Annotated in this window: 42 protein-coding genes (1 of these 42 running past the window's edge); 29 read left to right on the top strand and 13 right to left on the bottom strand. The window is 45.1% G+C overall.

Features of this window, described 5'->3' with window-relative positions:
- Window positions 1–444: the 3' end of a methionine aminotransferase gene (locus A4R26_RS12515; RefSeq protein ID WP_081164112.1), read on the top strand. 708 nt of this gene lie to the left of the window's left edge; only the last 444 of its 1,152 coding nucleotides appear in the window; the start codon falls outside the window, past its left edge; its stop codon occupies window positions 442–444.
- A gap of 98 nt (window positions 445–542) precedes the next feature.
- The gene (locus tag A4R26_RS12510; RefSeq protein ID WP_081164111.1) at window positions 543–1,031 is read left to right on the top strand and encodes a GNAT family N-acetyltransferase; all 489 of its coding nucleotides are present in this window, start codon (window positions 543–545) and stop codon (window positions 1,029–1,031) included.
- A gap of 469 nt (window positions 1,032–1,500) precedes the next feature.
- On the opposite strand, the gene feoB is transcribed toward A4R26_RS12510, so the two are convergent.
- Window positions 1,501–3,624: a ferrous iron transport protein B gene (gene feoB, locus A4R26_RS12505; protein WP_081164110.1), complete on the bottom strand. Its 2,124-nt coding sequence runs from the start codon at window positions 3,622–3,624 to the stop codon at window positions 1,501–1,503.
- A gap of 171 nt (window positions 3,625–3,795) precedes the next feature.
- Window positions 3,796–4,779 carry a 2-hydroxyacid dehydrogenase gene (locus A4R26_RS12500; protein WP_081164109.1) on the bottom strand — a complete coding sequence of 328 codons (984 nt, stop codon included), beginning with the start codon at window positions 4,777–4,779 and terminating at the stop codon, window positions 3,796–3,798.
- Window positions 4,780–5,511: 732 nt separating this feature from the next.
- Between A4R26_RS12500 and asnS the strand changes: the two genes are divergently transcribed.
- Entirely contained in the window at window positions 5,512–6,951 is a 1,440-nt protein-coding gene (asnS, locus tag A4R26_RS12495) for an asparagine--tRNA ligase (RefSeq protein ID WP_081164108.1), read from the top strand.
- A gap of 61 nt (window positions 6,952–7,012) precedes the next feature.
- Here the strand turns inward: asnS and A4R26_RS12490 are convergent, their stop codons facing one another.
- Complete coding sequence (locus tag A4R26_RS12490) at window positions 7,013–7,846, bottom strand: universal stress protein (protein ID WP_081164107.1); 834 nt, start codon at window positions 7,844–7,846, stop codon at window positions 7,013–7,015.
- Window positions 7,847–7,977: 131 nt separating this feature from the next.
- Here A4R26_RS12490 and A4R26_RS12485 point away from each other — a divergent pair, with 131 nt between their 5' ends.
- The 12 genes from A4R26_RS12485 to rho all read left to right on the top strand — a co-directional run bounded on the left by A4R26_RS12485 (window position 7,978) and on the right by rho (window position 21,850).
- Entirely contained in the window at window positions 7,978–8,532 is a 555-nt protein-coding gene (locus tag A4R26_RS12485) for an ExbD/TolR family protein (RefSeq protein ID WP_081164106.1), read from the top strand.
- 185 nt (window positions 8,533–8,717) lie between these two features.
- Window positions 8,718–9,662 (top strand): isopenicillin N synthase family dioxygenase, encoded by a 945-nt coding sequence (locus A4R26_RS12480; RefSeq protein ID WP_081164105.1) that lies wholly within the window; start codon window positions 8,718–8,720, stop codon window positions 9,660–9,662.
- Window positions 9,663–9,871: 209 nt separating this feature from the next.
- Entirely contained in the window at window positions 9,872–10,333 is a 462-nt protein-coding gene (locus A4R26_RS12475) for a hypothetical protein (protein WP_081164104.1), read from the top strand.
- Window positions 10,334–10,452: 119 nt separating this feature from the next.
- A complete protein-coding gene (locus tag A4R26_RS12470; protein WP_081164103.1) occupies window positions 10,453–11,040 on the top strand; it encodes a penicillin-binding protein activator LpoB in 588 nt (195 codons plus the stop codon).
- Window positions 11,041–11,097: 57 nt separating this feature from the next.
- Window positions 11,098–12,498, top strand: coding sequence for a COG3014 family protein (locus A4R26_RS12465; protein WP_242674891.1), 1,401 nt, complete (start codon window positions 11,098–11,100; stop codon window positions 12,496–12,498).
- Window positions 12,499–13,002: 504 nt separating this feature from the next.
- The gene (locus A4R26_RS12455; protein WP_081164101.1) at window positions 13,003–13,266 is read left to right on the top strand and encodes a hypothetical protein; all 264 of its coding nucleotides are present in this window, start codon (window positions 13,003–13,005) and stop codon (window positions 13,264–13,266) included.
- A 76-nt stretch (window positions 13,267–13,342) separates the two neighbouring features.
- The gene (locus A4R26_RS12450; RefSeq protein WP_081164100.1) at window positions 13,343–13,744 is read left to right on the top strand and encodes a PadR family transcriptional regulator; all 402 of its coding nucleotides are present in this window, start codon (window positions 13,343–13,345) and stop codon (window positions 13,742–13,744) included.
- Between the two features lie 26 nt (window positions 13,745–13,770).
- Window positions 13,771–16,053 carry a PspC domain-containing protein gene (locus A4R26_RS12445; protein WP_081164099.1) on the top strand — a complete coding sequence of 761 codons (2,283 nt, stop codon included), beginning with the start codon at window positions 13,771–13,773 and terminating at the stop codon, window positions 16,051–16,053.
- A 317-nt stretch (window positions 16,054–16,370) separates the two neighbouring features.
- Window positions 16,371–17,456, top strand: coding sequence for a glycine cleavage system aminomethyltransferase GcvT (gene gcvT / locus A4R26_RS12440; protein WP_081164098.1), 1,086 nt, complete (start codon window positions 16,371–16,373; stop codon window positions 17,454–17,456).
- Between the two features lie 252 nt (window positions 17,457–17,708).
- Window positions 17,709–18,191 carry an SRPBCC family protein gene (locus A4R26_RS12435; protein ID WP_081164097.1) on the top strand — a complete coding sequence of 161 codons (483 nt, stop codon included), beginning with the start codon at window positions 17,709–17,711 and terminating at the stop codon, window positions 18,189–18,191.
- A 238-nt stretch (window positions 18,192–18,429) separates the two neighbouring features.
- Window positions 18,430–19,182 (top strand): 2-phosphosulfolactate phosphatase, encoded by a 753-nt coding sequence (locus A4R26_RS12430; RefSeq protein WP_081164096.1) that lies wholly within the window; start codon window positions 18,430–18,432, stop codon window positions 19,180–19,182.
- Window positions 19,183–20,146: 964 nt separating this feature from the next.
- Window positions 20,147–21,850: a transcription termination factor Rho gene (gene rho / locus A4R26_RS12425; protein ID WP_081164095.1), complete on the top strand. Its 1,704-nt coding sequence runs from the start codon at window positions 20,147–20,149 to the stop codon at window positions 21,848–21,850.
- Window positions 21,851–22,002: 152 nt separating this feature from the next.
- Here the strand turns inward: rho and A4R26_RS12420 are convergent, their stop codons facing one another.
- From A4R26_RS12420 to A4R26_RS12410, 3 genes are all read right to left on the bottom strand, one after another.
- Window positions 22,003–22,236 (bottom strand): 4a-hydroxytetrahydrobiopterin dehydratase, encoded by a 234-nt coding sequence (locus A4R26_RS12420; RefSeq protein WP_081164094.1) that lies wholly within the window; start codon window positions 22,234–22,236, stop codon window positions 22,003–22,005.
- 204 nt (window positions 22,237–22,440) lie between these two features.
- Window positions 22,441–22,875 (bottom strand): IPExxxVDY family protein, encoded by a 435-nt coding sequence (locus A4R26_RS12415; RefSeq protein ID WP_081164093.1) that lies wholly within the window; start codon window positions 22,873–22,875, stop codon window positions 22,441–22,443.
- Window positions 22,876–22,904: 29 nt separating this feature from the next.
- Window positions 22,905–24,554: a M20/M25/M40 family metallo-hydrolase gene (locus A4R26_RS12410; protein ID WP_081164092.1), complete on the bottom strand. Its 1,650-nt coding sequence runs from the start codon at window positions 24,552–24,554 to the stop codon at window positions 22,905–22,907.
- A gap of 591 nt (window positions 24,555–25,145) precedes the next feature.
- On the opposite strand from A4R26_RS12410, the gene A4R26_RS12405 reads away from it, so the two are divergent.
- Together A4R26_RS12405 and A4R26_RS12400 are read left to right on the top strand one after the other, a co-directional pair.
- A complete protein-coding gene (locus A4R26_RS12405; protein ID WP_081164091.1) occupies window positions 25,146–28,922 on the top strand; it encodes a DEAD/DEAH box helicase in 3,777 nt (1,258 codons plus the stop codon).
- Between the two features lie 320 nt (window positions 28,923–29,242).
- Window positions 29,243–32,236, top strand: coding sequence for an outer membrane beta-barrel family protein (locus tag A4R26_RS12400; RefSeq protein WP_081164090.1), 2,994 nt, complete (start codon window positions 29,243–29,245; stop codon window positions 32,234–32,236).
- 160 nt (window positions 32,237–32,396) lie between these two features.
- Here A4R26_RS12400 and A4R26_RS34925 read toward each other — a convergent pair whose 3' ends face one another.
- Entirely contained in the window at window positions 32,397–32,564 is a 168-nt protein-coding gene (locus A4R26_RS34925) for a hypothetical protein (RefSeq protein WP_165760249.1), read from the bottom strand.
- Between the two features lie 145 nt (window positions 32,565–32,709).
- Between A4R26_RS34925 and A4R26_RS12395 the strand changes: the two genes are divergently transcribed.
- The 3 genes from A4R26_RS12395 (at window position 32,710) to A4R26_RS12385 (ending at window position 38,068) form a co-directional block, all read left to right on the top strand.
- On the top strand, window positions 32,710–33,276 hold the full coding sequence (locus A4R26_RS12395) for a hypothetical protein (protein WP_081164089.1): 567 nt from the start codon (window positions 32,710–32,712) through the stop codon (window positions 33,274–33,276).
- Between the two features lie 96 nt (window positions 33,277–33,372).
- Window positions 33,373–36,183: an outer membrane beta-barrel protein gene (locus tag A4R26_RS12390; RefSeq protein WP_081164088.1), complete on the top strand. Its 2,811-nt coding sequence runs from the start codon at window positions 33,373–33,375 to the stop codon at window positions 36,181–36,183.
- Between the two features lie 67 nt (window positions 36,184–36,250).
- On the top strand, window positions 36,251–38,068 hold the full coding sequence (locus A4R26_RS12385; RefSeq protein ID WP_081164087.1) for an alpha-amylase family glycosyl hydrolase: 1,818 nt from the start codon (window positions 36,251–36,253) through the stop codon (window positions 38,066–38,068).
- Between the two features lie 369 nt (window positions 38,069–38,437).
- Here A4R26_RS12385 and A4R26_RS12380 read toward each other — a convergent pair whose 3' ends face one another.
- Window positions 38,438–39,229: a GLPGLI family protein gene (locus A4R26_RS12380; RefSeq protein ID WP_081164086.1), complete on the bottom strand. Its 792-nt coding sequence runs from the start codon at window positions 39,227–39,229 to the stop codon at window positions 38,438–38,440.
- 126 nt (window positions 39,230–39,355) lie between these two features.
- Here A4R26_RS12380 and A4R26_RS12375 point away from each other — a divergent pair, with 126 nt between their 5' ends.
- On the top strand, window positions 39,356–40,801 hold the full coding sequence (locus tag A4R26_RS12375) for a sensor histidine kinase (protein ID WP_165760248.1): 1,446 nt from the start codon (window positions 39,356–39,358) through the stop codon (window positions 40,799–40,801).
- Window positions 40,798–41,490, top strand: coding sequence for a response regulator transcription factor (locus tag A4R26_RS12370; RefSeq protein ID WP_081164084.1), 693 nt, complete (start codon window positions 40,798–40,800; stop codon window positions 41,488–41,490). Before A4R26_RS12375 ends, A4R26_RS12370 begins: the two co-directional genes overlap by 4 nt.
- Here the strand turns inward: A4R26_RS12370 and A4R26_RS12365 are convergent.
- The 3 genes from A4R26_RS12365 to mqnC form a co-directional block, all read right to left on the bottom strand.
- Entirely contained in the window at window positions 41,487–41,789 is a 303-nt protein-coding gene (locus A4R26_RS12365) for a hypothetical protein (RefSeq protein WP_081164083.1), read from the bottom strand. The genes A4R26_RS12370 and A4R26_RS12365 overlap by 4 nt on opposite strands.
- Window positions 41,790–41,868: 79 nt before the next feature.
- Window positions 41,869–45,858, bottom strand: a complete 3,990-nt coding sequence (locus tag A4R26_RS12360) for a response regulator (RefSeq protein ID WP_133054651.1) — start codon at window positions 45,856–45,858, stop codon at window positions 41,869–41,871.
- A 388-nt stretch (window positions 45,859–46,246) separates the two neighbouring features.
- Window positions 46,247–47,371: a cyclic dehypoxanthinyl futalosine synthase gene (gene mqnC / locus A4R26_RS12355; protein ID WP_081164081.1), complete on the bottom strand. Its 1,125-nt coding sequence runs from the start codon at window positions 47,369–47,371 to the stop codon at window positions 46,247–46,249.
- 192 nt (window positions 47,372–47,563) lie between these two features.
- Between mqnC and A4R26_RS12350 the strand changes: the two genes are divergently transcribed.
- From A4R26_RS12350 to A4R26_RS12330, 5 genes are all read left to right on the top strand, one after another.
- Window positions 47,564–48,763 carry an aspartyl protease family protein gene (locus A4R26_RS12350; RefSeq protein WP_081164080.1) on the top strand — a complete coding sequence of 400 codons (1,200 nt, stop codon included), beginning with the start codon at window positions 47,564–47,566 and terminating at the stop codon, window positions 48,761–48,763.
- A gap of 243 nt (window positions 48,764–49,006) precedes the next feature.
- Window positions 49,007–50,245 carry a M16 family metallopeptidase gene (locus A4R26_RS12345; protein WP_081164079.1) on the top strand — a complete coding sequence of 413 codons (1,239 nt, stop codon included), beginning with the start codon at window positions 49,007–49,009 and terminating at the stop codon, window positions 50,243–50,245.
- A gap of 32 nt (window positions 50,246–50,277) precedes the next feature.
- A complete protein-coding gene (locus A4R26_RS12340; protein ID WP_081164078.1) occupies window positions 50,278–51,570 on the top strand; it encodes a M16 family metallopeptidase in 1,293 nt (430 codons plus the stop codon).
- Between the two features lie 261 nt (window positions 51,571–51,831).
- A complete protein-coding gene (locus A4R26_RS12335) occupies window positions 51,832–52,179 on the top strand; it encodes a phage holin family protein (protein WP_081164077.1) in 348 nt (115 codons plus the stop codon).
- A gap of 65 nt (window positions 52,180–52,244) precedes the next feature.
- Window positions 52,245–54,305: an alpha-ketoacid dehydrogenase subunit alpha/beta gene (locus A4R26_RS12330; protein WP_081164076.1), complete on the top strand. Its 2,061-nt coding sequence runs from the start codon at window positions 52,245–52,247 to the stop codon at window positions 54,303–54,305.
- A gap of 181 nt (window positions 54,306–54,486) precedes the next feature.
- Here A4R26_RS12330 and A4R26_RS12325 read toward each other — a convergent pair whose 3' ends face one another.
- Entirely contained in the window at window positions 54,487–54,831 is a 345-nt protein-coding gene (locus A4R26_RS12325; RefSeq protein WP_081164075.1) for a SymE family type I addiction module toxin, read from the bottom strand.
- Between the two features lie 6 nt (window positions 54,832–54,837).
- On the bottom strand, window positions 54,838–55,347 hold the full coding sequence (locus A4R26_RS12320) for a hypothetical protein (protein ID WP_081164074.1): 510 nt from the start codon (window positions 55,345–55,347) through the stop codon (window positions 54,838–54,840).
- A 203-nt stretch (window positions 55,348–55,550) separates the two neighbouring features.
- Here A4R26_RS12320 and A4R26_RS12315 point away from each other — a divergent pair, with 203 nt between their 5' ends.
- Window positions 55,551–55,934 (top strand): helix-turn-helix domain-containing protein, encoded by a 384-nt coding sequence (locus tag A4R26_RS12315; RefSeq protein WP_081164073.1) that lies wholly within the window; start codon window positions 55,551–55,553, stop codon window positions 55,932–55,934.
- A 103-nt stretch (window positions 55,935–56,037) separates the two neighbouring features.
- Complete coding sequence (locus A4R26_RS12310) at window positions 56,038–57,657, top strand: AAA family ATPase (protein ID WP_081164072.1); 1,620 nt, start codon at window positions 56,038–56,040, stop codon at window positions 57,655–57,657.
- Window positions 57,658–57,671: the final 14 nt, after the last annotated feature.

The raw sequence follows: 57,671 nt of genomic DNA, 5'->3' as shown, positions 1-57,671 counted from the left end.
CATTGTACCGGTTGGAAACTGGGGTATTGCGTGGCGCCTGCCGCGTTTACCCGCGAGTTCCGCAAAGTGCATCAGTTCAATTGCTTTAGCTGCCATACACCATCACAGGTGGCGCTGGCCGCTTTTCTGCGAAATAAAGAGTCATATTTATCACTGGCTTCCTTTCTGCAAAAAAAGCGCGACTACTTTTTAACGTTGATGAAAGACACCCGGTTTACCATGCTCGACAGTAAGGGCAGTTATTTTATCTGCGCACAATATGATCGCATCAGCGATGAAAGCGATAAGGATTTCGCCATCCGCATTACAAAAGAGTTTGGCGTGGCCGTAATTCCTGTTTCTGCCTTTTACCAGGATGCAACCGATAACAAGGTGGTTCGCTTTTGCTTTGGTAAAAAAGAAGAAACCCTGGCGCTGGCAGCTGAGCGTTTGGCCCGCATATAAAATAAATATGGAAGGAGCCCGCCTCCTGAAAAGAGCCGTTCACCAACCGGCAGACAACCTTCCTTCTAAAGTTGCCGGCTAATTTTTTAAATTAGCTTATGATTACGCTGATACCAATGCTTCAGGAACATGCCGCCCCGGTGCTGGAAATTTATGGCCATGGCATTGCTTCGGGCATGGCAACTTTTGAAACAACAGTGCCTGATTGGGAACAGTTCAACCTCAAGTATCTCCCACACTCAAGGATAATAGCGCTCAACGGTAATGAACCTGTTGGCTGGGCGGCCCTGGCGCCCGTATCGGCAAGGGAATGTTATAGCGGCGTGGCGGAAGTAAGCGTATATGTTCATCAGCAGCATCAGCGAAAAGGGATCGGCAGAATTTTGCTCGAGGAGCTGATAAAAGCCAGCGAACTTAATGGCATCTGGTCGCTGTTAAGCGTTATTCATGAAGAGAACAGGGCAAGTATTCATTTACATGAACAATGCGGTTTTCGCTTTATCGGTTATCGCGAACGTATTGCCCGGCTTGATGGCATCTGGCGAACGACTGTTATGCTTGAAAAAAGAAGTAAAATAGTAGGATAATTGGCTCACATGGAAGTTTGCTTAAAGCAGACGGATTCAATACTGATCTTCAATAAAATACTTCCTCTCTTCACACCTGTCAGTGAAAGTTGTTATTGCAACCATTTAAGGTTTCTATAACAAACCTTTTTCATCGTTTGGCGTCATATATATGAATGTAATTGCAGCTGTAATGAAAGTAGTGTGAACCTGGTTTAGTTAGCCGGTCGTTAAGGGAGTCATTGGATAAGGCAAATGAGGCAATTCATATTTAAATTTACTATCAACCTGACAAATGCGGTTGTAAACACAAGTAAGATATTACAGGACGGTTTATTTTTCATGGATTGGACAAAACAAAAAGGGGCTCTTTCGTGAGCCCTTTTTTTATTGCTGATTTTGGGATTTAGTGATTTTGCGATTTATAAGGCGGGCATTCTGCCAAACCTCGCAATCTTCATTTGCAATTGAAACCCCGGGAAGTTCACGCTTACTTCAACAACTGATAAGCTATAAGACTTATAATATAAGCCAGTCCGGTCATATACACTAATTGTATCAACGGCCACTTCCAGCTACGGGTTTCTCTTTTAACGATGGCCAGTGTGCTCATACATTGCATGGCGAATGCGTAAAAGATCATTAACGATATGCCGGACGCCACTGTGTATACTTTGGAACCGTTTGGCCGAACCGCGGCATGCATTTTTTCCATCAACGTACTTTCATCAGCATCGTTGCCGCCTTCAACACTGTACAGCGTGGCCATGGTTCCAACAAAAACTTCCCGTGCAGCAAAAGAAGTGATCAGTGCAATACCGATCTTCCAGTCGTATCCCAGTGGTTCTATCGCCGGTTCAATACTTCGGCCAAGAATGCCGGCATAGGAATTTGCTAAAAGCTCGGTATTTTTCAACCGGCTCAGTTCTGCTTCCTGTTCAGGATGTTGTTTTAATTGTTGTTCGTAACGTGCTTCTACCCCGCTCATTCTTTCTTTGGGACCATATGTGCTCAATGCCCACAGAATTAAACTGATCACCATGATCACTTTACCGGCATCGAAAACAAAGATCCTGGCCTTGCTCAACATCGTTACCACCACATTTTTCCAGCGCGGTGCGCGGTAAACCGGCAGCTCCAGAATGAAAAAGCTTTTCTCTTTGATATTTATAAAAAGGCGTGCAACATACGAAACGAGTAACGACATGATGGGTCCCAGCAAGTAAAGGCCCATCATCACCAGGCCCTGTAAACCCAAAAAGCCTGCGAACATTTTTTTCGGGATCACCAGGCCTATCAGGATCGTATACACCGGCAGCCGGGCGCTGCAGCTCATCAATGGCGTAACCAATATGGTGAGTAATCTTTCCTTTTTGTTTTCAATATTGCGCGCGCTCATGATGGCTGGTACGGCGCAGGCGAAACCGCTGATCATGGGCATAACGCTTTTGCCGTTGAGGCCTACTTTGCGCATCAGCTTATCTGTTAAAAAGCTAATGCGGGCCATGTAGCCGGTATCTTCCAAAATGGTCACCAGGCCAAACAGGATCATGATCTGGGGAATGAAGATGAGGATACCGCCCAGCCCGGCAACAATACCATTTATTAGCAGGTCGGTGAACCAGCCTGGCTTCATTACGCTGGTAAGCCAGCCGCTTATTTCACCAAAGGCCCAGTCGATCCCCGTCATGGGGTACTCGGCCAGCCAGAAAACACTTTGAAACAACAGGAACAGCACCGCCAGCAAAATGAGATATCCCCAGCGGCGGTGAAGAAATATATTATCCAGCTTTTCGGTAAACAATGTTTTTTGCAGCGGCGAGGGCTCGGTTACCGATTGTTTCAGAATGGAACCAATTCGTTGGTATCGCTGCAGTATTTCTTCCGCCTGTGTTTTGGTATGATTAAAATTATTATCCTGTTCAATCGATTCTATTTTCTCCTGCATCTGATTGTTCAGGGAAAACGATTCGTGGTTGATGAGATAATGAACAGCTTTGTAATCGCTCAGTTCGGGAAACAACGCCTTTACGCTGCCGATAGCGGCCGGGGCGAGGGCTTCATTATTGATAAAATCGCGAACAGGCGCTTTATATAATTCAAGTGCGGTTTGTTCTATCGCTTTTTTCAGGGGAAGAATGCCCTTGTTTTTGCGCGGGTTGATGGGAACTACCGGCACACCCAGCTCCCTTTCCAGTTCTGCCACATCGATCTGGATGCCTTTGTGGCGGGCGATATCCATCATGGTCAGTCCCACCACCACCGGTATTTTAAGATCTATGATCTGGGAAGCAAACAACAGGTTGCGCTTGAGGTTGCTGGCATCGGCAATCAAAACCACCATTTCCGGCTCTTCCACATCTTTATCCTGCCGCATCAATACGCGGTAGGCCACCCACTCATCTTCACGACGGGGGTATAAACTATATGTACCGGGCAGGTCAACGATGGAAGCGCTTAGCGTTTCCGATAATTGACAGATGCCTACTTTCTTGTCTACCGTTACACCCGGAAAGTTGCCAACTTTCTGGTTCAGGCCGGTTAAAACATTGAACAGGGAACTTTTGCCGCTGTTTGGATTTCCTACTAATGCAATATGTATCGTCTTCGCCATTACTAAACACCCTTTTGCATTAAGCAAAAGGGTTTAAACAAGAGCGCAAAAATACCGATTTAACCGGGCCGTAATTTACGATATGAGTAAAAACTAAGTGAATATTGAAAACCGCAGTGAACCGCTGACATTAAGGATTTTACTGCTTTATTGACAAACATTGTACAACAGTTACACAACCTTGTTCTCGAGCGGTTTGCCGGCCTCGAAATCATGCACGTTCCGGAGTGTGGTTTTGGCAATTTGGGTAAGCGCTTCATCGGTAAAGAATCCCTGATGGCTGGTGATCAACACATTCGGAAAACTCATTAACCGCATGATCACGTCGTCTTCAATGATCTGTTCAGACAGGTTATGGAAGAACAGCTTTTCTTCCTGCTCATACACATCGATGCCCAGGTAGCCCAGGTGACCGGTTTTTAAGGCATGAATGGCATCGCGCGTATCGATCAGTGCGCCCCGGCTGGTGTTGATGAGCATTACACCCGGTTTCATCAGCCGTAGCGTATCGGCGTTTATAAGATGTTTGGTTTGTTCGGTAAGCGGACAATGCAATGAAATGATATCGCATTGCGGCAGTAACTGCACCAGCGGCAGGTATTCAATGCCTTTAGATTCCAGCTCTTTATTGGCAATGAGATCGAATGCCACCACCCGGCAGCCAAAGCCTTTCATGATATCGCAGAAAACCTGGCCAATTTTGCCAGTACCGATAACGCCGACTGTTTTACCATGCAGGTCGAACCCGGTCAATTTGTCAAGCGAGAAATTGCCTTCCCGCACCCGGTTATACGCTTTATGCGTTTTGCGGTTCAGGGTTAAAATAAGCGCTACGGCATGTTCGGCTACTGCATAGGGCGAATAGGCCGGAACACGCACCACTTTAATGTTATGGAGCTGCGCCGAAGGCAGGTCGACATTATTGTACCCGGCACTGCGCATGGCTATAAGCTGTACGCCCTGGGCGGCCAGTTGTTTTATGGTGGCTGCATTCAGCGAATCGTTGACAAAAGCGCATATGGCACTACAGCCGTCGGCGAGCGGAACAGTTTGTTCGTTCAGCTGCGCTTCGAAAAACACCAGATCGTGACCACTATTATGGCGGGTGAAATATTCTTTATCGTATGGCTGGGTGGAGAAGAAGGCGATTTTCATAGAGACAAATTTAGGGGAAAGGGGAGGGAGTTGAGGTGATGAAAGTCATTAGGAATGTCGAATAACGAATGTAAAATGTTGAATGCAGAAGTGGAATACAGGGTAATGAGAAATGAAGAAGGGGAGCCAGTTGACGGGTTGACAAGGTTATAAGTTGATAAAGTTGAAATGGCTGAAAATGTGGATGGGTTTTGAATTCTTTTTGAACGATCACTAAGGCTGCTAATTGATTTTCATACAGCAGCATACATTTACTATTTGAGATTCATTTTCAATCGTTTAGGTTAGTATTTTCATGGAAAATGAATTATTCATTGAAGAAAATGACCCATTTTCATGAGATTTTGGCTTTTTCATGAAAAACAACCCTGTTTTCATGAGTTTTATCCCTTTTTCATGAGAAATGACCTTGTTTTCATATGTTTTATTCTTTTTTCACGAGAACACGCACTGCTTTTATAAGTATCGGCCAATTTTTATTAAAAATGACCTCGTTCTCATGTAAACGGAACCTGTTTTCATGAGAAATGACCTTTTTTGGAAAAAAGTTTTCCCTAACTGAATATCATTTTTTACTCAACAAGGCTGCTTCATAAGAAATAACAAACACTCATTAGTTTTTCAAAAATTTATTTCCTCTTTGTTTTCACTCCCCGAACTTCTGCCAATACTTATCTTTGCCTCCCTTTTTGTTCGCCAATGGCCAACGAAAAGCATTAAAACTTATAGGATATGTTCAACAAACGGGTAAAAGTTAAAGAGCTGCTGGCCAGTGAGGCTACCGGTCAGGAAGTTATTGTTATGGGTTGGGTGCGGGGTTTCCGCAATAATCAGTTTATAGCTGTGAATGACGGTAGCACCAATAATAATATACAGGTAGTAGTTGAACTGGGAATGCTTGATGAGGAAACGCTTAAACGCATTACCCAAAGCGCTTCCATAAAAGCCACCGGAACCCTTATTCCCTCCCAGGGTAAAGGCCAGAAGGTGGAGGTGAAAGCATCGGCCATCGAGATCCTCGGCGATTGCGATCCCGAAAAATATCCTTTACAATTAAAGAACCGTCCAAGTTTGGAATACCTGCGCGAAATAGCGCACCTGCGTTTCCGTACCAATACCTTTGGCGCGGTATTCCGCGTGCGCCATGCACTGGCATTCGCCATTCATAAATTCTATAACGAGAAAGGGTTTGTGTACATGCACACGCCCGTGGTTACCGCCAGCGATGCCGAAGGCGCCGGTGAAATGTTCCGTGTTACCACCCTGCCTTTTGATAACCCGCCGCGCAACGAAGACGGCACTATCAATTTTAAAGAAGATTTCTTCGGCCGCAGCACCAACCTTACGGTGAGCGGTCAGCTCGAAGGCGAACTGGCAGCCATGGCCTTTAGTGAGATCTATACTTTCGGCCCCACGTTCAGGGCTGAAAATTCAAATACCGCCCGCCACCTTGCTGAGTTCTGGATGATTGAACCGGAAATGGCCTTTTATGATATCGAAGACAACATGAACCTCGCCGAAGAGTTCATCAAATATCTCATTCGCTATGTAATGGAGAATAACCGCGAAGACCTGGAGTTCCTCGCTCAACGCCTGGCAGAAGAAGAAAAACAACTGCCCCAGGATAAACGCAGCGAAATGGGATTGATAGAAAAGCTGGAATTCGTAATGAACAATAGCTTCGAGCGCATCACCTATACCGAAGCCATCGATATTCTGCTCAATTCACCGGCTTACAAGAAAAAGAAATTCCAGTACGAGGTGAAATGGGGTATAGATATGCAAAGCGAACATGAGCGCTACCTCGTAGAAAAACACTTTAAGAAACCTGTTATCGTTACCGGTTATCCGAAAGACATCAAGTCGTTTTACATGCGCCTGAACGATGATGGTAAAACGGTAGCGGCCATGGATATTCTGGCGCCCGGGATCGGTGAAATCGTAGGCGGCTCACAAAGAGAAGAACGCCTCGACAAACTTACCGAACGTATGAAGGAAATGAATGTGCCTGCAGATGAAATGTGGTGGTACCTCGATACCCGCCGATTTGGTTCTGTACCGCACGCCGGTTTCGGCCTTGGTTTTGAAAGAATGGTATTGTTTGTGACCGGCATGACCAACATTCGCGATGTAATTCCGTTCCCACGAACACCCAAGAACGCAGAATTTTAATTATGTAGTTTGATATAAAAAGAAGCGGTCCCGGATTAACCGGGACCGTTTGCTTTGATTGCTATTCATGGATGGAAACTATAGGTATATGTGCATGGGTTATTAATTCACGGCTTTGACTTTTATGGAACAGGCTGTCGATAAACCGGTGTTTTTTGGGAACTACCATTACCAGGTCGAGGTTGTTATGCTCCGCGAAACTGTTAATGCTTTCTACCACATCTTTACCCGTTAGCTGTACGTATTTCGGACTAACGTCTTCCAGCATGGCATCGAGATAGGCAGTGTCCATAATGGCATCTTCCAGGTCGTCCTGCTTAATATCCTGTACATTCAGCACATACAGATCTGCACCGAATTCTCTTACGATATTTTTAATATACTCTACCGGCGTCGACTGTACTATATTCTCAAAATCACAGGCAAGGCCAATCTTTCTGATTCCATGGTAAGTAGTGCCGGGCGGAACGACAATTACGGGGCATTTTAAATGACGTATAGCGGTGAGCGTAGTGCTACCCATGATCAGTCGCTCAAAACCTGTTGCGCCATGGCTGCCCATTATTATTGCCAGTGGTTCTACGGAATTGCAGATCTGTTGAAGTTCTTCAATCGTTTCTCCCAGCCGGGCTTCCGTAAATATTTCTACTTTCCCTGCCGTAATGGTTACCAGGTTCTTTTTTAATTCTTTAAGCCGTTCTTCACTTGTACGTTTTATTTCTTCTATTGAAACAGTTGAAACCGGGGATACAGGCGAGTCGGTAAAGGATACCGGTACATTGTACACGTGCAGCAACACTATACCTGCATTGATTGCCTGCGCCATGTCAACCGCATAATTCATTGCATTGACCGATACAGACGAAAAATCGGTAGGAACTACCAGTGTTTTCATGTTTTTCTTTTTTTGATGATTAAAAGTACTATTCCGTTCGTGCTGTTAACGTGATGTTCGTCAGTAGAATAACTGATAGTGTATATATGGAAAAATTGTGCCACCGCATCTCATTATCAAACCAATAAGTTATGGCTGAAATAAATGTACCCGCCGCCGGCGGCAACAAGGCCGGTGGGCGCAGAAGTAAAAAATTAAGCACACGGGTTGACTTAACTCCCATGGTTGACCTTGGGTTCCTGCTTATCACTTTTTTTATTTTCACCACGTCTATGTCGAGCCCCAAAGCAATGAAACTGAATATGCCGGATGATACGGATCCCACTGTGCCCGATATGCCTGTAGGTAAAAGCACCGCACTGACAGTTATTCCTGTAAACGGTAACAGAATTTTCTATTATCATGGCGATTTGAAAGATGCGTTGAAAGAGGAAGCCTATGGCACTACCAATTATTCCATGAGCGATGGCCTGGGACAAATAATAAGAACCAAACAGCTGGCCCTCGACAAAACGGGAAAACGGAAAGACCTTGTCGTAATGGTTAAACCAACACCTGAGTCGAACTATCAAAACGTGGTAAATGTTTTGGATGAGTTCCTGATCAATGACGTAACGCGTTACGCCATCATGGACATCACTCCCGAAGAAAAAGAAATAGCCCTGGCAAAGAGTGCGGGCCATTAAAAGTGTGCCAAACGTAACCGTATAGCGTTAACTAAGTGCGGCACACTTTAACAGTACCCAAATACCGGGAAGCCGGTGATACAATAAATTCAATTGAAATTTTGTGGTGGTTACCGGGTTTAGTAAATTGTATGTTCCTCAGCATTTCAGGTAATTCATTGTATAAGCCGATTTAAATATATTTTATGGCAATACCGGTAGTAAACCTCGCCGATTTTTTATCAGGCGATCCGCAGTTGAAGCAGGCATTCGTTAATCAACTGGGTAAAGCGTATGAAGAAGTAGGATTTGTGGCAGTAAAGAACCATGGCATACCCGATGAACTTATTGCCGATCTGTATAAGTATGTGCAACAATTCTTTTCTCTTCCTGCCGATGCCAAAAAGAAATATGAGATACCGGGCCTGGCGGGTCAGCGTGGTTATACTTCTTTCGGTAAAGAACATGCAAAAGGAAGCGATGCGCCGGACTTAAAAGAGTTCTTCCAGTTCGGGCAGGTGGTTGACGATAACGATCCCATTAAAAGCGAATATCCCGATAACGTGCAGGTAAATGACGTTGCAGCTTTCAATACAACGTTTACAAAAGCATACCGTGCATTCGAAAAATCGGGTCGTGCATTGTTACAGGCGATCGCTTTGTACCTTGGTCTCGATGAGCATTATTTCGATAATTATATTCACAATGGCAATTCGATATTAAGGGCAATACATTATCCGCCCATAACGCAGGAACCGAAATCTGCCATCCGGGCCGAACAGCATGAGGATATCAACCTCATAACCCTGCTGGTTGGCGCTTCGGCAGATGGCCTTCAAATTCTGACCAAACAAAACGAATGGGTGCCGGTGACTTCCTTGCCAGAGCAAATTGTGGTGAACGTAGGCGATATGTTACAACGCCTTACCAATAACAAGCTGAAATCTACTACGCACAGGGTGGTAAATCCACCAAGGGAAATGTGGGGTACATCCCGCTATTCCATTCCCTTCTTCCTGCACCCGAAAAGCGATATGAGCCTGGCCTGTTTAGACAGCTGTATCGATGAACAACATCCTAAGGCTTTCCCCGACGCTACAGCCGGCGAATACCTCGACGAACGATTGAGAGAAATAGGATTAAAGAAATAAATAACTGAAAAAGAGCCGGTTATAGCCGGCTTTTTTCTTTAACTCCTACTTAACGCATTCGTGATTATTTTAGAGTCATCAAACATTGATTATTCAAAAAAAGCGCTGTTCAAACACCCGGGTTATAATAGAACAATATTGAAATAATTAATGTATGGTCTTTTTCGTTAATGGTTATACATCACTTTAATTTGTAAAACCCGCATCAAATGAAAAAAAATGTACTTTATAACTTGTTACTGTTACCGCTGGCTATGCTTATAGGCACGTGGGGCATGTCGCAATCACTGGCGCCCGACCAGAACCCTGATTATATGGTTAGCCAGGCCAAATATATGGGCATGGCCGATTCGCTCAACAGCCTGCATGGTACTACTCCACAGGAAACCTATAAAGCCATCGACTGGATGGCCGACAGACAGGAAAGACGCGATGAGCGCCGCGCCTTCCGCCGTCAATTGCGGATGGAAAGGGCCAGAAACGGCTGGTATTATAACGACTACAGTTATTACTATCCAACCAATACTTACTATCCCCGTTACTCAGGTAACTACTGGTACAACTATCATCCGTATCACAACTACTATCGCCCCCGGTGGAACAACAACTACTGGAACCTGGTGCCCCTCGCTGCTACGGCGGCAACGGTTGGCTGGTTGTTGAGCCGGTAATAAAACAACATCAACAATTTATTTTGCATGCTGTTACATGGGATCACCGGTAAACGGTTCCATCGGGACAGCTCACACTAAAATTATCCATAATACAGTTCCTTTTAAAGTAATTCACAATGAAAAAAGTATACATCGCAGTTATGGCCCTGGTTGTAGCCGGTACAAGCATTTCCTGTTCTCACAAAGTAACCCGTATAGACCCCAATGAACAGATTGACCTCAGCGGCCGATGGAACAATACCGACTCCCGCCTCGTGGCAGAGCAAATGATCGACGCCATTCTGAAAGAAAAATGGGTAGGTGAGCACCAGGAGCAGCATAACGGACAACGACCCGTTGTTATCGTCGGGTTCGTTACCAATAAAAGCCATGAGCATATTGAAGCTGAAACTTTTGTAAAAGACGTTGAGTCATCTTTCATTAAATCAGGAAGAGTGCGCCTGGTGCAGGGGGGTAAAAAAAGAGATGAGCTGCGTGCAGAAAAAGCCGATCAGCAGACAAACGCTTCGGCCAGCAGCATGAAAAAATTCGGTCTCGAGCAAGGCGCAGATTACATCTTACAGGGTTCTATAAACTCCATCGTCGATTCTCAAAAACGTAAAAAAGTAGTTTACTACCAGGTTGACCTCGAGCTTACCAACATTCAAAGCAACGAAGTGGTTTGGATAGGGGATAAGAAGATTGCCAAATACGTGCAAAACTAATTGAACCTGCAGCAGGTATTCTGCAATAGTAATTTCATGGTTTTATCATTCAAACATATGATAAGAGCATTGGCTGTAGTGTGTCTGATGCCCTTGTTGTTCTCCTGCGCCACGTACAACAACCGTATTGGTTCCTATTACGATCAGGTGATCAATAACCAGTACGATAAGGCGTACATGGCCATAGATCAGAATAAGCTGCTGCGCCGAAAACGCAACAGGCTGTTGTACCTTTTTGAAAAAGGAAAAATGGCCCACTTGCTAAAGCAGTATGACAGCAGCAACCTGTACTTTAACGAAGCCGATAATTTTATTGAAGTTACCCGCACTTCTACCGCCGATATTGCCTGGGGCACTTTGCTGAACCCGATGATGGAAACATACAAAGGGGAAGATTTTGAAAAGTTCATGGTGCATTATTACAAATCGCTGAACTACCTGGGCCTGGGCAAAACGGAAGATGCAATGGTAGAAGCCCGGCGTATTTCATTACGTAACTATGCGCAGCAGGATAAAGCCGGCGCCAATACAAACCGTTATTCCGACGATGCTTTCGCGCTAATGCTGCAGGGCATCATTTATGAGCAAAGCGGCGATATGAACAATGCCTTTATTGCGTACCGCAACGCGGCCGATGTTTTTTTAAAGCATGACGGGCTGTGGTATGGCATTGGCATTCCTGAACAACTGAAGCAGGATGTGTTACGCACCGCTACCGCCAATGGTTTTACCGATGAAGCGCAACGTTACTCAACATTGCTGAAAACTACCTTACAGCCTGCTGCCAGCGCGCCGGGCGGTGAGCTGGTGATCTTTTGGGAAAACGGGCTGGCCCCGGTAAAACAGGAGCAGAGTTTTATGTTCGCGCTTACCAAAGACGGCCTTGGCAATTTTGTGTTTACCGATGCTTCCGGCTCAATGAATGTTCCGTTTATCTGGGACAGCAATTTCGACCCGGCCAATATAAAAATGGAAGAATTGCGGTCGTTACGGGTGGCTTTTCCAAGATACCAGGAGCAGCCCGTGTTTTATACCCAGGGTACAGTTACTGTAAATAATGCGCAGTATTCTTTTGAAAAAGCTGAAAACATCAATGACCTGGCCTTCGCTACATTAAAAGAACGCTTTGCAAAAGAGATGGTAAAAGCCTTAAGCCGGCTGGCCATCAAGAAACTGGCGGAAGCGGCGGCGCGGCCAAAGAAAGATGATAAGAAGAAGGATGAAAAAGAAGCCCTGGCCTCAGCCATCCAGCTTTTTAACCTTGTATCAGAAAAAGCCGATACACGCAACTGGCAAAGCCTCCCCCATACTATATTATATACACGTATTCCATTGCAAACCGGCACAAATCAGATCCAGATAAATTTTACCGGCCCAAATCAGCAAACCAAACCAATTAATCTGGTGGTGGAAGGCAATGGACGGCTGCAGGTGCAGAATGTTTGCACTTTACGATAAGAATGCTTCGTAAGATCTATTCTGACAGCATAAATGAATTTTTGGGCGGATAAAGCGTTCCCGGATCGGGGGCCTTATCCGCTCAACGTTTTTATTGATTTTTTTACCGGCCAACTGGCACCCAACTGGCTGCAAGCAGGCGCAGGCGCCCGGTATTATAAAAGGGGGCCGCCCCACGGATGTATTCCTTTTGCGGAACTTTCTGAGACAACCCTTCCTTTTCCCTGGCGGGAATGGTCAACCTCACCGCAGCTCCTAAAGTAGGCGCAGGCCTGCCTCACATTTGTCGCCATTCAGCCGGCCTTTTCCGCCACTCATACAATCTCAAAGAACTTCCTTCTGCCTTAAATAATTTCAAACAATTGAAAATCATACGTTTTCGGTTAAGCTGATTAGCGTTCTATGAATATTACCATAAATAATTTGGTACTATGTGTTGCATAGTACTTGAAAGCTCTCTATATTTGTGATGTGAAAGGGAATAAACCCAACTCACAGTAAGCCATGCCAATTCCAATTATCATAGTCATTTTAGTTGCCCTGTTCACACTGGGCAAAAGGAACCAGCCGGCAGGTGGTTCTGCCCAGGTGGTTATCGAAAGCGGAAAAAGGAATAACGGGGCGGCCTATAAAAAACAAAATCACGATAACTTAGCAGAGGTGGCGATCGAAGGGAAGAGCGAGGCTACTGTTGCCGGGGAACAGCCGGAGACCGGGGAAGTTGAAAATAATTTCCAGATCTGGACCCTGAACCACATAATTGAATAAGAGTTTGTAACTGCAGTAAACAATACTATAAAACAGAAATGACACAGGCACATTGTTCGTCTGAAAAAGTATAGCCATGAATATTGAGAACACCCAAAGTCAGATGCGGAAAGGGATCCTGGAGTTTTGCATACTCTCAATCATTCGCCGCGGGGAAGCTTACCCGAGTGATATTGTGGATGAAATGAGAGGGGCAAATCTCCAGATCCTGGAGGGTACCCTTTACCCCTTATTAACCCGGTTGAAAAATGCAGAAATGTTAACTTATCGATGGGTTGAGAGTAACTCGGGCCCTCCCCGCAAATACTTTTCGCTTACCCCTAAAGGCGAAGAGTTCTTTAAAGAGCTGGAGACCACCTGGAATGAGCTGGCCAATGCCGTGAATACGCTGGCAAGTAAACGGGAGTCGCTGGCTTCCTCTCCCAATGGAAGTAGTAACACGGAATATCCAACGGAAACCTCCCAACCCAACAACTAAACTTCAACCAACAAACACTATTCACCATGAAAAAGGTCATCAATATAAATTTTCAGGGCAGGGTAATTCCTATTGAGGAAACTGCTTATGAAACTTTGCAGCAATACATAGATAGTTTGCGAAGGTATTTCGCCAATGAAGAAGGCCGCGATGAAATAGTAAACGACATCGAAAGCCGTATAGCCGAATTGTTTTCAGAAAGATTGAAAAAAGGCGCTACGTGCATTACCGATGAAGATGTGCAATCTGTAATGGCCGGCATGGGACGCCCTGAAGATTTTGAAGCTGAAACCGGTAGCGGCAATGCCGATGCAAATGCCGGAACCCGGCAGCAGCAGGGTGCATACCAGCAGGCACAACCCGGCGCGGGCCCCACGTACGGAACCCGCGGCAAACTGTATCGCAATGCCGATGACAAGATCATTGCCGGTGTGTGCAGCGGCCTGGCAAACTATTTCCACATTGATCCCGTGATCATGCGTATCATCTTTGTGGTATTGCTTTTTACCGGTGGTTCAGGTTTCCTTGTTTATCTTATTTTATGGGTTGCGGTTCCTTCGCAATCTATTCAATCGAATATTACCAAAAGGTTGTATCGCAGTTCAGATGATAAAGTGATAGCAGGTGTTTGTGGTGGTTTGGCTGCTTACCTGAATATCAGCACCTGGATACCGCGGCTCATTTTTGCCCTTCCGTTTATCCTTGGTTTATTATCGGGTCCTTTTCATTGGTGGTGGGATGATATCGCTTTCTGGGCGGTGCCCCGCGTAATATCGGGCTCATTGGGCAGCACCCTGTTTGTAAGTTATATAGTTTTGTGGATTGCAGTGCCCATAGCCGTTACAGCAGCGGAAAAACTTGAAATGCGGGGGGAGCGGGTCGATCTGAACTCAATACGTAATACAGTAAAGGAAGACCTGGAGAGTTTCAGATCTAAAGCGCAGAACTGGGGAAACGAAGTAAAACAAAGCGCCCAACAGTTTGGCAACCAGGCAAGAGAATACGCAAAAAGTGAACGTGTAAAAACTTTTACCAACGAAGCTTCGGCCACGGCACGCACCGCCGGCAGCGGAATTGCCCATATCATTGGTGTGTTGTTCAAAGCCTTTTTCCTGTTCATTGTGGGAATGATCGCCCTGGCATTGTTCGGCGCCCTTGTTGGTTTGCTTTTTGGCAGTGTGCCCGTAATGTCGTTCAAGGAATTTTTGCTGGAGGGTTTCTGGCAGAACTCACTGGCCTGGCTAACCGTATTCCTGTTCCTTGGCGTTCCTATCATTGCCATGATCACCTGGCTTATTCGCCGCATCATGGGCGTACGTTCAAAAAATCATTATCTCGGTTATGTGTTCGGTGTTTTGTGGTTCATTGGAATAATGAGCGCCGCTTTATTAACCGGTTCAATATTCCGCAGTTTTAAATCGAGGAATTTTGTAGAAGAAAATGTTGCCATAGCGCAGCCTTCCAACGGAAAAATGTTCCTGGATGTTACTACGCAAAATATAAACTACCGTTACTACAGCAATGACTGGGGCTTCGGTTGGGACGACGATTTCGAAAATGAATGGCCGTTGTTCGGCGCCAATTTCGACTCAATTATGCTCAATATGGTGCGCGTTGATATAGTAAAAAGCAGCGATAACGATTTCCATTTGACAAAAGTGAAATTCAGCCGTGGAAAAGATCCGGTAACAGCGCGCAACGTTGCCGAAAAGATCAATTTCCCTGTAACGCAAAACGATAGCATTTTATACCTGCCCAAAGGATTTTCAATCGGTAAAAGTGAAAGGTGGCGCAACCAGCAGGTGTTGCTGGTATTGCAGGTACCGGTGGGTAAAAGGTTTATGTTAGACAGGAACGTTTCACGTTACAACAGTTTCGATGTGCGCTATAACCGTCGAGGCGGCATCGATATCAGCGATACCTGGGAGCGTACTTACTGGGTTGAAGATGGAAAAGAATATATCATGACGCCCGACGGCCCCAAAAAAATATCTCAGCTCGATGAGGAGGCCTTGTCGAGAGGTGAATATAAAGAACGCGAAAAACACGACGTTGAAGAAAAAGTGAAAGAGCGGGCCGAAGAAGAATTAAAACGAAAGAAACAGCGCGAAGAAGAAGTGCGTGAGCGTTTGAACAGGAACAGCGATACTACCGGTGGCTATCGTTATCACCCGAAAACGAAGGAGAACAAAAAAGACACCGCGCCTGCCAAAGTACAATCTTCATCGGCCAGTATCAATGACCAGGATATAGAGCATCCGGCATCTCTGTTCCCGGTAAGGTTTGCCGGCAATAAAACCGGTGCATAACAAACAGAAAGATTTTTAATAAACCTCCCCGCCGCCCTGTTATCCGGTTGCCGGAAGCAGGCGGGGTTGAAGTTGGAACAACAGGGGCCCTATTGAGGGCCCTTTTTAATATTGAATATTGAATGTCGAAGTGGAAGGCAGGTAAATGAGAAATGACAATGAAAAATTAAAAATGAGAAAGGAATACAAAAGGCAGGAGTCTGAATAATCGCGAGTTCCCTTTATGCCTTTATGCCTTTATGCCTCGTTGCCTCGTTGCCTTGCTGCCTTGTCTTATTCCCTTATTTTTGCGGCCAAACAAAAACTACACATACTGTATGAAGAACACTCCTTTCACGCAAAAGCATATAGCCCTGGGGGCTAAAATGGCTGAATTTGCCGGGTATAATATGCCAATTTCGTATAGCGGTATAAACGATGAGCACGCCGCCGTACGTACCAATGCCGGCGTATTCGACGTAAGCCATATGGGAGAGTTCATTCTGAAAGGAGAAAATGCGCTTGATCTTATTCAACGCGTTACATCCAACGACGCTTCCAAATTGACAGCGGGCAAAGCCCAGTACAGCTGTTTGCCTAATGAGCAGGGCGGAATTGTAGATGACCTGCTGGTGTACTGCATCGAAGAGAACAAAGTGTATATGCTGGTGGTTAACGCTTCCAATATCGAAAAGGACTGGAACTGGATCTCCAAGTTTAATACCAAAAATGTTGAAATGCATAACATTTCCGACAAAACCTGCCTGCTCGCCATTCAGGGTCCCAACGCAACTAAAATGCTGCAACCTTTAACGGATATTGATATTCTTAATTTAAAGTATTACACGTTTGCCAAAGGCAAATTTGCCGGCGTTGACAATGTAGTGATCAGCGCTACCGGTTATACCGGCGCCGGTGGTGTTGAAATTTATTTTGAAGATAAGGACGGCAGCGCCGATAAAATATGGGACGCCATCTTCAACATTGGTGCGCCCCGGGGTTTAAAACCGATTGGTTTGGGCGCGCGCGACACCCTGCGCCTCGAGATGGGTTTCTGTTTATATGGGAACGATATCGATGATACCACATCGCCGCTGGAAGCCGGTTTGGGCTGGATCACCAAATTCACCAAAGACTTTACCGCCCGCCCCATTCTTGAAAAGCAAAAAGCTGCCGGCGTTAACCGTAAGCTGGTTGGTTTTGAAATGATCGACAAAGGCATTCCCCGCCATCACTATGATATAAAAGATGCAGCCGGCAATAAAATAGGCCATGTTACCTCAGGTACCCAGGCGCCCAGTCTGCAAAAAGCCATTGGCATTGGTTATGTAGATGTGGCTCATGCCGCGCTCGATGCCGAAATATTCATTGGTGTACGCGATAAGTTATTGAAAGCAAAAGTGGTTAAATTCCCGTTTGTTTAATACGAACCCGATCCATTTAAAATAGTTGGTATAAGGTAGAAGGTGTAATCCGCAATTTGAGTTGCCCTAAAACTTCGGCAGCCTGATTTCGGGGCAATCTTCTGCCTTTTATTATTTTCTGGGAACCTGTAGAATTCAAAAAATTAGGAGGTTTCAAAATAATAGCCACCCGTAACTTTAATCCTTAATTTAAACCTGCTTCTGGCGTACTTCTTGCTGTTTGGGGAAGACGTTTTCAAAAGATTCCTGCATATGCCCATTATTCACTTAACCACCTTTATTGCCGCACCTATAGAAAGGGTTTTTGATTTGAGCCGTAGTATCGAATTGCATAAAAAGTCAATGTCTGATTTTCGCGAAGAGGCTGTTGCCGGTACCGTAGTGGGATTGATAAACCTGAACGAAACGGTGACCTGGAAAGCAAAACACCTGATGCGGACCCGCGTTTTGCAGGTACAGATAACTGCCATGGAAAGGCCTTTCTCTTTCACCGATGAAATGAAAAAAGGCGATTTCAAAAAAATGAAACATGAGCACCATTTCAAAGCAATTGATAACGGAACGCTGATGATAGATATCTTCAATTTCGAAGCTCCTTATGGCGGACTGGGCAAATTCTTCAGTGGCATTTACCTCTCGGGCTATGTTGAAAAACTGCTGGAACAGCGAAACCAGATCATTAAGGAATATGCCGAGAGCAATAAATGGAAACATCTTTTAGCCAATGGGCAATAAGGAATAGACAATAGGCAAGCCCTCGTGTCGCTCAGGAATTATACACAAAAAAAGCAATACGCAAAGCAGGCGGAGTACCCGAATTGGCAATCCCTTGTCAATTGCAAATTGCCAATTGCCATTGATCTTCTTCGTATTGAGAATTTTACCAATAGTAAGAATGCGGCACAGGAGATTTTACCAATTGTCCATTGCCTATTGCCAATTGATTTTGCTACTTTTGCGGTTTAATTGAATTATGTCAAACAGCAAACCGACTCTATACACATCTCCATCTCCTGCTCTGCTTGATTTATACGATATTAACAACTCCATTGTAGTGATCATCGATGTTTTTCGCGCCACATCAACCATCGCAACCGCCTTGTATAATGGGGCTAAATGCATTATACCGGTTGATAGTGTAGCAAAATGTATCGAGCTGGGCAAAAAGATCGAAGCGGTCACAGCCGGCGAACGCGACGGCAAAATTGCCGAGGGATTGTCATACGGCAATTCCCCTTTTGAATATTCGAAAGAGTTTATCGATGGCAAAACGCTGGTGCTTACCACTACGAATGGCACTAAATTATTACATATGGCATTGGAACGGGGCTCACAACACATCATCACCGGATCGTTCCCCAATTTATCGGCCGTATGCGATTACCTTATTCAGCAGAAACAGCCGGTGCTGCTGGGTTGCGCCGCCTGGAAAGACCGCGTGAATATGGAAGACTTGTTATTTGCAGGCGCCGTAATAAATCAGGTAAAAGATCATTTCACTATCAATTGCGACAGCTCGGGCATAGCAGAAACGTTGTACAAAAACGCTAAAAGCGACATGTACGGTTTCATAAAAGAAAAGAACGCAACGCATTACCAACGGCTAACCAATTTCGGTCTGGAAAAGGATATCCGTTATTGCCTTACGCCCGATTTGGCAAACGTGCTCCCTTTTTATGAAGAAGGAAAGCTGGTAGTGCACAATTCAACAGACAATTGGCAATAGGCAATAACCAATTGGCAATAGGCAATACCTGACGGCTTCGGCTTGCGTTTTTTTTGAGGCTACCGTAAGGGCAGCAGATAACGGCAAGCGGGGAATTTGCCAACTGCCAACTGCCAATTGCCAATTGCCAATTGCCAACTGCCCATTGAACTTTAGCTTTCCTTTAATAAACAAATTCAGATCCCTGTGCGTTATTTGCACAGGGATCTCTATTTCCGGCACTCCTGGGTTGATTCGTTCTATCGTGATATAATGCAATGCGGCTGTTGGACCCTGTTGATCAAACAGGTTAGGTTAACCCTTATAGTTATTCGTTTGTTAAACCGCTTTTACCAGCCTTATTATTGGAGTAACTTGCTAAGCAGGGGATGATATTGGTATGAGGTATGAATAATTTTGTACCCGGGTATTTACTAAGGGTAATACCTTACCATTTATACACATTTCCTGTGGTTGGTAAGGATTATGTATCTGATAATAATGCCGGTGCACCCAGCCCTGGCACCGGTTTTTTATAAAAAATGGCAAGGAAATGCTGCAGATCAGCCATTATGTAAATTATTTTTTATAATATTTGTGCTGCAATTCGATCAGGGTGGAATTGAAATTGCATATTCTTCATATTGCCTGGTTGTAGGTCATTCATTATAAGGAGCCGCAGCGATAGAATAGTAAAAGCAGGATTTGAACCGGGGCCCGAAAAAAGTAGCCCATTACCCTGATTAAGTGCCAATCAGGGTGAAAAAGTGACAGAAAAGCGGGATCGAACCCAAAAATTTTTGCTTTTTGTAAATTTGGCGTATTATTGTGTTTGGAATAGGGCTGATAAGTCATACCCGATACTCACAAAGCTCATCAGTTATTCTTTTCCACGCATATAAACTCATTTCAATTTTTTTTCACTAGATTTTTCAACGAACAAAGTTTGCTCGTCTGATTAAGGTGTTAACTCACAAGTTATTTTATGTATGACATTTTGCAATTGAACGACATGCTCGTTCCAGAACTGTTAGATATTGCTGAACAGTTAAAGATACCCAACGCAAAAAAATTAGATAAACAGGAACTAGTATATAAAATACTCGATAAGCAGGCTGTTATGGCCAGTGCAGTAAAGAACGGTGCGGCTGATGAAAAAGGTAAACGTAAACGTGTAGTAAAAACTACTACGGCAAACGCAACGGAAGAAGCTGATGTGGTAAGTGGTGACGATAAGCCGGCACGTAAAGAATTAAAGAAAGAAGCGCCTCGCAAAAAGGTGATCGAAAAACCGGCTCCCGCAAAGAAAGGACGTAAAAAGCCTGAGCCGGAAGAAGAAGTAGAGGAAGAAGCTACTCCGATATTACCAGTGATGAATGATGATAGCGATGAAGATGAGCTCACAGACAGGCAGGGACATGATGATGATGGGGAAGACGATGACGAGGATGAACAAGGATCAAACACCATGATTGCCCACCACGATCACGAGCGTATTGCAGATCCTCAGCCCTCAGTTGAACAACAGCAGAAGTCATATCCCCACCGTCGCGAATCTGCCTTTAACATTGAGTTTGACGGCGTTATTATGGCAGAAGGTGTGCTGGAAATGATGCCCGACGGATACGGTTTCTTACGCTCTTCAGATTATAACTACCTCTCTTCTCCCGATGATATTTATGTTTCCCCTTCACAGATAAAGTTATTTGGCTTAAAGACCGGCGACACCATTTTCGGTGCTGTTCGTCCGCCAAAAGAAGGTGAGAAATACTTTGCATTGTTGAAAGTTGAGACCATCAACGGTAAACAACCCGAAGATGTGAGGGATCGTGTTCCTTTCGATTATCTAACGCCACTGTTCCCGTACGAGAAGTTAAACCTGTTTACTGCTCCCAATCAATACAGCACCCGTATAATGGACCTGTTTACGCCCATTGGTAAGGGACAGCGTGGATTGATCGTGGCGCAGCCAAAAACCGGTAAAACGGTGCTGCTGAAAGAAGTGGCCAACGCCATTGCCGCCAACCACCCCGAGTGTTATTTGATGGTGGTGCTGGTTGATGAGCGTCCTGAGGAGGTTACCGATATGGAGCGCAGCGTACGCGCTGAAGTAATTGCTTCTACATTCGATGAGCCTGCAGAAAAACACGTAAAAGTATCTACCATCGCGCTGCAAAAAGCAAAACGCCTGGTAGAGTGCGGTCACGATGTAGTTATCCTGCTCGATTCCATTACCCGTTTGGCCCGTGCGCATAACACCGTGGCGCCTGCATCTGGTAAAGTATTATCGGGTGGTGTGGAAGCAAACGCCATGCAAAAACCAAAACAATTCTTTGGTGCTGCCCGTAAAATTGAGAACGGCGGCTCTCTTACCATTCTGGCTACAGCGCTGATAGATACCGGTTCTAAAATGGATGAGGTGATCTTTGAAGAGTTCAAAGGTACCGGTAACATGGAATTACAGCTCGATCGCCGCCTGGCAAACAAACGCGTATTCCCGTCCATTGACCTGGTAGCATCTTCAACCCGCCGCGACGACCTGTTGCTGGAGCGTGATGTATTGCAACGAATGAACCTGCTGCGCGTATATCTTACTGATATGAATACCGAAGAAGCCATGCACGAATTGCTGAAACGCATGCGCGGAACGAAAGACAACTATGAATTTTTAGCAAGCATGAACGGCTGAACGCCACCTGCTTCCAGACATAATAAAAAGTCATCTCATTAAGGGATGGCTTTTCTTTTTATATAAGCTTACGTAATTGGTGTTAATGCTATAGCAGGGCTCGCTTCGGAAAAGTTTCCAAAGCCTTTTAGAAGTCAATTTCCGGGATTTACCTACTTCATCAACGAATCTATTTTTTTCGCCAGTTGCCTGTCTTTATCGGTTACTACATCGCCGGCGCTATGGGTGCTTAACCAAACTTCAACCTGGTTATATACATTGGTCCATAAAGGGTGATGGTCCATTTTTTCCGCCTCCAGCGCAACGCGTGTCATAAAGGCAAAAGCTTCAGAGAAGTTTTTGAATTCGAATTTGCGGTAGAGTTTATTGTCTTGTTCCTGCCACATATGAATAAGTTATTTTGGTGAATAGTGAATGTTTCCGGTTTTTGGTGAGCCTGATACAGGTTACAAGTTGCAAGTTACAGGGCCATGATTTCAGGATGTTTAAATTATTGTCAGGCTCTCGAAAAATAAGCCTTGTAACCTGAAACTTGCAACTGACCGGTAACCGGTATCAGGTAACCGGCAACTGCTATCGTAATGCTTATATTAGAAAATAAGATGCCCTTTATTTTTGATCTTTTCATTGGTAAGTTCCATTACCAGCTGAACGCCCGAAATGGTTTTTACCGATTCGAGGATCTGATGAAAAAAGGTATCGGCAACGGTGTCGCCTTTCATCAGCCATAGGAAATCCAGATGCCTGAATTCGGGTAACAGGTATTCACCGTCGTATTGATTGTTATATAAATAGTGTACCAGGCTGCCGGTAGGTTCGCGGTACTCAAAGACCGAGAAATAATAATCGCGCCGTTTTTTTTGCAGTTGTATCTCTATATCGTTGTTTATGCGAAAATCGTAATGCAGTAAATGGTTCAGGTGCCAGCAAAACTGGTAACTTTTCAGGGGCGCCACAATGCCCGCCAACCGGGTATTGTCGAAAAAATCGTTGGCCAGATCATCCAGGTCGAGCTTAAGTTTCATTCCGTTTTATTGCCATAAAGGTATAAAACTTAAAATTCAACGTTGCCTTCTTTCGTTTCTTCCCCCCTTTTATACTTTACCGTGGTTTTTTCGCCTTTATGAAATTTTCCGAGGGCCTGCATATAGGCTTCAAGCGAGTTGGTATCGAAACTTCCCAGCTGCATAATTATATCTCCGGTTTGAATGCCGGCTTTCTGCGCGGGCCGCCCATCGCTTACCCCGTCAACCCGTACGCCGCTACCCGAAAAAGAGTAGTCGGGCATAATGCCCAGCGTAACGTTAAAGCGGGCGCTGGTAGTGGTAGCCGGTTCCCTTGTTTTTTGAAAGGCCAGTTTGCCTTTGGTATTGGTTTGGTTAACCAGGCTTTCAATGTATTTGATAATAAATAATTCACCGGTATAGTTGATCTTACCGGCATCGTCGCTGGGTTTATGATAATCGCTGTGCAAACCGGTAAAAAAGAAAAGCACCGGTATATTCTTTAAATAAAAAGAAGTATGATCGCTGGGCCCTATACCGCTGCTATCGTATTTAACGGTAAGGTATTTCTGCCTGCTTAATGCATTGAATACGTTGCCCCAGACTGGCGAAGTGCCATAACCGCCGATGGTTATGGTTTTGCTGCTGTCGTTCAGCCTGCCCACCATATCCATATTGATCATATAATTCACCGTTTGCAGATCGAAGGTGGGGTGTTCGGTAAAGTATTTGGAACCGAACAAACCCAGTTCTTCACCCGAAAAGGCAATAAATGCGTAATTGTTGTTTTTGTATTTCGACGACTTCAGCAAACGGGCAAGTTCTATCAGGGCAGCCGTTCCGCTGGCGTTATCGTCGGCGCCGTTATGGATCTGTTTGTCGCCCGAACGTTGCAATGTGTTGCCATCTTCACCATACCCTAAATGATCGTAATGCGCTCCAAAAACAATGGTAGTGGGGGCGCTATTATTAAGAAAGCCAATGACATTGTTTCCCGTTCTTTTCTTATCGCCGATGGAGGTTTTCAGCTTCAGATCGAGTGTGGCAGCTTCATCGGCCAGGTATTGTTTGCAGGCTTTTGCGGTTAAATACACAACCGGAATGGCCAGTGGCCGGCTATTGTCCTTTGCATCAAACTTCAGGTCATCGGGTATGGCTGAAGTGTTATATACGAACAAAGCCGTTGCGCCCTTATCGGCTGTCTTGCCGGCAAGCGTTTTTATGGCATTGATGAGATCGAAATGCGGATTTTCTTTATTTTCTTCAATAACATCTTTGAGATCATAGAACCAGGGTACGCCCTTTTCTTTCAACGCGGGTGAAACGGCAGCTTCAAGGCTTGCGGTTGGACAAAACACAAAGGGGAAGTATTCATCATTTAACTTCAGCTCACGGTCATTGATGAAGAGGAGAGTAGAAGCATTGATCTGCTTTCCGTCATATATTTCAAATGGCTGCAACCAGCCTTTTTCCCCTTTCGGTTCAAGGCCGGCCTTCTGAAATTCGTTGCTAATGTATTCGCCCGCCAGTTTTTCTCCGTTAGTGCCGGCCCTTCTACCTTCGAGCTTGTCGTCTGCAAGGTAGTTGATGTGTGCCTGTAGGTTGGTAATCACAACTTTATCGGCTTTTTTCAATTTCTGGCCAACCGAAGAAAAGGAGGCGAACAACAGAATGATCAATAAACGCATGAACAGGTTCATTGTAGTAGTTATTTTTCAGGCTTAGGTGCAAACAAAGTTATACTTAGACAAAGCCTATACCAATAATTGTTTATAATAAAATCCTCAACTCGTAAAAGTGGGTTTTCAACGGGAAATACACTATTAACCGGGCTTCGCCGTTTGATAGCGCTGGAGAAATAATGCTATTTTAACACATTTTTCCAACCTACTTAAAAGAATGCCTGTTTTATTTACAGGCTTGTTGCGGGGTCATCGTTCAAGTGATCTTTTCCAGGCATTTTAGTACGACAGAAAAACAAATAATTTTATTATCTGTTTATAAAGAGCTGTTAACCGGAGAATTCCGGAAACAGGAACCATCTAAACACCATATTAATTTTGTTTAAGATCGTTTTTTTCTTTATAAGCTCACCTTTTTTCCTTTACTTTTGCAGATTGCCCTTTTGGGAACAGTTTGCAGTTCGCAGTGGGCAGTTTGCAGTTATGTTGAATTTCCGGGTAGCCTGATTTCTTATAAATTAATTAAACTTCAGGGTGCCAACTGCCAACTGCCAACCGAATTTCAAACTGCCAGCTAATAATTGAAGATTAGGAAATTTAAAAATAAGCATGGCACTACCTCATCTTATTAAGTATGTGTATACCAATGGAACTGATGAAGTGATCCGTAGGGGAAAAAAGATACACGCCATCGGATATGTGGAACTGGTGGACTATGATGAACTCCTTGATTCGGTTACCTTCAGGGTGAAAGACGACAGCTATACCACCTACTATAAAGTAAACATTCAGAAGTTTAAAGACTCGCGAACGCTTTCGGTGCGTTGTGCCTGTCCGTATAACCTGGGTGATATCTGCCGCCACGAGGCGGCCGCGCTTATTCAGCTGCAGGAAATGCTGGATAAAAATATGCTGAAGACCGAGAAGGTTGATTACGACCAGAAGCACACCGTGTTGAAGATGAAATTCATCGATCTGAAAACGTTGCGGTTGCTTTGTTCGCCTGAAGTATATACCGAAGCAGAAAAATACCTGCGCACCCAACGCGCCGATATTGAATTTGCACAGGACGAAGTGGTAAAAGCTACGGTCAACATCGACGGCACACCCTGGAAAGTGGTGCTGCGTAAGAACGAAGAACGGAACTTCGATACCAGCAGTGACTATGAAGACCGCCTGCACCCGCTGTGTTTACCCAAAGTGATCGTATTCCTGCAATTGCTGAACGCCTACGGCCCGTATTACTTCGACAGCATTCGTAACTGGGATAAAGAAAAAAATAAACTGCTTGAAGCCTACGGGTATACGCTTAGCGATAACCTCGATGGCAAGTTTGAATTTACCTACAAAGACGGCAAACCGTTTTTACGGGTGCTCGATCCTTCCATCAAACGTATTTCACCGCAGGATGCCTCAAGGGCAAAGCCAAAACCGGTAATGGCAGAAGTGCCCACCGATACAGAATCGGAGGCCACCGTTGAAGAAACTGATAAAACACCGGGCATTACGAATCGTATAGGTATCGTATTTAATTTCAATCACGAAAGTTATCCTGGTTTCTCCGTTGACGCTATAAGCGGCGAAATAAACGATGAAGCCACACAATACACCGGCAAGGTAGAAAAGCTCGACCTGAGCAAATTTGTGAACATTGAGGTATATAACGAGAACGATAAGCAAATGATACCTCAGTTGCGCAAATTGCAGGATGTTGAGGTTACCAAATACCTTAACCGCAACTCGCCTTTCAGCGGTATTTGGGAAAACATCATTCACCATGAAGAAGATGATTTGCCCGAAGAAACAAAAGCGCTGATGGTAGAATACCTGCATCCCAAACTGAAAAAGCTGTTTGCCGATGTGGCGGCCAACCCGTTTGTATTTTACCTGAACGGGAAAAAGCCGTTCAGGACAGACAACCTGCATACCGCCGGCATAGTAACGGATTTCATTACCCCTTACTTCAAAGTGATTGCCGGTAAAAGTAATTATGAAATTGAATGCTGGGTAAAGCTGAATGGACAGCAGGTGAACATTAGCGAGAACGGCATCGACAGCAGTTTACTCTTCTTTTACAACGATAATTTATTCCTGTGGAACAAACCGGAAGATGTTAGCCTGGTAACCCAGTTTCACGGTAAAGGAAAGCTGGTACATGCAAAGGCCGACTGGCCCGAGCAGTTGCGTAAGATGGTATTACCGCTTACCAAAGAATACCATGTCGACTTCGACGACAGTATTGTAAGTGAAGTAAAAGACGGTGATCCTGAAAAACGCGTGGTGTTGCAGGAAAAAGGCGATTACCTTGTTTTTCAGCCATTGTTCTCCTATAAAGGGTTTGAAACAAAACCTGGCGGGAAAGATGAGCTCGTGATCCCCGATACCGAACGTGTAGTGATCGTTCACCGGAATAAGGAAAAGGAATCAACGTTCATAAAGAAACTCGAAAACCTGCATTCAGGGTTCATACGCCCTGAGGGCGGACAACAACTCGCGCTCAAGGGCAGCGATGTGTTGAAGAACAACTGGTTCTTTTTGTTCGTTGATGCAATGAAGGAAATGAAGATCCCGGTATTCGGGTTCGATGCATTGAAGAACTTCCGCTTTAATACCGCCCGCCCGCAAACAAAAATACATATCAGCAGCAATACCGACTGGTTCGATGCACGGGTTGATATCGTTTTCGGCGATCAGAAGGTGACCATTGCCGATGTAAAAAAGGCGTTGGCTAACCGTCAGCAGTTTGTACAGTTGAACGACGGCACCCTGGGTATTTTGCCTGAAGAATGGATCAAGAAATATTCATTGTTGTTCAGGGTGGGCGAGGGAAAGCAGAACCAGCTGCGCCTGTCGAAATATCATATGAGCGTGATAGATGAGCTGTATGATAACCGCAGCGAAGAAGAGCTGGTGCTGAAACTGGAAGAAAAGTATGAACAACTAAAGAGTTTCAATAAGATCCAGGAGATACCGCTTCCCGAACATTTAAAAAGCATCTTACGCCCTTACCAGGAACACGGTTATCACTGGTTGCATTATCTCAGTGAAATTGGCTGGGGTGGTATTCTTGCCGATGACATGGGTTTAGGTAAAACCGTACAGGCATTATCGTACCTGAACTATTACAGAACAAGCCGTGGTAAGCTGCGTGCGCTGGTGGTTTGTCCGACCACGCTGATGTTCAACTGGGAGAATGAGATAAAGAAGTTCACCCCATCGCTTACCTATTATATTCATCACGGCGGGGAAAGAACCAGAGGTAAAGATCAGTTCATGAGTGCCGAGATCATCATCACCACCTATGGTACATTACGCAGCGATATAAAACTGCTGGTTGAAATACCCTTCGATTATGTGGTGCTCGATGAATCGCAGGCGATCAAGAATCCCAGCAGTAAGGTTACCAAAGCCGCCTGCCTGCTGCAGTCGAAAAACAGGATCTGTTTAAGTGGTACGCCGCTGCAGAATAATACATTCGACATTTTTGCCCAGATGAACTTTTTGAATCCGGGTATGCTGGGAAGCGTTGAGTTCTTCCGGCAGGAGTTTGCGATTCCTATCGATAAGTTCGGCGAGGCCGATCGTAAAGATCATTTGCGAAAATTGTTATATCCGTTCATCTTGCGCCGTACAAAAGAGCAGGTGGCCAAAGACCTTCCCGACAAGATCGAAACCATCCTGTTCTGTGAAATGGAATCGGAGCAACAGGCCATTTATGATGCTTACAGGAATGATTTTCGCGATAAGATCATGGGCACCATCGAGCAACAGGGTATTCAACGTTCGCAGTTGACCATTTTACAGGGCCTTATGAAGTTGCGCCAGATCTGCGATTCGCCGGCGATCCTGAATGAAGCGGAAAAATTCCCCAACCATTCGATAAAACTGGAAGAGCTGGGGCGCGAGATCACCGAAAATATCAGTAACCACAAAGCCCTGGTGTTCTCACAATTCCTGGGTATGCTTGCACTTATTAAAGAAAAGCTGAGAGAGCTGGAAGTTGATTTTGAATACTTCGACGGCAGCACTTCGGCTATCGACCGTGAGCGCGCCATTCAGCGGTTCCAGAATGATGAGAACTGCCGCGTGTTCCTGATCTCGCTCAAAGCCGGTGGCGTGGGTTTGAACCTTACCGCGGCCGATTATGTATACATCGTTGACCCCTGGTGGAACCCGGCCGTTGAGCAACAGGCTATTGACCGTACCCATCGTATTGGCCAAACGAAGAACATTTTCGCCTACCGTATGATCTGTAAAGACACCATCGAGGATAAGATATTGCAGCTGCAGGACAAAAAACGGTTACTGGCAAAAGACCTGATCACCGATGACGAAGGATTCGTAAAATCGCTGACAAGGGAAGATGTAGAATATCTTTTCAGCTAATGAAATTCCAGTTGGCAATAGGCAGTTAACCCCGGCTGCGCCAGGGGCAGTAGGCAGTTAAAGTAAAAACTTTCGGGTTTCCCTGCTTTTAACCAGCCTCCCGGAATGGCGACACAACTGCGAGCTGCCAATTGCCAATTGCAACAGAGTGTGCCACGATACGCATAGAATATGTGCAGCATCGTGGCACATTCTTTTCCGGAATATGCCGGTCAAAGTAGTCGTGTAACCGTAAACCTTTTAAGGCGTAAATTGTTTACACAAGTTTTCCGGGGGGGTGGCGTCTAAAAGGTAATATCATAAATGTTCATAATTCTTACATGAAGAAGATTTTTACCCTGTTCTTTTTGATTTTTGCATTTGCAGCCGCTGGTTTTGCCCAGAATGTTTCGGGCAGTATACAGGGCAAATTATATGACAGCCTGTATGTTGAAACGCTTACAGATGCTACAATAACCGTATTACATGCAACCGATACTACCATAGTAACATATACCCTTGCCGATGCCAAAGGTGAGTTCAGGATCAAAAATCTCAGTGCCGGTTCCTATCGTTTAATGATCTCCTATCAGGGCTATGCTCCCAGGTATATCAGGTTCAGCATTACAACAGAGAATCCAAATGTGCAGTTAGGCACGGTATATATGAGTAAGAAGGATGACATGTTGAAAGAAGTGATTGTGGAAGCGCCGCCTATCATTGTTAAAAAAGATACGGTTGAATTCAGGGCCGATGCCTTCAAAACAAAACCCAATTCCACGGCAGAAGACCTGTTGAAGAAATTACCGGGTGTTCAGGTTGATAAAGACGGGAATGTAAAAGCGCAGGGTGAAGATGTGCAAAAGGTATACGTAGATGGTAAGGAGTTTTTTGGCACCGATCCTAAAATGGCAACCAAAAATATCACGGCCGATATGATTGAATCGGTACAGGTATTTGATGATATGAGCGACCAGGCCAAGTTCACCCGCATCGATGATGGCAGCCGTTCAAAAACCATCAATATTAAATTGAGGAAAGATAAACGAACGGGATATTTCGGCCGCTTTACAGCAGGCATAGGTGACAATGAGCGTTACCAGGTAAGCGGTATGTTCAATCGTTTCGATAACGACCGGCGCATAAGCATTCTGGCAGGATCGAACAACCTCAACAGATCGAGCTTTTCATTTAACGACATTGTTGGTAACATGGGCGGTTTTGGTTCCCGTGGCGGCGGTGGTGGCTTTGGCGGTGGCGGAGGCGGCCGTGGCCGCGGCGGCTTTGGCGGTGGAAATTTTGGTGGCCCCGGCGGCGGTGGTTTCAGCAGCTTCGGCAGCAGCAACAATGGCATTACAAAGGCAACCAATGCCGGTATCAATTATACCGATAAATGGGGCAGTAAAGTAGATGTTACCGGAAGTTATTTCTTTTCAAACAGCGATAACCGCAAAGAACAACAAAGCCTTACCCAACAAACCATAAATGGCGATTCTACTATTCTGCGGAATGAAGACATGTTCTCAACCTCTAAGAACCAGAACCACCGGTTCAATTTACGGTTTGAGTATTATATTGACTCCATGAACTCTTTGTTGTATACCCCCAACCTGGTTATACAACATTCCGAATCGTATTCATATGATACATTATTTACGCGTGCCAATAAAGGAGCGCTCGATTTTCTGGCCAATGAAGGCGTAAACATAAACAGCAATGAACGCGATGGAATAAACCTGAACAACAACCTGTTATATCGACGTAAATTTCATAAGCCGGGCCGTACATTGACGATCGGATTGAACAACAGCATCAACAATAGCGATGGGAACGGTATTACACAATCGCCTTTGCGTTCCTATGATTCTGTGGGTAATTTATTAGGGACCGTTTATCAGAATTACATGTCGACCCAAAAAACAAGAGCGCTGAATAATGTTATCAGCACTTCGTATACCGAACCCATCGGTAATAACAAGCTCATAGAAATAAATTATGCTTACACCAACCGGCATAGTACCAGCGACCGCGACGCTTTCGATTACAATGCCGATTCGCTTAAATATGATATAATCAATAAGGCCCAGACCAACTATTTTGAAAATGATTTTATTGCTCATCGCGCAGGCGCCAACTTTCGCCTGCAACATCAAAAGTATAGCTGGCAAATTGGAGCGGCCGTTGAGCACTCTCAACTGAATAATTATAACGAGCGCGCCCTCACCGGGGATACAACCATAAAACAAACGTATACCAACCTGTTTCCTACAGCGAATTTCAGTTACCAGTTCAGCCGGTCGAAGAACCTGCGCGTATTTTACCGGGGAAGAACAAACCAGCCATCGGTAAATCAATTGCAGGAAGTGCCCGATCAATCGAATATTTTATCGGTAGTCAACGGTAATCCCTCGCTTAAGCAGGAGTTTGCACACAATGTAAATCTTAATTATAATACGTTTGATGCAGTTACTTTTAAGTTCCTGTCGGTTAGCCTTAGCCTGAGCGCCACACAAAATAAAATTGCAAACAGTGTTGAGATCCTCACCGATGAATTAAGGCAGAAATATGAGCTGCAGCATTTGCCGCCAGGCGCCCAGTATACAGCTCCGGTTAACGTGAACGGAGCGTACAGCACCTCTTCCTTTATAACATTTGGATTGCCCCTGCAGGGAAAAATGAAAGGCAGCAGCCTGAACTTCAATAATAATATTACCTACAACAGGGATATCAATATGCTTTATCAGAAACGGAATATAACCAATGCATTGGTTGTTTCGCAAACAGCCGGTATTAACCTTGATATCAAAGAGGCATTGATCGTAGGTTTGAATGCCAGTGTGGCGTATAATAAGGCTACTTATAGCCAGCAATCGATTCAGAACAATGAATACTTCACCCAAACGTATTCGGCCGATATCAGCTACACATTCCTGAAAAGCCTGGTGTTATCAACCGACTTTGATTACTATATTAACACAGGCCGTGCCGACGGATTTAACCAGAGCATTCCTTTATGGAATTCGAGCCTGGCCTACCAGCTATTTAAAAAGAAGAATGGCGAACTGAAATTCTCGGTGAATGACCTGTTGAACCAGAACCAGAGCATTACCCGAACTATAAGCGATGGTTATGTGCAGGATACCCGTTCAACCGTGCTGAAGCGGTATTTTATGCTCACCTTTACCTATAACCTCAACCGGGCCGGCAATAACGAACAACGGCGCGGGGGCCCCAGGTTACCAAGGAATATTGAACGCCAGATAGAACGCAATACGAACGGCAGTTCAAATGTGGCTCCGGGTGGAGGCATGCCCCGAAGCAGAACAAATCAGTAATACAGCCCAACAATATACAAACAAGGTGGGTCATCCATAACGGGTGACCCACCTTTCATTTTGAAGCGGGCAAAAAAACCTCCCGACTTGTCGGGAGGGCTAGCACATACAATTGTGGTTTCAGAGGTAAGTGCTATTCGTTATAATAAAGTAAATATTATTAATGGAATTTTCTTCTAAGCGTTGAATCGGAGCTGATGGGTGAATTTCCCAGCATAACTACGGCCAGCAGGGATTTAACAAAACGAATGACGTTCGAAGACGGGCGATAGATAGATTTGTGGATCTTCGCGTTTTGCACATCGTGATACATTGAATTCTTTTTCATTGGTATTGAATTGATATTGAATAATAGAATAAGCTACCGTTTGTAACGCCCAATGCGGCTTTTTTATTGTGTTTATGTGAATTTAGCAATAACTATGTTAACAACATGTTGGAATTCGCTATTTTTCCATTTCGAAACCGTACCCATGAGCAAACTAACCCCATTGCTACTGGCTTTATTATTAAGCCTTAACGCTGGTGCACAAGGCGTTTTTAGCAATAACACCAATGCCGCTCTCAAAATGGTGATAGAGGACTATCCCAACCATTTTAACAATATCAAAGGAGACCGGATCGCAGCATACGAACCTGCTGTCGATTATAAATCAAAAGTCATTATTCCCGGATCGGTCAACTGTGTACTTACTCAGTATAAAACAAACGAAGCCTTTAGCTGGAAGTGTGATTTGTTTTCATCGGCCGATTTTCAAAAAGCAAAAGCAAGGTTCAGCGATCTGTTCAATGAGATCCATAACACCATCATAAAAATGGAAGGCCAGAAGCCGGCCATACTCAATGGTCAGTACCAGGCGCCGGAAAAAGAAAAAAAGCAAACCACCATTACTTTCCATTTTCTGCCCGGCACCGGTATTATACAAAAACTGCATGTTGAAATGCTTTTGAGATCCGAAGGCGGTCTTTGGAAAATCGTTCTGCAGGTGTATGAAGAACCGGCAGGCGAGGCTTCCATGCAGGCGATGGCTAAATATTAACCTTCATTAACATTAAAGCAACCCTGTTTAACCTTGCTTACCGCAGTGTAAGAATATTTTCGTAGTGGCTTTATCAACCCGAAAATATTCCCCGGTATGAAGAAAGTTTACCTGCTGCTTGTTTCCTGTTTCCTGTATGCTGTTTTGCTTGCGCAAAAGAACGGCGTTGTAAAAGGTGTTGCCTTTGATACGCTGTCGAAACAACCGGTGCCAGCGGCCACCGTTACCCTGTTACAGAAAAAAGATTCCTCCCTTGTGGCGTTCACCATGACCGATAGCCGGGGCCGGTTTGAATTGGCCGGTTTGGCCAATGGCGAATACCGGATACTCGCAACGCATGTAAACTATCATAACAGCAGCCGCTTATTTACCATCGACGACAATCTTAAACAGGTGAACCTCGGTAATATCGTAATGAACGACGTTACCCGGGTACTTAGCGAAGTAGTGGTTACGGCGGAGGCGCCGCCGGTTACGTTGATTGACGATACCGTGCAATACAATGCCGGATCCTTTAAAACCATTCCCAATGCCACGGTTGAGCAACTGCTGAAAAAGATGCCGGGTATTAAAGTGGAAAAAGATGGCACCGTTAAAGCCCAGGGCCAGGAGGTAAAAAAAGTACTGGTCGATGGCAGGGAGTTTTTTGGTACCGACCCAAAAGTTGCTACCCGTAACCTGCCCGCCGATGCGGTTGATAAAGTACAGGTATACGATAAAATGAGCGACCAGGCGCAACTCACCGGTTTTGATGATGGCAATAGCGAAAAGACCATCAATCTGAAATTAAAGAAAGACAAAAAGAAAGGCATGTTCGGCAAGGTGATGGCAGGCGGCGGCACCAACGATCGCTATGAGGGCAGGTTCAATGTAAATTCTTTTAAAGGCGCCCGCCAGTTTTCTGCAATAGGCATGGGCAACAATACCAACTCGGAAGGTTTTTCATTTATGGATATGCTCAGCTTTAATGGCGGCATGAGCAATATGCAGTCAACGGGTGGAGGTGGCATTTCAATAAATATCAGGAATGATGACGGCGCCAACCAGAATGATAACAGTAGTGGTATAAGAAGCATTTGGGGCGGCGGGTTCAATTACAACAATATCATTGGCAGCAAAACCAATTTCACCAGCAATTATTTCTACAACCGGTATAACCCCAATACAGAAAGTCATATACAGCGGCAATATTTTCTGCCCGATTCTTCCTGGTATTATAACCAGAACGCATTTGCAAAGAACATTAACAATACCCATAAGCTAAACCTCGGCGTTGATATTCAACTGGATTCCTTTCATTCCATAAAAATATCGCCTTCTATCGGTTACCAGCAAACAACCAACGCTTCAATAAGCGATTACAATACTTTTTCGCTTGCGGGTACGCCGGGTACCAGCGGTAAAAGTGAAACCGGGTCGGGCAATAAAGGATATAATTTTAAAAATGATCTCCTTTTCCGGAAAAAGTTCAGGCGGGCCGGAAGAACCATTTCATTGAGCCTGCAAAACAATCTGAATGCCAGCGACGGCGATGGCAGCCTGCTTTCGACCAATACATATCGAAATACGGCGGGTACGGTAATAAGAACAGATTCAATAAATCAACACAATAATAACAGCAGCGACCTCAATGGGTATACGGCAAGGCTGGTGTATACAGAACCGATCTTTAAAAGATCATTGCTTGAGTTCAGCGTTGCAAAAAGCAATACGGCGGGCACGGCTCAAAAAACTACCTGGGACTACAACGCATTCAGCGGCAAGTTCGACCGGTTGAACGGCCGCCTTACCAATGAATTTGAGAACAGCTATGGGTATAATTCCGCCGGCCTTCGCTGGCGCATGCAGTTAAGCAAATTCAATGCATCGGCCGGGGTAAACTGGCAACAGGCCGAACTGGAAGGAAAGAGTATGGCCGCGGGCAGGGATACCACCATCAGCAAAACATTTTATAACCTGCTGCCCAATGCGCGCTTTCAATACAACTTTACCAAATACCGTCACCTGCGGCTTAATTATAATACCACCACCAAACAACCATCGGTTTCGCAATTGCAACCGGTGCCCGATAACAGCGACCCCCTAAATATCAAGGCCGGTAATGCCGATCTTAAACAGGAGTTAACCCATGCCCTGCAACTGAACTTCTTTTCGGTAAACCCGTTCAGGAACAAAAACCTGTTCGCTTTTTTTAACCTGCGCCGTACCGATAGCAAGATCGTTGACTCCGATACCATCGACTCGGTAGGTGTAAAAACTACCCGTCCCGTAAACGTTGATGGGGTATATGATCTTTCGGGCAGTGTGAACCTGGGTTTGCCCATCCGTTTTCTGAAAGGATCGGTAAACTTCAGCACCAACGGCAGTTACACAAAGAACAAATCGTTCATTAACGGGGCAGGCAACCTGATCAATACATTGAACATAGGGCCCGATGTACGTTTTGAGATCAATGCTACCGAAAAGCTGGATGTTTCCTTATCGGCCGGCATTAATTATTACCGCACCCAATACAGTTTGCAACAATCGTTGAATACCGGATACCTGAACCAGCAGTACGGTACTAAAATAAACTGGCAGTTGCCGAAGCGGTTCTTCTTCAATACTGAGTTTACTTATGCCATCAATAGCCAGCGCGCAAGCGGGTTCAATACAAAAGTTCCATTATGGAATGCGTTTATCAGCAAGCAATTCTTACGCTTTAATCGCGGTGAGATCAAATTATCGGCCTTCGACCTGTTGAAACAGAACATAGGTGTAAGCCGCAGTACCAGTCAGAATTATATTGAAGACAAACGGGTGACCAACCTGCAACGTTTTTTCCTGCTGAGCTTTACCTACAGCCTTGCCAAAAACGGCTTGAGTGCGCCAGGCGAAAACGGCAATATTCATATCATTAAAAGATAACCCCGCCTCTTATAGGCATGGTAGCAAAATTGCATAGTTGAAGGGTAAATCCTCAAACTATTCTACCATGTCAAGAAAAAGCACAGCTATTGCAGCCCCTGAAATTCGGGTCGACGGAATGGGCTCTGTCCCACACGAGAATGGCGTATACTTCAGAGTATGGGCGCCCCATGCAAAAAAGGTATTTGTAACCGGTGATTTTAACCAATGGGCAAAAAACAGGAACCAGATGACCCATGAAGGCAATGGGTATTGGGGATTGAATATTCCCGATGCAGTCGTAAGAAACGAATACAAGTATATTTTACACACCGATATGGGTGTGGTGTACCGCAACGATCCTTACGCCCGCGAGGTAACCAATTCGGCCGGCAATTCGATTATCACCGATCCGCATTTTGATTGGACCGACCACGACTTTCAAATGCCTTCCTGGAATGAGCTCGTAATTTACGAAATGCACATAGGTACGTTCAATGTAAAGGAAGACGGCAAACCCGGCACTTTTGAAACTGCCAGGCAACGGCTGGGTTATTTAAAAGCGTTGGGGGTTAATGCCATTGAGATTATGCCGGCCACGGAATTCCCCGGCGGGTTTTCATGGGGTTATAATTTGTCGCACCCCTTTGCCATTGAATCGGATTATGGCGGTATCAAAGGATTTAAGGAGCTTATCAATACAGCGCATGAACTGGGCATAGCAGTTATACTCGATGTGGTGTACAATCACTTCGGCCCTTCAGACCTCGATCTTTGGCAGTTTGACGGCTGGAGCGAGAATGGGGCCGGCGGCATTTACTTTTACCAGGACTGGCGCGCAGAAACGCCCTGGGGCCATACGCGCCCCGATTACGGCCGCCCCGAGGTAAGGCAATACCTTCGCGATAATGCTTTAATGTGGCTGGAAGATTATCATATAGACGGCTTACGCACCGATGCGCTTTTATTCGTTCGCAACGTACATGGCAAAAATTTACCCGATGCCGATTTGCCCGACGGCTGGACGCTGATGAAATGGATAAATGAAGAAGTGAAAAAGCGTTACCCCTGGAAGATAATGATAGCCGAAGATCTGCAGAACAATGAATGGATAACCAAAAAAGAGGAAGAAGGCGGCGAAGGGTTCAATACCCAGTGGGATCCCAGCTTTACATATAGCGTACGTGATGAATTGAAAGTGCCGGAAGACACGCATCGCAATATGGATAAAATTCAATATGCCATAATGCATAAATTCAATGGCGATGCCTGGCAACGGGTGATCTATACCGAGTCGCACGACGATGTGGCCAATGGTAAAACGCGTGTACCGGAAGAAATTGCGCCCGGTGATTCACAAGGCTGGTTCGCCAAAAAAAGATCGGTGCTGGGCGCCGTTATGGTTTTTACCTGTGCCGGCATACCCATGATTTTCCAGGGACAGGAATTTGTTGAGGATGGCTGGTTCGATGAACAGAATCCGCTCGACTGGTCGAAGTTCTCCACCTTTAAAGGAATTGCCCGCCTGTACCGCGATTGTATTCGCCTGCGCCGTAACCTCGACGGGTTGACCAGGGGCCTTACAGGCCAACATACACGTATATTGCATTTGAACAATGTAGACAAGGTGGTGGCCTTTCACCGCTGGCATGAAGGCGGACCGAAAGACAGTACGATCGTGATCCTGAACTTCGCCAATAAAGAGCATAAGGATTATGTGATCGGTGTGCCCGAAGAAGGCGTTTGGAAGGTTCGGTTTAACAGCGACTGGAAAGGATATGATGAAACCTTCACCGGTAGTGATGCTTCGGAAACTGAAACTTTTGAAAGCAAAAAGGACGGCCATGAGTACAGTGCTGCCATCAATCTGGGCCCATATAACGCATTGATCCTTTCACGTGATTAATTTAGAAAGGGCCGGATAGAAATCCAGCCCCGTATTAATCCAATATCCTATGAAAAACCACTTTGAAGTTAACATCAAAAAACAACGAATACTATGACGGCCATCACATAATTGATGGTTTAGTGAGTTATTGATTTGCGCTAAGTTTTTATATCAATTTAAAAAACAACCCATGCTACCGGGTTAGGAAACAATAAAAAAGGCCGGATAGAAATCCAGCCCGTGTTAATCCAATATCCTATGAAAAACCACGATGAAAATAGAATGATTATTTCAATTATTCTATGACGGTTATCACACTATTTCAATGATTGTGGCAATATTTTATGTTTTCATACATGTAATGCCCTATGCGAAAAATTTGCAAAGCTAATTTCTCATGTGTATTGTTCTTCTTCCGCCGCTGCGATGCATTTCTTCCATTACTTTATCCCGTTCTTTATTAAATTCTTCGGCCGTTACTTTTTTTCCTTTTCTGGGTTCTTTAATAGCAGCCACATCAGTTTTTTGCGATACTTCTGTCGCTTTAAAAGTAGTGTTGCCGTTAATATCAATTTGCAGGATCAGGCCGGGTAGCTGTCCTTCAAAATCAGGACCGGCCGGTACCGGAACGGCAGGCGTAAACCAGGCAACCACTTTACTGGTATCGGGAACTTCTTTCCGGGTCATATTGCCATTGTCCATCGAGATCATCATGCGTTTGCCATAGCGGTTAGTAACAGCCTGCTGGCAGGTGTAACCCAAAATGGTTTTCGTTTCGCCGGTCAGCTTCCAGTTTTGCTTGCGCACGCTATCTGTAACCAGGTATTGTTTGGTGGCGAATTCTTTTTGTTCCACTTTGCGGCCATCGGCAAAGTTCAACCAGGTAATATCGTCGTCGCCCATGCCAAACGCGCGAACCTGAATACCGCGGCCTTCGTCTGCAAAATCATTCACCGTATTATCTTCCAGCGTCCGGCGCAACATCTGGTTATTACCAAACAGCACTTCTTTTTTGATTATGTGCGCATGAGGCGGCGGCGGCGGCTGTTCCGCTCCGCCGGGGCCTGCCATTCTCACCATCATTTGCCGGGTATATTCGTACACCACACGCCCGGCCTGTTGCTGGGCCTGCGCCTGAATGGTAATGAGTGCGCCCGCCAGAAAATATATCATTTTCATACTTTTATTATTTGTTTCAAAACTATTGCAGCGCCAAAAGGTAACAGGTTAATGCACCTTGGTTTAATGTTAATTAAGGTTAATGGTATTAAACCGCCGGCTTTAAACGGCTACTTTTGTAGTGTTATGAACAGGCGCCGCTTGTATTTACCGGTAGTTTTAATGTTGCTGGCCATCGTGGCCGTAGCAACCTTTCAGGTTTTCTGGCTTGTCAAAAACTTCAGGGAGGAAAAACGCGAACTGACTTTTCGCACGAATGTATTGTTTCGCGAGGCGCTCCAACGCCTCAGGGCTGAAAAACTGAAGCTCGATACGCTGGGACCGAATACAAAGTTCAGGGTGGCAGGATATGGCGCCGTTGGAATGATGGATGCCATGCGCAGGCGGGTGCTCGATACCATGATGCACGATAGAAAACTCCACGTAATGGTTAGAGAAAAAAGCACCGATCTCATTCATGAGCGCATTCCGGGCGATTCCATCAGCGAAATCCACGTTTTCAGGGACGGGCCGGGTTCGGGGGCAAGCATTGTAAGAGTACTAAGCCGGGTTGATTCACTACAGGACAGTATAAGCATTAAAGAACTGACGGCAAGATATGCACAGGTGCTGGCGCGGGAGAAGATTGCCATTCCCTTTACCGTTACCAGCCGCAAAGCGGTTTTGCCCGATGATATGCCGCCGCCGCCTTTTTTCGAAACGGAAAATGAAGTTACCATTGGCTTCAACCGCCCCATTACTTACCGGGTAGATATGGGCAACATGACCCCATTTGCATTGAAAAAGATCGGGTCGCAGATAATGGTATCCCTGCTGCTGGTAGGGTTGACTGCATTTTCGTTCTACCTGCTTTTGCGAACGCTGGTGCAGCAGCGGAAATTAACACAGATAAAGAACGACTTCATCAGCAATATTACGCATGAGTTGAAAACGCCCATAGCCACGGTAAGTGTAGCCATTGAGGCCCTGCGCAATTTCGACGCTCTGCACGATCCCGGAAAAACAAAGGAATACCTTGCCATATCGTCGAATGAACTGCAGCGCCTGTCGTTCCTGGTTGATAAGGTTTTGAAGCTGTCGATGTTTGAAAAACACCAGGTTGAGCTGAAAGAAGAAGTAATCGATCTTTCGGTACTGGTGAAAGAAGTAGTGAACTCCATGAAACTGCAATTTGAAAAATACAAAGCGAAGGTTACTGTGCAAATGCATGGCGATCATTTTGAAGTAGCCGCCGACCGCCTGCACATGACCAGCGTGTTGTTCAACCTGTTGGATAATGCTTTAAAATACAGCAGGGAAAATCCATCCATTCAGGTTGAGCTGAAAGAAGAGGAGGAGAGAATTGTTTTGCGTGTAACTGATAACGGCATTGGCATTCCTGTTGAATACCATAAAAAGATCTTCGATAAATTCTTTCGCGTGCCTGCCGGCGATACGCATAATGTCAAAGGCTATGGCCTGGGACTGAGCTATGTGGCCTATGTAATACAACGGCACCTCGGTTCTATTGAAGTGGAAAGCCAAACCGGTATTGGTAGCCAATTTATAATAAAACTTCCCACAGCTTCATGAGCAAAACCAGGATCCTGTATGTAGAAGATGAGTTATTTCTGGGCAAAATTGTAAAGGAAAGCCTGGAGAGCCGGCATTTTGACGTTACCATGGAAAGTGACGGGGTAAACGTGTTATCGGTTTTTAAACAGGTAAACCCCGATGTTTGTGTACTCGATGTAATGCTGCCCAATAAAGACGGTTTTACCATTGCCGGTGAAATACGCGAAATAAATGCCAGGGTGCCTATCATTTTCCTTACCGCCAAAACGCAGACCGACGACCTGGTAAAAGGCTTTTCTGTTGGCGGTAATGACTATATACGCAAGCCGTTCAGTATGGAAGAGCTGATAGTGCGAATTGAAAATGCATTGCGGTTTAAAGAGCTGGGCGCCCGCGCAGGCAATGGAAAAGATACACTTCAGATCGGTAAATATACCTTTTACGTAAGCCGGCAGCTGTTGACAGGTTTTAATGAAGAAAGAAAACTCTCTTTTCGTGAAAGCGAACTGTTGAAGTTATTATACGGGAACCGCGAAAAGATCATTGACCGCAAAGACATTTTGAATTTGCTTTGGGGCAATGATTCCTTCTTTAATTCGCGCAACCTCGATGTATACATCACTAAGCTGCGCAGCTATTTAAAAGAGGATGACCTGCTTGAAATAATTACTATAAAAGGGGTAGGCTACCGGTTTGTTGTAGGCTAACGACCATTGATCTTAATTGTCGTTATTCGTTGTTGCGGCTTTTTCATTCTTTGCCATAACCACATGATAGTGAAGCTGGGAATGAAATCAAGACCGGGAAGTATTTCTTCCACAAAGTTGAACAATCCCCCAAACGCACCTTTCCAGCCACCGAAAGTTCTGAAGAAAATGAGCGCAGAAATGGGGGCCCAGATGATATCGCCGAACTCACCCAGAACGGGCAGGGCGTACGATGCGTAGCCAATGAAATCCATCAGCACGCAAAATATCAAAGAGGTCGATGTTTGCTGTTTGATCATTTTCTGAATTTAGTTGACTATTAGACAAAAAATGAGTCGGTGAAGTTGTAAAAATGTAACGCGCCAAATGTTAAAATTTTTACACCAGCAACATTCTTTTCTTCAGTATTGCTTCAATCTCTTCCAACTTAAATGGTTTTGAAATGTAGTCGTTCATGCCGGCTTCAATACATTTTTCCTTATCGCCCTGCATGGCATCGGCGGTGAGTGCAATTACGGGAATGAGGCTGTATGGTTCGGGCAGTTGCCTGATTAAACGGGTAGTGGTAAAGCCATCCATTTCGGGCATATTCACATCCATGAAGATCAGTTGCGGGTCCTGTAGCTGTAACAGCTCGAGTGCCTGTTTTCCGTTGGTAGCTTTGATGACGGCGAATCCCATTCTGCCCAACACTTCGGTAATCAGCATCATATTGATGGGCTCATCTTCAACCACCATAATGCTGGCAGCATCGGTAATTTTTTCAATGGTGGGTATATGGCTTATTTTCTCCGGCTGATGGGTGCCGGTTGTGAACATGGCCGACAGCAGGGCGTACAGTTCGTACAGTTTTACCGGTTTTGAAAGGAAACTGTGAATGCCCAGTTTTTCTGCCTGCCGCTGGAACAGGTTTTTCTCCATCGATGACAACATCATAATTACAGGCTGTGCAAAACCTTTGGAAGATTTGCGGATCTCCTGCATCAGTTGCATGCCATCCATTTCGGGCATATGGTGATCGGTTAAAATAAGATCGAGCGGTTCGCTTTTTTCATGTATGCGGTGCAGGATCGCCAACGCATCTTTACCGCTTTTGGCCATTTCACAGGGAATATTGAAATAGCGGAAAATTTCCTGCATCATCCACCGGTTGCTGGCGTTGTCGTCAACCACCAGCACTTTTTGTAACGGCGGTCTGTAGGCGCCGGTTATTTGCGGTTCTATGTTTACGATTTCGAGCGGTAAGCGCAGGGTAAATGTGCTGCCGCGGTTCACTTCACTGGCCACATGCAGGCTGCCTTCCATCAGTTCTGCCAGGCTTTTTGAAATGGTGAGGCCCAAACCGGTTCCGCCATATTTACGCGTGGTGGAAGAATCGGCCTGCGTAAAACTGTCGAAGATCTTCATCAGTTTTTCTTTAGGGATCCCAATACCTGTATCGCGAACCGAAAGGTCGATATCGATAAACTTTTTGTTGTCTTTGAAGTACATACTGCCCGCTTTTTTAAGCGACACGAAGATTTCACCTTTTTGGGTAAACTTGATGGCGTTGCCTAACAGGTTTACAAAGATCTGGCGAATACGAACCGGGTCGCCGCTTACGCGGCTGGGCAGCAGCGGATCGATATGGCAAATCATTTCAAGCTTTTTCTCAAAGGCCTTCACAGTTAACATGTCAATGGTTTCTTCAACCAGTTCATCGATGCGGAATGAAGTATTGTCAATTTGCAGTTTACCGGCTTCCAGTTTACTGAAGTCGAGAATGTCGTTGATGATATCGAGCAGGCCGTAGGCCGATTTCTTTACATTTTCGAGGTAATCGCGTTGCGAATGTTGTAATGTGGTAGTGAGCACCAGGTCGGTAAAGCCAATAATGCCGTTCATGGGGGTGCGTAACTCGTGGCTCATGTTGGCCATGAACTCACTCTTTGCCTGGTTGGCCGATTCGGCCATGTCTTTCGCCTGCACCAGTTCCTGTTCCATTTGTTTACGCTCGATGGCGGCGGCCAGCGTGGCCGCAAATGATTGCAGAATACTGAACTCGGTGATGGTCCACTCGCGTTCCTGGGTGCAATCGCTGAAGGCAACAAAGCCCCAGAAATAATGCATGGTGAACACGGGGATCACCGCGGCGGTTTTTACGCCGCGCTCCTCATAGTAAGAACGAAGTTCAGGATACTGAATGTGCCTTACATGACTGCAGAATATTTCTTCCCTTATTAGGGTATGGAACAGCGGCGAATTTTTATCGACCGGCTTGTTTTGGAAGTCGGGTATGCGATAGATCAGTTCATCGGTAGCGCTTTCCCATTGCCATAACCTGCTTGTATACCATTTGTCTTCGGCCAGTACGTATTCATTCTTGTAAACATTGAGGCCGTCGACCTGCATTTTCATGCCCAGCAGTTGAATGGCTTCGCCAATGGCCTGATCGAGATTGTTATTGCTGATAAGCAGGTGCGTTGCTTCGGCTACGGCCTGCAGCAACTGGTCTTTACGGCGCAGGCTTTCCTCTACTTTTTTAAGCGGGGTAATGTTGTGCACAAAACCCAGTACGCCCCATACCTGTCCTTCTGCATCTTTCAATGGCACTTTAACCGTGCTCATGGTGTTGAGCTGGCCGTTGGCAAAGTTAGGTTCTTCGGGTATGTACATGACCTTGCCGCTCTTTACCACTTCATCGTCATCGGCCCAAAAACCGCGAATACCGCGTGTGGGATCGCCGGTAACATATTCTGCGGGGAAGCCAACCTCCAGGTCGTCTTTACCAATGATCTCCTGGGGCGTTTTGCGCATTGAATCGGCGCAGGCCTGGTTTATAAGTAGGAATTTGTGATTTGGGTCTTTAATAAAGATCCAGTCGGGAGTAGAGTTGATGATGGTGCGCAGCAGTTCTTCCGATTGTTTTACATCAACCAGCAACTGCTCGCGTTCCACTTCGGCTTTCTTTTGTTCGTTAACGTTACGCGAGGTAGTTATGATCTTTACCACCTGGCCGTTTTCCTTCACCGGTTTCAAAATACTTTCAAGCCAGATGTATTCACCGCGTTTGGTCATGATGCGGTAGCGTAACGTGAGGTTGTCGATGCGGCCAAGGGCGATGCTTCCTTTATGCGGGGTAAAAACGTGCACATCTTCAGGATGAACGAATGAGGTAATGGTATGGCCTTCCATTTCTTCGCGCGAATAACCCAGCGCTTTTTGAACGGAAGGCGAAACATATTGAAAAACGCCCTCGGGATTGCTTACGGAAATAATGTCTTCGGCATGTTCGGCCAGCAGCCGGAATTTCTGCTCACTGTTCTGCAGCGCCTGTTCGGCAATAACTTTTTCGGTTACGTTCACGCCAATACCCTGTATTTCAGAAACGCCATCTTCGTTTTGAAGGGCAATGAACTCCCAGTCGGTCCATTGAAAGTTACCCGTATTCCTGATCGATTTCTTTATAAGCAGTTTATAAACGGTACCGGGGTTCAGCCAGCACTGATCGGCCACCTCGCGGCAGCGGTGAAGGTCCTTGGTATTGATGATAGTATAAAAAGCAACGCCAAGGAGCTCTCTTTCGGTATATCCAAAGGCTTGCAGGAATTGCGGATTGGCATAAGTGAAATTCCCGTTGCGGTCTATACGAATGACGTAGTTGGTTTGGGAATTGAGAATAGACGACAAATATTTTTTCTCGCGCAGCAATGCGTTGCGGGCCATTTGCAGGGCTTCATAGTTCTGTTTATTGCTGCGCAGCAGGGGATCGATTACCAGGAAAATAAGGCAGATGAGGGCAACGATAAGCGAAAGGAATTTGCCGGTATTGATGGTTGAAGACTCTTCGAGTTTATCGGTAACAACGGTTGTATAGCGTTGCACTACCTCATTCATCAGTGGGAAGTACTTTCGTTCGCTATAGAGGAGCTGCTGATTGTACAGGGGCGCATTGATGGCCAGCAACTCGTTATCGGCCAGGTATACTTCCTGCGCAACCGCCACAATACCCTTCATATGGGTTTGGGCATTGGTAAGGTCGCGGGTGATCTCGAGCAGGTCATTGGTAACCGGTTCATCGGTTTTGATCTTTATTTTATCGCGCAGGAGCTGGTTGCAATTTATAAAGCTGTCGGTGGCCTTTTTAAGTTCTTCACGAATGGCATGTTGTTCGTGTTCGGGCAGGTTACCCCTGGTAAGTAGTAATACATTCTTGGTAATGAGCTGACTAAGCGTTTGCTGCTGCCCGCTTATGTTCACCAGCATAACCATTTTTTCATTCTGTTTGCCCGACAGATGAATCATGTAATAGCCGAAGAAGTTAAATAAAAGCACAGCAGCCAGCAGCACTACGGCAATTCTCACCAATTTGCGAAAGGGACTTTTCATGGTTTTTAAGGATACAATACCTACCCTGATATATAACTTTGAAATTAGGATAGTATTGAATATCAACCATTATTTTTTAATATAAATAAGGGTAAATCATCAGTTTTTTAGTGTTGGGGATGCTGGAGGTAAAGGAAAATAACACCTGATAGCCACCTGCAAGGTCGTATATAGGCAAAGTTACCGGTTACCTGTTCCCGGATACCAGGGAAACAGCCGCCTTGCCGTTGCAGATGTGGGATTGCCATTAAGCGATCCGCTAATTCGAATGTTTAAACTTATAGCGAGCCATGCAATAAAACCCCGGAAACCGGTATCCGGTAACCGGGACCTTGAAACCTGTAGCTCCTTAAATTCCAATAATGTATCACTTAAAAGTGACTCTACTTTAATAGTCAATAACCTGTTCTTCAATTGCCGCAGGCATTTGGCGGAATTCGTATTGCTGGTTCCGCAGCTGTGGTTCAAACCCGGCATCTTTTATGGCCTGCTGAATGCTTTTGAAAGTAAAGCGGTGCGGCGCGCCGGCGGCACTTACCACGTTCTCTTCCAGCATGATACTGCCGAAATCATTGGCGCCGGCATGCAGGCAGATCTGGGCGGTTTGTTTACCAACGGTGAGCCAGCTGGCCTGGATGTTCTTTACATTAGGCAGCATGATGCGGCTGATAGCGATCATGCGAATATATTCATCGGGCGTAGTGAGGTTGTGCACGCCGCGTATTTTGGTAAGTAAGGTATCAACGTCCTGGAAGGTCCAGGGAATGAAGGCCAGGAAGCCTTTGGCTTCGGCCGGTTTTCTTGACTGCACTTCTCTGATCTTCACCAGGTGCTCGAAACGTTCCCGAACGGTTTCCACATGGCCGAACATCATGGTGCCGGAGGTGGTAATGTTCAGTTTATGGGCTTCGTGCATGATATCGAGCCATTCCTGCGACCCGCACTTTCCTTTTGAAATAAGCCGGCGTACCCGGTCAACCAGAATTTCGGCGCCGGCGCCCGGCAAACTATCCATGCCGGCCTCTTTCAGGGCGGTCAGTACTTCGCGATGGGTACTTTTTTCGAGTTTGGTGATGTGCGCCACTTCGGGGGGCCCTAAGGTGTGCAGTTTAATATTCGGGTAAAGCGATTTTAATTGTCTGAAGAGGTCAACATAGAACTGTAAACCCAGCTCAGGATGGTGGCCGCCCTGTAATAATAACTGATCGCCACCCCAGCGAATGGTTTCCTCGATCTTCTTTTTATAGGTAGCGATATCGGTTATATAAGCATCGGCATGACCGGGTATACGAAAGAAGTTACAGAACTTGCAATTGGCAGTACAAACGTTGGTGGTGTTTACGTTGCGGTCTATTTGCCAGGTAACTTTCCCATGGGGTACCTGCTTTTTACGCATTTCATTGGCCACGAACATCAGCTCCGTTAGCGGGGCATGTTCAAAAAGGTGCATTCCTTCCTCAATACTCAGCATGTCAAAATTCAGGGCTTTCGCGTACAGCTCATCCAGATGCATAAAAATTTATTGTAGCAACAAAAGTACTAAACGAACGGTTCAATACGTATGGTATAAGTGGTAATTAGTATGGTAAACATCTCCGGTGGCCGGTAATTGGGTAGGCTATGAAGGTTGTTTATGTGTTTTTATACCAATGGTTTACCATTTTCGGATAAATATTTTATCTTACTAATTGCATAACCGGCATTCATGCGATTGTTGACCATACCCATTTTCCTACTGTTGCTGTCTGTATCCTTTGTACAGGCTCAGGAAGAATTTATTCCGCCGCCTGCAAAGCTTATTGCCAAATTCCCGTTCAGGCTGCTTACCGGGGGCATCATTACCCTAAAAGCCCGGCTCAGCAATTTTCCCGATACGCTCAATTTTATTCTCGATACCGGCAGCGGCGGCATTTCGCTCGACTCTGCCACCGCAGACTATTTAAAGGTTCCCACTACTTTAAGCGACCGCACCATTCGCGGTATTGCCGGGGTGCGGCGGGTGTATTTTTCTTACCGGCAAAGCCTTCACCTGCCCGATCTTACGGTCGAAAACCTTGATTTTCACATAAATGACTACGATGTACTCACCAGTGCCTATGGCGAAAAAATAGATGGTATCATTGGGTTGAGCTTTTTATCGCGTTACATTGTGGGGGTCGATTACGACAGCCTCAAAATTTCGGTTTACACAAAAGGCACTATTAAATACCCCCGCGGCGGTTATTTGCTGAAGCCAACGATCAATTCCATTCCAATTATGAGCGCCAGTATCAAGGATAACCGGTCACTAACTTCCCGGTTCTATTTCGATACCGGGGCGGGTATGTGCCTGCTGCTATCGGCCGATTTTGTGAGCGACAGCAATTTTGTAAAACCCAAACGCAAATGGTATGCTACCCAGGCGGAAGGGCTGGGTGGTAAAGCGCCTATGAAACAAGGGGTTATAAGGCAAATTCAGGTAGGCCCGTACCGGTTCAGGAACGTTCCTACCTATATTTTCGACGATGAGTACAATGTAACCGCCTATCCTTCATTGGCAGGCCTTATAGGGAACGATCTCCTGCGCCGGTTCAACCTCATTATCAACTACGAGCGCAAGGACATTTATATGATCCCCAATTCACATTATAAAGAACAGTTCGACTATTCCTATACCGGGCTGGGCATGTATGTGGTTGACGGTGAAATTCAGGTGGTTGATATTATGCCCGAATCGCCGGCCGAGCAGGCGGGGTTCAAACCGGGCGATGTAATAATGGCGGTGGCCAATAATTTCAGTAATAATATACAAACCTATAAGAACCTGATGCAAACCCCGGGCGAAAAGCTCAAAATACTCGTGCTGCGAAAAGAGGGCCCCGTAGTGCTCACCATGAAGGTGAAAAACATCCTTACGGGACGTTAACCCTCTTTTATCAATCAGTTTCAACCAAATACCTCAACTTGTCGTTAATTTGTAGCCAGGGATTGATTGCTTGATGGCTCAATTGCTTGATAGTTAGTCGTTGAACAATTAGGTTTACGAGTATTTGCAGGTCTGCCAAACATACCACAGGACCAGCCATTTAGCCATCAAACCATTCAGCTATCATAAAGAGGGAGGCGAACCTTTGGTCAACCTCAAAAAATTTAAAAGCAATAACGGCATATGATACAATTTGAAAAATTCACGCTTTCGAATGGATTACGGGTTTTAGTACATGAAGATCGTTCCACGCCCATGGCGGTATTGAATGTGATGTACGATGTGGGCGCCAAAGACGAAGATCCCAATAAAACAGGGTTTGCCCATTTGTTCGAACACCTCATGTTTGGCGGTTCGGTAAATATCGAAGATTTTGAAACGCCCCTGCAAATGGCGGGCGGCGAAAACAATGCTTATACCAGCAACGATGTAACCAACTATTATATTCAACTGCCGGCAGAGAACCTCGAAACAGCGTTCTGGCTGGAGAGTGACCGAATGTTGTCGCTGGGTTTTAGCGAAAAAAGCCTTGAGGTGCAACGCAAGGTGGTTATTGAAGAATTTAAGGAGCATTACATCAACAAACCCTACGGTGATGTATGGTTTAAGTTACGCGAAATGGCCTACAAACAACATCCGTACCGCTGGATGACGATTGGTAAAGAGCTGTCGCATATTGAAAATGCCAGCCTGCAGGATGTAAAGGATTTCTTCTTCAAACATTACCGCCCGGTAAACGCCATACTGGTGGTGGCCGGCAATGTAAAAGCCGACCAGGTGCGCCAACTGGCCGAAAAATGGTTTGCGCCTATTGCTATGGGAGAAAAATACAATCGCCGGTTGCCTGCAGAACCTGTACAGAACGAGCCGCGCACCATGGAAGTAAAAGCCAATGTGCCGCTCGATGCCATTTATAAAGTGTGGCATATGGACGACCGGCTGGCACATGGGTATTACGTGGCCGATTTGATTACCGAAGTGCTGGGCGGCGGCGGTTCATCGCGGTTATTCCAGAAACTGGTAAAAGAAAAACAATTGTTCAGCCAGATAGAGTGTTATCATTTTGGTACCGTTGAAAAAGGGTTGCTGGCCGTTGAAGGCAAACTGGTAAAAGGCGTGAAGATGGAAGATGCCGAAAAGGCCATCAACGAAGAAATAGAAAAGCTGAAACAGGATGGCATCAGCGAAAAAGAGCTTACCAAAATAAAGAACAAAACCGAGGCTACGCTGGCTTTTGAGGATATGAGCGTACTTACCCGCGCCAATAACCTCGCGTTTTATGAGCTGTTGGGCGATGCATCGCTGTTCAATGCTGACCGCGACAAATATTTCTCCGTAACGGGCGACGATATTTTGAAGTACAGCCAGAAAATATTCGATCCCAATAATTGTTCTACGCTTAAATACTATAGTGAGAATTAATTTGAAGAATAAAAGAAGATTAAAAAGAACATATGCTTAACAGAACTATCGCTCCTCCAATTATAGACCCGGTTGCATTTGATTTAAAACTGCCGGCCTGCAAAAAATATACGCTCAGTAACGGGGTTGAAGTGTATGCGGTTGATATGGGTACCGAAGATACCTTAATGGTGAACTGGGTTTTTTCTGCCGGTAACTGGTTCGAAAAAAAGAAGGCCGTTGCCGCTGCCACCAACTTCATGTTAAAGAACGGCACCAGCAGGCGCACGGCTTTTGAAATAAACGAGCATTTCGAGTATCATGGCTCGTACCTCAACCGTGCCTGTTACAACGAAACATCGGAAATAACGCTGCATACTTTAAGCAAACACATTAACGAGCTGTTGCCGGTAGTGGCCGAGCTGGTGCAGGATTCGGTTTTTCCGCAGGAAGAACTGAACATTTATATCCAGAATGCGCAGCAGCGGTTAAAAGTGAACCTGCAAAAAGGCGAATTTGTGGCCGGCCGATTGATCGATGCGTATTTGTTTGGCGAAGATCACCCGTACGGAAAATATATGAACCTCGAAGATTATCCGGCGGTTACCCGTGAGGATGTGGTTTCGTTTTACAATGAATACTATAAAAACGGCCGTTGCGTGATCTTTGTTGCCGGTAAATTGCCGGCCGGTATTATAGAATCGCTTGAAAAGAATTTCGGGCAACTGCCGCTGAAACCACGTGTTGGCACCGGTGGCGCCGAAGCTATACAACATCCGCTGCAACCTGCCGCGCAGAAAAAATACGAGATCCTGAACGACCCCGATGGCGTGCAAAGCGCCATTCGCATTGCCCGGCCGTTCCCCAACCGCAAGCACCCCGATTTTCAAAAAGTGCTGGTATTGAACAATGTGCTGGGTGGCTTTTTCGGTTCGCGCCTTATGGGCAATATCAGGGAAGAAAAAGGGTATACCTATGGCATTTACAGCTACCTGATGAACTTCACCAGCGAAAGCGGCTGGATAGTGAGCACCGAGGCGGGGCGCGACGTAACCGCAGACACCATCAGGGAAATATATTATGAAATGGAGCAGCTGCGCGAGGAGTTGATCGACGATGAGGAGCTGATGATGACGCGGAACTCGATGATCGGCACCATTCTGGGCGATCTTGATGGTCCGTTCCAGGTCATAGGCCGCTGGAAGAATATGATCCTGAACAATGTGGATGAGGGTTATTTTGAGCGGGGTATGGAGATCATAAAGACCATTACCGCCAAAGAGCTGCAGGAGCTGGCGAATAGGTACCTGGTGCCGGAGGAATTTTATGAGCTGGTGGTTATTTAGTGTAAGCAACGTTTATATCGGAGAATGAAGTAGGATGTAAGAAATAGGAAGTAAGAAGTAGGAAGTACGAAGTAGGAAGTACGAAGTAAGAAAAGAAAATACGAAGTATTAGGTCTGAGGTTCGGGGAAGTATAGGAATCTGAATACTTAAAATCTTCATACCTCTTACTTCATACCTCTTACTTCATACCTCCTACTTCATACAACTATTACCAATAAGCTCGACCCAAACCTTATATAACCTTTTAAATCAACATCCACATGAATTTCATCATGCGTATCATCATCACCTCCATTGTCGCATTTGGATTATCCTATATTTTAAGTGGGGTGCGAATAGATGCGTTCACAACGGCGATCGTGCTGGCATTGGTGCTGGCCGTATTGAACGCCATTGTAAAACCCCTCCTTATTTTAATTACCCTGCCAATTACCCTGGTAACATTAGGGCTTTTTTTATTTGTGATCAATGCCCTTATCATTTTGCTGGCCGATAAGATCCTGAAAGGTTTTCAGGTGAACGGGTTTTGGTGGGCGCTGTTGTTCAGCCTGCTGTTGTCAATTGTTACGTCGGTATTATATAAAGAAAAAAGAGACGAAAAAGAGTAGTCGCGGCCTGCTATTGATATTCGATTTGCCTAACTTCATGGTATATTATTTTATTACCATACTGTATGCACTTCGATAGTAAAGATTTGACGCACGAACAACTGGTTCATTTATATAAGAGCCTGTTATTGCCCCGGTTGATCGAAGAGAAGATGCTGGTTTTGCTGCGACAGGGAAAGATCTCAAAATGGTTTAGTGGTATTGGTCAGGAAGCGATAGCCGTGGGTGTTACCCAGGCGTTGTTGGAAGACGAATGGATCCTGCCGCTACACCGCAACCTGGGCGTTTTCACCAGCCGGCATATGCCGCTGCATAAACTGCTGATGCAATGGCAGGGAAACCAGAGTGGTTACAGCAAAGGGCGCGAGCGCAGCTTTCACTTCGGGAATGCGCAGCATCATATTTGCGGAATGATCTCGCACCTGGGACCCCAGTTAGGCATTGCAGATGGAATAGCGCTGGCACATAAACTCAAAAAAGAAAATAAAGTAGTAGCGGTGTTTACCGGTGAGGGCGGCACCAGTGAAGGCGATTTTCATGAGGCGGTGAATGTGGCGGCAGTGTGGGACCTGCCGGTGATCTTTGTAATAGAGAATAATGGGTATGCGCTCAGCACGCCGGTGACTGAACAATACCGTTGCGAGGCGCTGGTTGAGAAAGCCCGCGGTTATGGCATAGACGGTGTGAAGATCGACGGTAATAATATTCTCGGTGTTTATGATACAATTAAAGGGGTAAGAAAATACTGCATTGAATACCAGCGGCCCTACCTCGTTGAATGTGCTACCTTCCGCATGCGCGGCCACGAAGAGGCCAGCGGCACCAAATACGTTCCTCCTTATTTGTTTGAAGTTTGGGAAATGAAAGATCCCATAAAGAATTTTGAACAGTTCCTGCTGTCGAAACATGCGCTTTCAAAAGAAACGATAGAAGCCATTCACCAGGATTTGAAAGAATACATCGATGTAGAGTGCAGCATTGGTTTTAATGCAAAGCCGATGGTGGTTGATTCGGTTCAAGAATTGGCCGATGTTTATGCTGAGAAGAAGGTAGACGTAGGGGGGCAGAAGTATGAAGTAGGAAGTAAGAAGTATGAAGAGTCTTCTGTGCAGGGCTCGTCAATCTATTTCTCACACCCTCCTGTGCAGCAGTCCGGTTCAGTTTCTCATATTCGTTTTATTGACGCCATAAAAGAAGGGCTGCATCAGAGTATGGAGCAGCACGACGACCTCGTATTGATGGGACAGGATATTGCAGAGTACGGCGGGGTATTTAAAATAACCGAAGGTTTTGTAGAAGCGTTTGGTAAAGAGCGCGTGCGCAACACGCCGTTATGTGAAAGCGCTATCCTGGGCGCTTCGTTGGGGTTGAGCCTGCAGGGCTACCGCTCGATGATAGAAATGCAGTTTGCCGATTTTGTGACCATGGGTTTTACGCAGATCGTGAACAACCTTGCCAAGATCCATTACCGCTGGGGGCAATCGGCCAATGTGGTCATTCGTATGCCGTGCGGCGCCGGGGTAGGAGCCGGACCATTTCACTCGCAAACCAATGAAGCCTGGTTTGTGCATACGCCGGGCTTGAAGGTGGTGTATCCATCAACGCCGGCCGATGCCAAGGGGCTGCTGATAGCGGCCATCAACGATCCCAATCCGGTTTTGTTTTTTGAGCACAAGGCATTATACAGAAGCGTTAGTGGCGATGTGCCGGCGGAATATTATGAAACCGAAATAGGCAAGGCGCGGCATGTACGCGCGGGTGACGATCTCAGCATTATAACTTACGGGCAGGGCGTTATCTGGGCAGAAGATTATGCCGCCGCACATCCGGAAGTCTCAATAGACATTCTTGATTTGCGCACCTTGTTGCCGTTGGATTATGAAGCCATACAAGCCGCAGTGGAAAGAACGGGCCGGGTACTGGTGCTGCATGAAGATACCCTCACCGGGGGCATTGGCGGGGAAATAGCGGCCTGGATAGGGGAACATTGTTTTCAATTGCTCGATGCACCGGTACTGCGTTGCGCTTCGCTCGATACGCCGGTACCGTTCAACACTGAGCTGGAAGCCAGTTTCCTGGCAAAAAGCCGGCTGGGCGAAACGGTGGTGAAGTTGTTAAGGTATTAGGAGTGAGTTGACAGGTTGATAAGTTAATATGTTGATAAAGGGGCTGTATAAAAGGCCAGTATAACCGGATTTAAATATATTAGAAGGAGACCTGTAAGGTGCGCCATCGGGACTTGCGTAACCGCAAGATGATGCGCACCTGGCAGGTCTTGTTGTTTGCAGAGGGTTTGGGATGCTGCGCCTACCTGCTTTTGGGTACTGTTTTTGGTTTCTGTGGAATTACAATGAGTAACTCAGATAAAGGAAGCACCCAAATTCTGTCATCGGGGTTAAAGCCGGTGCGTTGAAGCCACTTGCCACACAACGTTATTTCCGGAATAACGGTTGTGGGTTTATGATCATGCGCCCAACCGGTTTTTATGCTTCTGATCATTTCTTTTATATAGTGGCCGTTATTGCTGATAATATTCAGCGAATGGCGAAATGGGCTGTTTGAGCCTGCTATTCTCGCTATGCCTTCAGCGGCGGCCCATGTTTCTTCTTCAGTAGCGCTTACGGGTGCGCATATCAATTCCTCTTTTATCATGGTGGTTTATTTATTGTTAACAAGTGTGGCGCCATTGTGCAGCCATTCAAGTAACGCCAGTACGTTCGGAAGGAATTTGTTGATAAAGGTGGGGTAACCAATTTGCAACTCGTACTTTATAAACTCAAGGAGAATACGGCACAGGTTGCAACTGAGGTTGACGGGATTGTTTTCGTGCATGAACTCTTCAGCCAGGTTGAAGAAGTGCTGGCTATACAGATCGCCCTGTTGCTGCAGGCGATCGGCTTCTTCAAGCAGTTGAAGCAACTGTTTAATATCGTAAATGGAGGCAGCAAAGTTAACCGGCAGGTTATTATTTGCCTGGTGTTCCACAAGGGCGAACAGGAGTTTGTGCAGGTCTTTAACCAGTTGGCCGGGCGGATTATTGTTAAAGAAAGCGATGGTTTTGTCGTAAAAAGTAATGAGGGCATCGGTAGCAAGGCGTTCCTGTTCTTCGTGGCAGAATGTTTTGGTAAGGCGCGACTTTGCGTTGGGGAGGTGAATGATTTCGCACATAGTACAACGTTTAATAAATGGTTATTAAATGGTGTGCTATTAAACAGAGTTTTGAAGAAATTAACCGATAGTTTTCGGCGGGTTTGGATAAACGAAGTAACCATAAAGGGCTTATGTATTTTACATTTTAGCCGTGTAAAGTATACGTGTCTGTATGTTTTTTACCAGATTAAATTGTACTTTTAATATATAACTTTACCGTTATGTCAATAAATCCATTACCAGGTAAAATTCATGAAGGCCGTAACGTTAAACGTTTACGCGAAATACTCGGCATAAAGCAGGAAGTTTTAGCCGATGCATTAGGCTTTAACCAGCAGAAAATTTCTTTGTTAGAGCAAAGGGAGAATATTGATCCCGCAGTTTTGGAGGAAATTGCGAAGGCGCTGAAAGTGCCGGTTGAAGCCATAAAGAATTTCAGCGAGGAGGCTACCTATAACAACATAGCCAATAACTTTCATGATAACGCGTATTTAATTAACTACCAGTTTAACCCTATTGAAAAAATAGTAGAATTATATGAACGTTTATTGGAAAGTGAAAAGGCAAAGGTGGCGCTACTAGAGAAAATGGTAGAGAAAAAATAGCCCTGATTCCTGTGATGTTTACTGCTAAAAGAATTTGACCCCATCCGAGGGTAAATAATTACTTTTGAGTGTAATTTTTACCTATATATTCTAATCAGGATTCATGCGAATAAGAAAACTGCATCTTAAGAACTTTAAAAGATTTACTGATCTTACTATTGATAATATTCCAGATGAAGCTAAGCTGGTTTTATTAATAGGTTCAAACGGGTCGGGGAAGTCTTCGATTTTTGATGCGTTTGGGTATGCTGTAAATGTTAGTCGTGGACGTGATAATGACGCACAATATTATTTTAAAAATTTAGTCCCTTCTGAGATCAGTATTTTTATTGCAGATGGTGGAAAAATTGAGATATTGGGTGGAGTTAATCGTTCTAATAATCTATCTATTCAAAAGGCCATAAGAAAATTCATTGGAAGAAGTAGTAATCGCATCGTTCCTCGGATTTCACAAAACGCTTATCCTGAAAAATTAATAGACGATTCAGACAGGCCTGCAACTTTTATTGATGCTGATACCCGTTTTGACAATGATTTGTTTGGATATATGCAGCGGATTGATAATGCTCTACGTGAGCCTGTTTTTGCTGGTAAATCAGCAGATACGTTAAAAATATTTCAGGAACAAATTCAACCTTTTAACGATTCATTAATTAAGATTTTTGGGGGTGATGCTACTACTACAATTCAAATTGCGGAATTTCAAAATGCAACACCATCTGCACCAGGCAAGCTAATTTTTAAAAAAGGAAACTCCAAAATTAACTACGATCTTTTAAGTCATGGCGAAAAACAAGTAGTAATTCTGTTATTGAATTTTATTGTAAGAAGGCAGTTTTATAGCGATGCAATCATTTTTATTGATGAAATGGATTGCCATTTGAATACAGCCTTACAATCAACCTTATTAAAAGAAATAGTTGACAACTGGATCCCTGATAATGCACAGTTGTGGACAGCTTCGCATGCTTTGGGCTTTATTGATTACGCCAGGCAATCGGATAATGCGGTGATACTGGATTTTGATTTATTGAATTTCGATATTCCTCAGGTTGTAAAACCTCAACCAAAAGATAGCCTTGAAGTACTGAACATTGCAATACCCAAGGAAGTTTTAAAGAAGATTTTTAAAGATTATAAATTAGTAGTAGTAGAAAATCAGAACGATGAATATTTCACACTTGCATTAGGCGAAAAAGGATATTTGTTTCTGCCAGCCAAGAATAACAGAGAAGTATTTCTCACTATAAAAGGTGATAAAGATAAAATAGGATTAAGGGACAGAGATTATTTAAAACCCGAAGAAGTTGAGGCCATAACTAAAAAGTATCCCAACTTAAAAATCCTTAAGTTTTATACTTTCGAAAACTATTTATATCATCCTGATAATGTTGAGGAATTAAAATTGGCAAACTTTAGTAAAGCAGATTATTTGGCTGAAATAATTAATCAGAAAAATGAAAGATTATTGGATATAGTTGAGGAATTAGCAACATCGCGGCAAACCTATGTAGAGTTTAAAGAAGATGGGATAAAAGATGATAAAAATGTAAAGCCTATAACCGCCGCAATCAAAAGCGATGATTTTGATGTTTTCTATGTGTATTTTAATATGAAAAGGTATTATAATAAAACCTATTTGCAGCAATTCAATATACAGCCAAAAGATTTGGTGAAAACGAATTGGTTTAAGAAGCAAATTGAGGATATTTTAAATAGTTAATATCGCATTGTTTA

It is taken from the genome of Niastella populi, from assembly GCF_002078015.1.
GTDB classification, from domain to species: domain Bacteria; phylum Bacteroidota; class Bacteroidia; order Chitinophagales; family Chitinophagaceae; genus Niastella; species Niastella populi.
The sequence above is the reverse complement of the archived record's forward strand: the minus strand, read 5'-3'. Positions and strand labels throughout refer to the sequence as shown.

Excerpts from the sequence above, each read along its gene's own strand:
- A4R26_RS12340 (WP_081164078.1), top strand. The coding sequence starts at position 50,278 with ATGCTTAACAGAACTATCGCTCCTCCAATTATAGACCCGGTTGCATTT.
- A4R26_RS12500 (WP_081164109.1), bottom strand. The coding sequence starts at position 4,779 with ATGAAAATCGCCTTCTTCTCCACCCAGCCATACGATAAAGAATATTTC.
- A4R26_RS12400 (WP_081164090.1), top strand. The coding sequence starts at position 29,243 with ATGAAGAAGATTTTTACCCTGTTCTTTTTGATTTTTGCATTTGCAGCC.
- A4R26_RS12365 (WP_081164083.1), bottom strand. The coding sequence starts at position 41,789 with ATGATCAAACAGCAAACATCGACCTCTTTGATATTTTGCGTGCTGATG.
- A4R26_RS12360 (WP_133054651.1), bottom strand. The coding sequence starts at position 45,858 with ATGAAAAGTCCCTTTCGCAAATTGGTGAGAATTGCCGTAGTGCTGCTG.
- A4R26_RS12345 (WP_081164079.1), top strand. The coding sequence starts at position 49,007 with ATGATACAATTTGAAAAATTCACGCTTTCGAATGGATTACGGGTTTTA.
- A4R26_RS12465 (WP_242674891.1), top strand. The coding sequence starts at position 11,098 with ATGATAAGAGCATTGGCTGTAGTGTGTCTGATGCCCTTGTTGTTCTCC.
- mqnC (WP_081164081.1), bottom strand. The coding sequence starts at position 47,371 with ATGCATCTGGATGAGCTGTACGCGAAAGCCCTGAATTTTGACATGCTG.
- A4R26_RS12350 (WP_081164080.1), top strand. The coding sequence starts at position 47,564 with ATGCGATTGTTGACCATACCCATTTTCCTACTGTTGCTGTCTGTATCC.
- A4R26_RS12375 (WP_165760248.1), top strand. The coding sequence starts at position 39,356 with ATGAACAGGCGCCGCTTGTATTTACCGGTAGTTTTAATGTTGCTGGCC.
- A4R26_RS12395 (WP_081164089.1), top strand. The coding sequence starts at position 32,710 with ATGAGCAAACTAACCCCATTGCTACTGGCTTTATTATTAAGCCTTAAC.
- gcvT (WP_081164098.1), top strand. The coding sequence starts at position 16,371 with ATGAAGAACACTCCTTTCACGCAAAAGCATATAGCCCTGGGGGCTAAA.
- A4R26_RS12475 (WP_081164104.1), top strand. The coding sequence starts at position 9,872 with ATGAAAAAAAATGTACTTTATAACTTGTTACTGTTACCGCTGGCTATG.
- A4R26_RS12485 (WP_081164106.1), top strand. The coding sequence starts at position 7,978 with ATGGCTGAAATAAATGTACCCGCCGCCGGCGGCAACAAGGCCGGTGGG.
- A4R26_RS12310 (WP_081164072.1), top strand. The coding sequence starts at position 56,038 with ATGCGAATAAGAAAACTGCATCTTAAGAACTTTAAAAGATTTACTGAT.
- A4R26_RS12325 (WP_081164075.1), bottom strand. The coding sequence starts at position 54,831 with ATGATAAAAGAGGAATTGATATGCGCACCCGTAAGCGCTACTGAAGAA.
- asnS (WP_081164108.1), top strand. The coding sequence starts at position 5,512 with ATGTTCAACAAACGGGTAAAAGTTAAAGAGCTGCTGGCCAGTGAGGCT.
- A4R26_RS12370 (WP_081164084.1), top strand. The coding sequence starts at position 40,798 with ATGAGCAAAACCAGGATCCTGTATGTAGAAGATGAGTTATTTCTGGGC.
- A4R26_RS12420 (WP_081164094.1), bottom strand. The coding sequence starts at position 22,236 with ATGTGGCAGGAACAAGACAATAAACTCTACCGCAAATTCGAATTCAAA.
- A4R26_RS12320 (WP_081164074.1), bottom strand. The coding sequence starts at position 55,347 with ATGTGCGAAATCATTCACCTCCCCAACGCAAAGTCGCGCCTTACCAAA.
- A4R26_RS12405 (WP_081164091.1), top strand. The coding sequence starts at position 25,146 with ATGGCACTACCTCATCTTATTAAGTATGTGTATACCAATGGAACTGAT.
- A4R26_RS12380 (WP_081164086.1), bottom strand. The coding sequence starts at position 39,229 with ATGAAAATGATATATTTTCTGGCGGGCGCACTCATTACCATTCAGGCG.
- A4R26_RS12450 (WP_081164100.1), top strand. The coding sequence starts at position 13,343 with ATGAATATTGAGAACACCCAAAGTCAGATGCGGAAAGGGATCCTGGAG.
- A4R26_RS12330 (WP_081164076.1), top strand. The coding sequence starts at position 52,245 with ATGCACTTCGATAGTAAAGATTTGACGCACGAACAACTGGTTCATTTA.
- rho (WP_081164095.1), top strand. The coding sequence starts at position 20,147 with ATGTATGACATTTTGCAATTGAACGACATGCTCGTTCCAGAACTGTTA.
- A4R26_RS12510 (WP_081164111.1), top strand. The coding sequence starts at position 543 with ATGATTACGCTGATACCAATGCTTCAGGAACATGCCGCCCCGGTGCTG.
- A4R26_RS34925 (WP_165760249.1), bottom strand. The coding sequence starts at position 32,564 with ATGAAAAAGAATTCAATGTATCACGATGTGCAAAACGCGAAGATCCAC.
- A4R26_RS12480 (WP_081164105.1), top strand. The coding sequence starts at position 8,718 with ATGGCAATACCGGTAGTAAACCTCGCCGATTTTTTATCAGGCGATCCG.
- A4R26_RS12430 (WP_081164096.1), top strand. The coding sequence starts at position 18,430 with ATGTCAAACAGCAAACCGACTCTATACACATCTCCATCTCCTGCTCTG.
- feoB (WP_081164110.1), bottom strand. The coding sequence starts at position 3,624 with ATGGCGAAGACGATACATATTGCATTAGTAGGAAATCCAAACAGCGGC.
- A4R26_RS12455 (WP_081164101.1), top strand. The coding sequence starts at position 13,003 with ATGCCAATTCCAATTATCATAGTCATTTTAGTTGCCCTGTTCACACTG.
- A4R26_RS12410 (WP_081164092.1), bottom strand. The coding sequence starts at position 24,554 with ATGAACCTGTTCATGCGTTTATTGATCATTCTGTTGTTCGCCTCCTTT.
- A4R26_RS12470 (WP_081164103.1), top strand. The coding sequence starts at position 10,453 with ATGAAAAAAGTATACATCGCAGTTATGGCCCTGGTTGTAGCCGGTACA.
- A4R26_RS12385 (WP_081164087.1), top strand. The coding sequence starts at position 36,251 with ATGTCAAGAAAAAGCACAGCTATTGCAGCCCCTGAAATTCGGGTCGAC.
- A4R26_RS12435 (WP_081164097.1), top strand. The coding sequence starts at position 17,709 with ATGCCCATTATTCACTTAACCACCTTTATTGCCGCACCTATAGAAAGG.
- A4R26_RS12315 (WP_081164073.1), top strand. The coding sequence starts at position 55,551 with ATGTCAATAAATCCATTACCAGGTAAAATTCATGAAGGCCGTAACGTT.
- A4R26_RS12335 (WP_081164077.1), top strand. The coding sequence starts at position 51,832 with ATGAATTTCATCATGCGTATCATCATCACCTCCATTGTCGCATTTGGA.
- A4R26_RS12445 (WP_081164099.1), top strand. The coding sequence starts at position 13,771 with ATGAAAAAGGTCATCAATATAAATTTTCAGGGCAGGGTAATTCCTATT.
- A4R26_RS12415 (WP_081164093.1), bottom strand. The coding sequence starts at position 22,875 with ATGAAACTTAAGCTCGACCTGGATGATCTGGCCAACGATTTTTTCGAC.
- A4R26_RS12490 (WP_081164107.1), bottom strand. The coding sequence starts at position 7,846 with ATGAAAACACTGGTAGTTCCTACCGATTTTTCGTCTGTATCGGTCAAT.
- A4R26_RS12390 (WP_081164088.1), top strand. The coding sequence starts at position 33,373 with ATGAAGAAAGTTTACCTGCTGCTTGTTTCCTGTTTCCTGTATGCTGTT.